The organism is Streptomyces nogalater (genome assembly GCF_039532885.1).
Lineage (GTDB): Bacteria > Actinomycetota > Actinomycetes > Streptomycetales > Streptomycetaceae > Streptomyces > Streptomyces nogalater.
This window is the reverse complement of record NZ_BAAASM010000071.1, coordinates 1-57,070: the sequence shown is the minus strand read 5'-3', so window position 1 is coordinate 57,070 and position 57,070 is coordinate 1. Positions and strand designations below refer to the sequence as shown.

Annotated in this window: 50 protein-coding genes, 1 other RNA gene and 1 pseudogene (1 of these 52 cut by a window edge); 24 read left to right on the top strand and 28 right to left on the bottom strand. The window is 71.8% G+C overall.

The features are described 5' to 3' along the window. The 4 genes in view from ABD350_RS35425 to ABD350_RS35410 are tightly spaced (each overlapping or abutting the next) and all read right to left on the bottom strand, a layout consistent with a single transcriptional unit that may run on beyond the window. Positions 1–1,192, bottom strand: partial view of an ABC transporter ATP-binding protein gene (locus ABD350_RS35425; RefSeq protein WP_344353209.1) — the 5' portion only. The gene continues 482 nt to the left of window position 1, outside the view; only the first 1,192 of its 1,674 coding nucleotides appear in the window; the start codon lies at positions 1,190–1,192; the stop codon falls past the left edge of the window. Next, positions 1,189–2,367, bottom strand: a complete 1,179-nt coding sequence (locus ABD350_RS35420; protein ID WP_344353208.1) for an energy-coupling factor transporter transmembrane component T — start codon at positions 2,365–2,367, stop codon at positions 1,189–1,191. Before ABD350_RS35420 ends, ABD350_RS35425 begins: the two co-directional genes overlap by 4 nt. Then, positions 2,354–3,028 carry an SCO2322 family protein gene (locus tag ABD350_RS35415; RefSeq protein ID WP_344353207.1) on the bottom strand — a complete coding sequence of 225 codons (675 nt, stop codon included), beginning with the start codon at positions 3,026–3,028 and terminating at the stop codon, positions 2,354–2,356. The genes ABD350_RS35420 and ABD350_RS35415 overlap by 14 nt, the downstream gene beginning before the upstream one ends. Continuing rightward, complete coding sequence (locus ABD350_RS35410) at positions 3,025–4,233, bottom strand: SCO2321 family membrane protein (protein ID WP_344353206.1); 1,209 nt, start codon at positions 4,231–4,233, stop codon at positions 3,025–3,027. Before ABD350_RS35410 ends, ABD350_RS35415 begins: the two co-directional genes overlap by 4 nt. 573 nt (positions 4,234–4,806) lie before the next feature. On the opposite strand from ABD350_RS35410, the gene ABD350_RS35405 reads away from it, so the two are divergent. Then, positions 4,807–5,217 (top strand): hypothetical protein, encoded by a 411-nt coding sequence (locus ABD350_RS35405; RefSeq protein WP_344353205.1) that lies wholly within the window; start codon positions 4,807–4,809, stop codon positions 5,215–5,217. 93 nt (positions 5,218–5,310) lie between these two features. Then, positions 5,311–5,856 carry a hypothetical protein gene (locus ABD350_RS35400; RefSeq protein ID WP_344353204.1) on the top strand — a complete coding sequence of 182 codons (546 nt, stop codon included), beginning with the start codon at positions 5,311–5,313 and terminating at the stop codon, positions 5,854–5,856. A gap of 44 nt (positions 5,857–5,900) precedes the next feature. On the opposite strand, the gene ABD350_RS35395 is transcribed toward ABD350_RS35400, so the two are convergent. Beyond that, the gene (locus ABD350_RS35395) at positions 5,901–6,938 is read right to left on the bottom strand and encodes an ATP-grasp domain-containing protein (RefSeq protein ID WP_344353203.1); all 1,038 of its coding nucleotides are present in this window, start codon (positions 6,936–6,938) and stop codon (positions 5,901–5,903) included. Positions 6,939–7,181: 243 nt separating this feature from the next. Here ABD350_RS35395 and ABD350_RS35390 point away from each other — a divergent pair, with 243 nt between their 5' ends. From ABD350_RS35390 to ABD350_RS35380, 3 genes are read left to right on the top strand one after another with little or no spacing between them, the layout of a single operon-like run. Further along, positions 7,182–7,775 carry a helix-turn-helix transcriptional regulator gene (locus ABD350_RS35390; RefSeq protein ID WP_344353202.1) on the top strand — a complete coding sequence of 198 codons (594 nt, stop codon included), beginning with the start codon at positions 7,182–7,184 and terminating at the stop codon, positions 7,773–7,775. Beyond that, on the top strand, positions 7,768–8,397 hold the full coding sequence (locus ABD350_RS35385) for a hypothetical protein (RefSeq protein ID WP_344353201.1): 630 nt from the start codon (positions 7,768–7,770) through the stop codon (positions 8,395–8,397). The genes ABD350_RS35390 and ABD350_RS35385 overlap by 8 nt, the downstream gene beginning before the upstream one ends. Continuing rightward, positions 8,397–9,623, top strand: coding sequence for an MAB_1171c family putative transporter (locus ABD350_RS35380; RefSeq protein WP_344353200.1), 1,227 nt, complete (start codon positions 8,397–8,399; stop codon positions 9,621–9,623). The genes ABD350_RS35385 and ABD350_RS35380 overlap by 1 nt, the downstream gene beginning before the upstream one ends. Positions 9,624–9,935: 312 nt before the next feature. Here the strand turns inward: ABD350_RS35380 and ABD350_RS35375 are convergent, their stop codons facing one another. Then, a complete protein-coding gene (locus ABD350_RS35375) occupies positions 9,936–10,559 on the bottom strand; it encodes a TetR family transcriptional regulator (protein ID WP_344353199.1) in 624 nt (207 codons plus the stop codon). Between the two features lie 220 nt (positions 10,560–10,779). Here ABD350_RS35375 and ABD350_RS35370 point away from each other — a divergent pair, with 220 nt between their 5' ends. The 3 genes from ABD350_RS35370 to ABD350_RS35360 are packed head-to-tail and all read left to right on the top strand — an operon-like array spanning position 10,780 to position 14,086. Continuing rightward, positions 10,780–12,279, top strand: coding sequence for a glycosyltransferase family 4 protein (locus tag ABD350_RS35370; RefSeq protein ID WP_344353198.1), 1,500 nt, complete (start codon positions 10,780–10,782; stop codon positions 12,277–12,279). After that, the gene (locus ABD350_RS35365) at positions 12,273–13,019 is read left to right on the top strand and encodes a class I SAM-dependent methyltransferase (protein ID WP_344353197.1); all 747 of its coding nucleotides are present in this window, start codon (positions 12,273–12,275) and stop codon (positions 13,017–13,019) included. The genes ABD350_RS35370 and ABD350_RS35365 overlap by 7 nt, the downstream gene beginning before the upstream one ends. Continuing rightward, complete coding sequence (locus ABD350_RS35360) at positions 13,016–14,086, top strand: prenyltransferase/squalene oxidase repeat-containing protein (protein WP_344353196.1); 1,071 nt, start codon at positions 13,016–13,018, stop codon at positions 14,084–14,086. The genes ABD350_RS35365 and ABD350_RS35360 overlap by 4 nt, the downstream gene beginning before the upstream one ends. 31 nt (positions 14,087–14,117) lie before the next feature. On the opposite strand, the gene ABD350_RS35355 is transcribed toward ABD350_RS35360, so the two are convergent. After that, positions 14,118–14,411, bottom strand: coding sequence for a hypothetical protein (locus ABD350_RS35355; protein ID WP_344353195.1), 294 nt, complete (start codon positions 14,409–14,411; stop codon positions 14,118–14,120). 228 nt (positions 14,412–14,639) lie between these two features. Here ABD350_RS35355 and ABD350_RS35350 point away from each other — a divergent pair, with 228 nt between their 5' ends. Further along, positions 14,640–15,212 (top strand): hypothetical protein, encoded by a 573-nt coding sequence (locus ABD350_RS35350; RefSeq protein ID WP_344353194.1) that lies wholly within the window; start codon positions 14,640–14,642, stop codon positions 15,210–15,212. Positions 15,213–15,379: 167 nt separating this feature from the next. Here the strand turns inward: ABD350_RS35350 and ABD350_RS35345 are convergent, their stop codons facing one another. From ABD350_RS35345 to ABD350_RS35330, 4 genes are all read right to left on the bottom strand, one after another. Further along, positions 15,380–16,210, bottom strand: a complete 831-nt coding sequence (locus ABD350_RS35345; protein WP_344353193.1) for a DUF5336 domain-containing protein — start codon at positions 16,208–16,210, stop codon at positions 15,380–15,382. An 83-nt stretch (positions 16,211–16,293) separates the two neighbouring features. Beyond that, complete coding sequence (locus ABD350_RS35340) at positions 16,294–17,280, bottom strand: N-acetylmuramoyl-L-alanine amidase (protein WP_344353192.1); 987 nt, start codon at positions 17,278–17,280, stop codon at positions 16,294–16,296. Positions 17,281–17,302: 22 nt separating this feature from the next. After that, positions 17,303–17,956, bottom strand: coding sequence for a class I SAM-dependent methyltransferase (locus tag ABD350_RS35335; RefSeq protein ID WP_344353191.1), 654 nt, complete (start codon positions 17,954–17,956; stop codon positions 17,303–17,305). Between the two features lie 482 nt (positions 17,957–18,438). After that, entirely contained in the window at positions 18,439–20,184 is a 1,746-nt protein-coding gene (locus ABD350_RS35330) for an MFS transporter (protein WP_344353190.1), read from the bottom strand. A 402-nt stretch (positions 20,185–20,586) separates the two neighbouring features. On the opposite strand from ABD350_RS35330, the gene ABD350_RS35325 reads away from it, so the two are divergent. Further along, the gene (locus ABD350_RS35325; RefSeq protein ID WP_344353189.1) at positions 20,587–21,444 is read left to right on the top strand and encodes a MaoC/PaaZ C-terminal domain-containing protein; all 858 of its coding nucleotides are present in this window, start codon (positions 20,587–20,589) and stop codon (positions 21,442–21,444) included. A 345-nt stretch (positions 21,445–21,789) separates the two neighbouring features. On the opposite strand, the gene ABD350_RS35320 is transcribed toward ABD350_RS35325, so the two are convergent. After that, positions 21,790–23,241: a hypothetical protein gene (locus tag ABD350_RS35320; RefSeq protein ID WP_344353188.1), complete on the bottom strand. Its 1,452-nt coding sequence runs from the start codon at positions 23,239–23,241 to the stop codon at positions 21,790–21,792. Positions 23,242–23,429: 188 nt separating this feature from the next. Between ABD350_RS35320 and ABD350_RS35315 the strand changes: the two genes are divergently transcribed. The 3 genes from ABD350_RS35315 to ABD350_RS35305 are packed head-to-tail and all read left to right on the top strand — an operon-like array spanning position 23,430 to position 26,386. After that, the gene (locus tag ABD350_RS35315; RefSeq protein ID WP_344353187.1) at positions 23,430–24,266 is read left to right on the top strand and encodes a Nif3-like dinuclear metal center hexameric protein; all 837 of its coding nucleotides are present in this window, start codon (positions 23,430–23,432) and stop codon (positions 24,264–24,266) included. 17 nt (positions 24,267–24,283) lie between these two features. Continuing rightward, the gene (locus tag ABD350_RS35310; RefSeq protein ID WP_344353212.1) at positions 24,284–25,027 is read left to right on the top strand and encodes a zinc ribbon domain-containing protein; all 744 of its coding nucleotides are present in this window, start codon (positions 24,284–24,286) and stop codon (positions 25,025–25,027) included. A gap of 18 nt (positions 25,028–25,045) precedes the next feature. After that, a complete protein-coding gene (locus ABD350_RS35305; RefSeq protein WP_344353186.1) occupies positions 25,046–26,386 on the top strand; it encodes a bifunctional RNase H/acid phosphatase in 1,341 nt (446 codons plus the stop codon). Here ABD350_RS35305 and ABD350_RS35300 read toward each other — a convergent pair. The 5 genes from ABD350_RS35300 to ABD350_RS35280 form a co-directional block, all read right to left on the bottom strand. After that, positions 26,358–27,020, bottom strand: a complete 663-nt coding sequence (locus ABD350_RS35300; RefSeq protein WP_344353185.1) for a bifunctional 4-hydroxy-2-oxoglutarate aldolase/2-dehydro-3-deoxy-phosphogluconate aldolase — start codon at positions 27,018–27,020, stop codon at positions 26,358–26,360. The genes ABD350_RS35305 and ABD350_RS35300 overlap by 29 nt on opposite strands. 72 nt (positions 27,021–27,092) lie before the next feature. Next, entirely contained in the window at positions 27,093–27,875 is a 783-nt protein-coding gene (yaaA, locus tag ABD350_RS35295) for a peroxide stress protein YaaA (protein WP_344353184.1), read from the bottom strand. A gap of 68 nt (positions 27,876–27,943) precedes the next feature. After that, positions 27,944–28,510, bottom strand: a complete 567-nt coding sequence (locus ABD350_RS35290; RefSeq protein ID WP_344353183.1) for a hypothetical protein — start codon at positions 28,508–28,510, stop codon at positions 27,944–27,946. Next, positions 28,507–29,253: a MerR family transcriptional regulator gene (locus ABD350_RS35285; protein WP_344353182.1), complete on the bottom strand. Its 747-nt coding sequence runs from the start codon at positions 29,251–29,253 to the stop codon at positions 28,507–28,509. Before ABD350_RS35285 ends, ABD350_RS35290 begins: the two co-directional genes overlap by 4 nt. 178 nt (positions 29,254–29,431) lie before the next feature. Beyond that, positions 29,432–30,985 carry an FAD-dependent monooxygenase gene (locus ABD350_RS35280; RefSeq protein ID WP_344353181.1) on the bottom strand — a complete coding sequence of 518 codons (1,554 nt, stop codon included), beginning with the start codon at positions 30,983–30,985 and terminating at the stop codon, positions 29,432–29,434. 63 nt (positions 30,986–31,048) lie between these two features. On the opposite strand from ABD350_RS35280, the gene ABD350_RS35275 reads away from it, so the two are divergent. Both ABD350_RS35275 and rnpB read left to right on the top strand, forming a co-directional pair. Continuing rightward, entirely contained in the window at positions 31,049–31,675 is a 627-nt protein-coding gene (locus tag ABD350_RS35275; protein ID WP_344353180.1) for a TetR/AcrR family transcriptional regulator, read from the top strand. Positions 31,676–31,811: 136 nt separating this feature from the next. Further along, an RNA gene (rnpB, locus tag ABD350_RS35270) (RNase P RNA component class A) lies at positions 31,812–32,214 on the top strand. 590 nt (positions 32,215–32,804) lie between these two features. Here rnpB and ABD350_RS35265 read toward each other — a convergent pair. From ABD350_RS35265 to ABD350_RS35250, 4 genes are all read right to left on the bottom strand, one after another. After that, positions 32,805–33,308: a DoxX family membrane protein gene (locus ABD350_RS35265; RefSeq protein WP_344353179.1), complete on the bottom strand. Its 504-nt coding sequence runs from the start codon at positions 33,306–33,308 to the stop codon at positions 32,805–32,807. 128 nt (positions 33,309–33,436) lie between these two features. Continuing rightward, complete coding sequence (locus ABD350_RS35260) at positions 33,437–34,093, bottom strand: lytic polysaccharide monooxygenase (RefSeq protein ID WP_344353178.1); 657 nt, start codon at positions 34,091–34,093, stop codon at positions 33,437–33,439. An 84-nt stretch (positions 34,094–34,177) separates the two neighbouring features. After that, positions 34,178–34,624 (bottom strand): DoxX family protein, encoded by a 447-nt coding sequence (locus ABD350_RS35255; RefSeq protein WP_344353177.1) that lies wholly within the window; start codon positions 34,622–34,624, stop codon positions 34,178–34,180. 118 nt (positions 34,625–34,742) lie between these two features. Then, a complete protein-coding gene (locus ABD350_RS35250; RefSeq protein ID WP_344353176.1) occupies positions 34,743–37,079 on the bottom strand; it encodes a family 49 glycosyl hydrolase in 2,337 nt (778 codons plus the stop codon). 854 nt (positions 37,080–37,933) lie between these two features. Here ABD350_RS35250 and ABD350_RS35245 point away from each other — a divergent pair. The 5 genes from ABD350_RS35245 (at position 37,934) to ABD350_RS35225 (ending at position 44,230) form a co-directional block, all read left to right on the top strand. Next, positions 37,934–39,118: an ROK family transcriptional regulator gene (locus ABD350_RS35245; protein ID WP_344353175.1), complete on the top strand. Its 1,185-nt coding sequence runs from the start codon at positions 37,934–37,936 to the stop codon at positions 39,116–39,118. A gap of 83 nt (positions 39,119–39,201) precedes the next feature. Next, complete coding sequence (locus tag ABD350_RS35240; protein ID WP_344353174.1) at positions 39,202–40,941, top strand: alpha-glucosidase; 1,740 nt, start codon at positions 39,202–39,204, stop codon at positions 40,939–40,941. 42 nt (positions 40,942–40,983) lie between these two features. After that, entirely contained in the window at positions 40,984–42,300 is a 1,317-nt protein-coding gene (locus tag ABD350_RS35235; RefSeq protein ID WP_344353173.1) for an extracellular solute-binding protein, read from the top strand. A gap of 110 nt (positions 42,301–42,410) precedes the next feature. Beyond that, positions 42,411–43,304 (top strand): carbohydrate ABC transporter permease, encoded by an 894-nt coding sequence (locus tag ABD350_RS35230; RefSeq protein ID WP_344353172.1) that lies wholly within the window; start codon positions 42,411–42,413, stop codon positions 43,302–43,304. Positions 43,305–43,306: 2 nt separating this feature from the next. Beyond that, positions 43,307–44,230, top strand: a complete 924-nt coding sequence (locus ABD350_RS35225) for a carbohydrate ABC transporter permease (RefSeq protein WP_344353171.1) — start codon at positions 43,307–43,309, stop codon at positions 44,228–44,230. Positions 44,231–44,418: 188 nt separating this feature from the next. Here the strand turns inward: ABD350_RS35225 and ABD350_RS35220 are convergent, their stop codons facing one another. From ABD350_RS35220 to ABD350_RS35195, 6 genes are all read right to left on the bottom strand, one after another. Then, the gene (locus tag ABD350_RS35220; RefSeq protein WP_344353170.1) at positions 44,419–45,009 is read right to left on the bottom strand and encodes a P-loop nucleotide/nucleoside kinase family protein; all 591 of its coding nucleotides are present in this window, start codon (positions 45,007–45,009) and stop codon (positions 44,419–44,421) included. Beyond that, entirely contained in the window at positions 45,006–45,347 is a 342-nt protein-coding gene (locus ABD350_RS35215) for a hypothetical protein (protein ID WP_344353169.1), read from the bottom strand. The genes ABD350_RS35220 and ABD350_RS35215 overlap by 4 nt, the downstream gene beginning before the upstream one ends. 388 nt (positions 45,348–45,735) lie before the next feature. Continuing rightward, the gene (locus ABD350_RS35210; RefSeq protein WP_344353168.1) at positions 45,736–46,017 is read right to left on the bottom strand and encodes a hypothetical protein; all 282 of its coding nucleotides are present in this window, start codon (positions 46,015–46,017) and stop codon (positions 45,736–45,738) included. After that, positions 46,017–50,753, bottom strand: coding sequence for a putative T7SS-secreted protein (locus ABD350_RS35205; protein WP_344353167.1), 4,737 nt, complete (start codon positions 50,751–50,753; stop codon positions 46,017–46,019). Before ABD350_RS35205 ends, ABD350_RS35210 begins: the two co-directional genes overlap by 1 nt. After that, positions 50,753–51,433, bottom strand: a complete 681-nt coding sequence (locus ABD350_RS35200; RefSeq protein WP_344353166.1) for a hypothetical protein — start codon at positions 51,431–51,433, stop codon at positions 50,753–50,755. The genes ABD350_RS35205 and ABD350_RS35200 overlap by 1 nt, the downstream gene beginning before the upstream one ends. Next, the gene (locus tag ABD350_RS35195; RefSeq protein WP_382466905.1) at positions 51,433–51,975 is read right to left on the bottom strand and encodes a hypothetical protein; all 543 of its coding nucleotides are present in this window, start codon (positions 51,973–51,975) and stop codon (positions 51,433–51,435) included. Before ABD350_RS35195 ends, ABD350_RS35200 begins: the two co-directional genes overlap by 1 nt. Before the next feature lie 219 nt (positions 51,976–52,194). Between ABD350_RS35195 and ABD350_RS35190 the strand changes: the two genes are divergently transcribed. The 4 genes from ABD350_RS35190 to ABD350_RS35175 all read left to right on the top strand — a co-directional run bounded on the left by ABD350_RS35190 (position 52,195) and on the right by ABD350_RS35175 (position 56,953). Then, on the top strand, positions 52,195–54,399 hold the full coding sequence (locus tag ABD350_RS35190) for an MMPL family transporter (protein WP_344353165.1): 2,205 nt from the start codon (positions 52,195–52,197) through the stop codon (positions 54,397–54,399). Between the two features lie 52 nt (positions 54,400–54,451). Next, positions 54,452–55,639: a sensor histidine kinase gene (locus tag ABD350_RS35185; RefSeq protein ID WP_344353164.1), complete on the top strand. Its 1,188-nt coding sequence runs from the start codon at positions 54,452–54,454 to the stop codon at positions 55,637–55,639. 44 nt (positions 55,640–55,683) lie between these two features. Next, the gene (locus ABD350_RS35180; protein WP_344353163.1) at positions 55,684–56,328 is read left to right on the top strand and encodes a response regulator; all 645 of its coding nucleotides are present in this window, start codon (positions 55,684–55,686) and stop codon (positions 56,326–56,328) included. Between the two features lie 67 nt (positions 56,329–56,395). Next, positions 56,396–56,953 carry an NADPH-dependent FMN reductase gene (locus tag ABD350_RS35175; RefSeq protein ID WP_344353162.1) on the top strand — a complete coding sequence of 186 codons (558 nt, stop codon included), beginning with the start codon at positions 56,396–56,398 and terminating at the stop codon, positions 56,951–56,953. Positions 56,954–56,963: 10 nt separating this feature from the next. Here the strand turns inward: ABD350_RS35175 and ABD350_RS35170 are convergent. Continuing rightward, positions 56,964–57,070 (bottom strand): annotated as a pseudogene (locus ABD350_RS35170) (ribonucleotide-diphosphate reductase subunit beta); the annotation flags it as partial.

Below are 57,070 nucleotides of genomic sequence, written 5' to 3'. Positions count from 1 at the left end.
ACAGGAGGTCCCGGGGGTCCTGGGGGACCAGACCCACCTGGCGGATCAGGGCGGGGGGCCGGGTGCGGTGGGGGGTGAGACCGCCGACGGTGACCGTGCCGGTGGTGGGCGCGAGCAGGCCGACGAGGGTGTTCAGCAGGGTGGACTTGCCGGCGCCGTTGCGGCCCATGAGGGCGATGGTCTCGCCCTGGGAGATGGTCAGGTCTATGTGGCGCAGGGCCTGGGTGGTGTCCCGGCGGAGGGAGAGGGAGTGGATTCGGGCGAGGTGGGACCGCGGTTGCGGTTGCGGTTGCCGGGGGGACGGGCGGCGGAACAGGGAGCGGAGCCCGGTGCCGGTGCGGGCCGGGGGCGGGGTCGCGGCTACGTGGGGCCGAGCGTCGGCCAGGCGGGCCCGTAGGGGAGCGGCCCGGCGGCGGGCGTCCCTGATCGTCAGGGGGAGGGGGGTCCAGCCGGCCAGGCGGCCCAGGGCGATCACCGGGGGGTGGACCGGGGAGACCGCCATGACCTCGGAGGGGGGCCCCGTGACGGGGGCGGCGCCCGGGGACGGCAGGAGGACCATGCGGTCGGCGTACTGGATCACCCGCTCCAGGCGGTGCTCGGCCATGAGGACCGTCGTGCCGAGGTCGTGCACCAGGCGCTGGAGGACGGCCAGCACCTCCTCTGCCGCCGCCGGGTCGAGCGCGGAGGTCGGCTCGTCCAGGACCAGTACCCGGGGGTGCGGGGTGAGGACCGAGCCGATGGCGACCCGCTGCCGCTGCCCGCCGGAGAGGGTGGCGATGGGACGGTGGCGCAGACCGGCCAGGCCCAGCAGGTCCAGGGTCTCCTCCACCCGGCGCCGCATCACCTCCGGGGCGAGCCCCAGGGACTCCATGCCGTAGGCGAGTTCGTCCTCCACGGTGTCCGTCACGAAGTGCGCGAGCGGATCCTGGCCCACCGTGCCGACCACGTCGGCCAGTTCGCGCGGCTGATGGGTACGGGTGTCCCGGCCGGCCACCGTCACGCGCCCGCGCAGGGTGCCGCCGGTGAAGTGCGGGACCAGTCCGCTGACCGCGCCCAGCACGGTGGACTTGCCGACCCCGGAGGGACCGGCGAGCAGGACCAGTTCGCCCTCGGGCACCTCGAAGTCGACGCCTGCCACGGTGGGTCCGGCGGCGCCCTCGTACGTGACGCTGACATCCTCGAAGCGGATCACGACGGCTCCCTGGGGACGACGAAGGCGGGCAGCAGGGCGAGCAGGACGGCCGCGGCGGGCCACAGCGGAAGGGTGGGGGCGACCAGGGGGACGACACCGGGGTGCAGGGCCTCGGGATCGCGGACCGAGGCCAGCGTCAGCAGCGCGGCCACGGCGGCGCCGGAACCGGTGACCAGCCAGGCGTGCGCCCCCCAGGGGTCGGGACGGTACCGGGTGCGCGGGGTGCGCCGGCCGCCCAGCCGCAGCCCGGCGAGCGCGGCGACGACACCGGCGAGGAGGACGGGAAGCCCGTAGGTGCCGCCTTCGGCGGTCAGCAGTCCGTACGTGCCCGCGCAGACGCCGAGCAGGCCGCCGAGGGTGAGGGCGGCGGTGGTACGGCGGACGGGGGCGGGGACCTCGGCGGTACGGCCGTAGCCGCGGGCCTCCATCGCGGCGGCGAGCGCGACCGAGCGTTCCAGCGCGCCCTCCAGGACCGGCAGTCCGACCTGGAGCAGGCCGCGCAGGCCCCGGTCGGGACGGCCGCGCAGGCGGCGGGCGGCGCGCAGGCGGCGGACGTCGGCGATCAGGTGGGGGGCGAAGGTGAGGGCGACGACCACGGCCACGCCCGTCTCGTACAGGGCGCCGGGCAGGGACTTGAGCAGGCGGGTGGGGCTGGCGAGGGCGTTCGCGGCGCCGACGCAGACGAGGAGGGTGGCGAGTTTCAGGCCGTCGTAGGCGGCGAAGAGCACGGCCTCGGCGGTCACCCGGCCGCCGAGGCGGATGCCCTGCGCCCAGTGCGGGAGGGGGACTTCGGGGAGGGTGAGGAGGGTGTGCGTACCGGGGATGGGGGAGCCGAGCGCCACCGCGAACAGGACGCGGATGACGACGACGGCGAGGGCGAGGCGGACGAACGCGGTGTAGGAGCGGGCCCAGGGGGCGGGGGAGCGGTGCGTCGCCACGACATAGCCGGAGGCCGCGAGGAGGAGGGCGAGGAGGAGGGGGTTGGTGGTCCGGGTGGCGGCGACACCGAGGGATATCGCCCACAGCCACCAGGCACCGGGGTGAAGGGTGGCGCGGGACCGGGCGGGGGTGGTCTTCGACGGACGGGGCTGCGACTTTCTGAGGGCGCGGGGTACCGCGCGACCGGCCACGGCGTTGCCGCGGTCGCGGGACGGGCCGGGGTCACCCGGACGCATTGCGCCGCCGTCGGGACTGCCATATCGCCGCGCCCGCCAGCAGGGCCACCACCCCCGCGCCGATCGGCAGGCCGAGGGACGGGCCGGAGCCGGAGCCCGAGGACTCGGCGGAGCCGGAGGAGCCGGACTCGGGCGCGGCGGCGGTGGGCTCGCGGTCCGTGGAGACCTGCTCGCCGCACCCCTTGCGCGGGTAGCCCGCGATGGCGCACAGCAGGGCGTTGGTGTCGTAGCGCAGCGGCCCCGCCACCGCGGCGAGGGCGTCCGCGCCGGACGCGTCGGACGGCACCCGCGCGCACACGGCCCGGCGCTCCGGCGGGGTCTCGCCGGACGGCGCGTCCGCGGGCGCGCCGAAGTCGATGACGAGGGCCACCCGCTTGGTCCCGGACTTCGCCGGTGTGTCCGCGCAGATCGTGTCGAAGTCCGCCGTACCGCGCGGCCGGCTCGCGTCCGCGGAGTCTGCGCTCACGGCGAACCGGAAACCCTGCACCGTACCGTCGTCGGGCCGGACGGAGGCCGGGCCCTGTGTCGCGTACGTCCAGTGGTCGCCGGTGCGCTCCCAGAAGGACCAGTAGCGGTAGCCGGTCGCGCCGGCCCGCCCGGCGCAGGCGAGGAGCAGCAGCGCGGCGACGAGCACCGGCGCGGCACGGCGGACGGCGGTCACGGCTGCTGCTTCTTCCGGCCGCTGATCAGGAACCCGACACCGATGCTCGCGACGAGGCAGACGCCGAAGACCCACCAGCCCCAGTTCCTGGACTCCTTCTTCTCCTTCTCCTCCTCCGGCTGCTGACCGGAGGTGTCCATCCGCGGCGCCGGGCCCTGCGCGTTGAGGGCGCGGACCAGACTGGTGCCGTTGAAGTCGCCCGGCTGCTCGCCGAGGGCGTGGGCGGCCAGGATCAGCTGGGCGTAGGCGGCGGGGCCGCTCTGCTCCGCCCACGGGCTGGCGTTCTTCTCCAGCCAGGCGTAGGCCTTGCGGGCCGGTTCGGTACGGCCGTCCGCGGCGAGCGCGACGACGGCGTCCGCGGTGTTGCCGAAGTCGGGCTGGGCCTTGGCACCGGGCAGGGTGGACTGGAGGTGGCCGGTCTTGGCGACGGCCGCCGCGAGGTAGGCGCCGGCGTTGTCGGCGACCTGGGTGCGGGAGGTGGCCTTGACGCAGGTGTCCTCGGCGGGGGCCTGGCCGGCGCGGGCCACGAAGCCCTTGCCGAGCGCGCCGAGCAGACCGGCCGCGGTGGCGTCGGCGTTGGGCAGCAGCTCGCTCTTCTTGTCCGGCTGGAAGGCGAGGGCGCCGCCGCCGTCCTGGTCGCAGGGGATGGACCAGGCGGGCAGGGCGTCGTAGGCGGACTTGCCGGACGTGCGCACGGACGCCGGGTCGGTGCCGGCGGCGGCGAGGGCGCCGATGACCACGGAGGTGGAGTTGGTGTCGCTGGGGTCGCCCGGGTAGTAGCTCCAGCCGCCGTCCTTGTTCTGGACGGACTTCAGCCAGTTCACGGCCTTCTCCACCACGCCGCCGTGCCCGCCGGTCGCGGCGAGCGCCTGGACGGCGGCGGCCGTGCTGTTGGTGTCCGGCTTGAGCTTGTCGTCGCAGGGCTTGTCGGGGGCGGCCCGGAAGGCGGCGAAGGAGCCGTTCGCGCACTGCTGGCCGGTCAGCCAGTCCACGGCGGCGGGGGCGGGCTTGTAGCCGAGCGTCCGCTGCGCGACCAGCGTCAGCGACTGCCGCCACACGCCGTCGTACGTCGGGTCACCCTTGCCGTACAGCCCGGAGGGGACCGTGGCCTCGGCGGACGGGGACGGGTCGGCGGCCGTGGCGGGCGCGGCGGCGGCCAGCACGCCTACGGCGGCGAGAGCCGCGGCACTGCGGCGGACGTTCATGGTCGGCGACTGCCTCTCCTGCGGGGAGCCGGGCAGCACGCGGGTGACATCCCGGGCGGCTCGGCTCCGTCAACCTCGACGGTGCCGTGCGCGGCGGACCACCGGCGCACGCGAGCCGTCAGCGACCCGGCGGGGGCGCTCCCGCCCGCTCCGGCGGGGCCGGTGACGCGGCGAAGACACCGCCGGAATTGCACCGGCTTTCCCCCGTACGGGTGTGACGACCCCGCCACTTTACCGGCCGCTCCGCGCGGGCCCGGCGGTGGCCGTGGGCAGGTGCCGGCCGGCGGCGGGCGGGAGCGTACGCGCGGAAAACAGGCCACCGGGAAACGCCGCGCGGGAGGGGGGCGGCATGTCCGCAGTGTCGTTGTGTGTCACCGTTTCTCCGGTTTGCCGCCGTATCGGCCTTGTGGCGATCGTTTCCGGGTGGTGTGTGATCGAGAACGGGACTGGCGGGGGCGGGGGCCGGGCCGCGAGGATGTCCGAGAGCGGGCGATTGGGCGGGCCCGGACCGGCGCAGTGCTCTTTGCGGACCCCTCTTCATGACCGTGCGAGGGCGGAGAGCACGGAGGAACCATGGACCTGTTCGACCTGCGCCGGACCCCCTTCCACCTGCACACCAAGCTCGACAACCTGGCGATCGGCTTCGAGGGCGGCAAGGTGACGGTGGGCGGGAAACCCGGCCGCTGGCTGCTGGAGCCCGTACCCGAGCCGGACACCTTCAGGATCCACAGCTTCGAGGACCCGTCCCTTGCCTGGAACGCGCTGGAGGGCATGTCCCCCGTGCAGGTCGCCCTGCTGCCGCCCATCACGCCCAGGGAGTCGCACTTCCGTTTCGCCCCGGTCGCGGGCGAGGAGGACACGTACGAGATCCTGCACGGCCCGGACAAGGGGGTCTCGGTCTACCTGCCCGACGAGACCGGACAGCAGCCCCTGACCCTCCTGGGCGCCCCGAGCGCGTACCGCATCCTGGTCACCCTCGCCTGAAGGCGGACGCACGGCACCCGTGTCTCTCCGGCCCCGCAAGGGAGTTGGTCGACACGCCGTATAAAGTCGGCGGATCACTACGAGGGGGGCCTCATGCGGAACCGGCGTGTCCGGCGGACGGCGATCGTCGCCACAGTGGTCGCGGCCTGTCTGCTGTCCTGTTCCACCGACGCGGACGACACCCCGCGAGGCGCCGGGACGCGGGACACCTCCCGTTCCTCGGCCGCCCCGGCTCCGGCGGCTCCGACGGCTCCTGCGGACACCGGGACGCAGGAGCCCCCCGCCGCCGATCCCGCCACCACCCCGGCCCCTCCCGCGTCCCCGGGGCCGGAACGGGTCCGCGACGCCTTCGCCGGCCTCCAGGCCACGCTCGACGACACGTGCACACCAGGGGCGGGAGACTGCGCGTACTTCCTGGGCAGGGTCCACGAGGAACTGATGGGCCTCGACGCGGCGATGAAGGCGGACCCCAAGGGACCGGGCCACTTCCCCGAGCCCCTCGCGTGGATCAAGGACCTCCGCGCCACCCTCGGCGGCGACACCTCCACGGAGAACCTGGAGGCCCACCGCACCGAGCTGATCGGCGTCCGCGACCGGATCAACAGCTGGATGCAGGGCCACCCCGACGACTACCGCTGAGCGCGAGCCGGGCGGCCGGGACGGCGGCGAACCGGTGACGGGCGCTAGGCCGCGTGGGTGTGGGGGGCCGGGTGGACCGTGGCGGTGAGGTGGTGGGACATGTGGCGGAGGGCTCGCACGCACTGCGCCGGGGTGTCGGCCGTGGCCACCCAGTGGGCCAGGCGGTCGGTGACCGCGGCGTGAGGGGCCGCGGTGACCGGGTCGCCGGGGCGGCGGGTGAGGACCATGCGTTCGGCGGACGGTTCGCGCGCGGCGGCGGGATCCAGGTGGAGGTGGGTGAGGCGGCCGGTCACGGTGGGGTAGGCGAACTGGACGGCGGCGGCTCGCTGCCGGGTGGGGGTGACGTCGGGCAGTCCCCCGGTGGCCAGTGTCGCGGCGGCCCCGGCCAGGTCGACCCCGGTGGCCCGTTCCACCAGCAGCGGGATCAGGTCGTCGGGTGGGCACGGGGTCACGCCCAGGACGCGGGGGCCGCGGGCGGTCAGCCGTAGCGTGATGTGCGCGACGGTGTGGGTGAGGCGCAGGGCCTCCACGGCCCGCTCCACGCACTGGCGCAGGAAGCGGTTGTGCAGCAGGCCGTCGTGGGCGTGGACACTGTGCCGCAGGGGGCGGCACGCGGGCGGCGGGCCCGGCGTCGTACGGGTGAGCGCGACGATGCGTACCTCGTCGTCCAGGACGACGGTCTCGGCCGACACCGGTTCCCCCTCGGTGTCCGCCCCGTCCGCCGTCGGCACCCGGTGCCGCTCCAGCAGCGCCCGCAACGCCACCGGATCGGCGCACGTCACGGCCGTCTCGTACGGCAGGCCCGGTAAGCCGAGCCGGGCGGCGAGACGCGCGGCCGCGGGCACACACTCCGGGGACCAGGCCAGTACGCCGCCGGGGGAGTAGCCCCGTAACGCCCCGGCCGTCCGTTCCACGTCGTCCGGGTCCGCCGGCAGGCGGGCGGTCACATAAGGGCGGGCCCACCAGGCGGGCGGGAACGGGTCGACCAGGAGGACCGGGCGGGCCGCGGCGACGCGCGCCAGCGGGAACTCGCCGCAGATCTCCCCCCGGCCGGCCCCGAGGAGCACGACGGGCTGGGCCATGGGCCTGGACCTTCCTCGGGGGGAAGGCGATCAGGAGCGCCCCGGGTGCCGCTCCCCCATAGGCGGCACCCGAGGCGGGTCGGATCTTGCTCTCCGTGCAGTGATCCTCACCCACCGCGCCCTGAACTGTCAACGATAGCTGCGTAATTGCGCAGGGAGTCTTGTCAGATCTGGCCGCCGACGGGGCAAGCTAGTAGCCTCGCGCCAGCCAGCGAACGGAAAGACACGCCCAGGGGGGACTCGGTGAGTGACGCCTACGCCGCGCTGGCCGAAGTGCTGGACCGGCTCGGCGAGTTGACCGGCAGGCCCGGCAGGCTGCCGGAGGCCCTCGACGTGGCCGGCCTCTCCTACCGCACCGGCATCCCCGTGGGCGTCGTCGTGGACCTCCTCTCCGGCGGCCGGGCCGGCGAGGCCTGCCTCGCCCACCGGGTGCGCCAGCGACTGGACTTCATCCGGGAGACCCGGCGCCGCCCCGACGGCAAGCGGTACTCCCTGGACGAACTGGCCCGGATCGCCGGAACCAGCAGGCAGTGGCTGAGCGAATGGCGCAAAAGCGGCATGCCCAGCCTGGAACACGCCGACCGGCTGCGCCGCTTCTTCGGCCTGCCCGCCGGCTTCTTCACGGCCGACGAACCGGAGGCGCTGTGCGAGGCGCTGCAACCGGTGCTGCAGAGTCTGGAGGCCGAGGCCGACCCGCTGCTCAGACTGCGCGAGTGCGGCCTGATCCGGCTGGCCGCCCGGGCCCCGCAGATGAACGCCCGGCAGCTGTCCACCCTGGCCGACCTGGCCGAGATGATCATCGCCTCGGAGAAGGCGGGGGACACCGGGCGTGCCTGAACAGTCCGCCAACACCCCGAGGCCCCAGCGGACTTCCCGGTCGGCGAAGCACCCGCGGCCCTTCCGCTCCCCGAAGCGCTTCCTCGACCGGCTCGTGCGCGAGACGGTCCGCACCCTCACCCCGCCGACCACCCCCGAGGCGTTCCTGCACGCGCTGTGCGCCACCCTCGGCCCCCACCTGGACCGCCCCGTCAAGCTGCGGTTCGTCGCCTTCCCGCCGGGCCTGGACATCTCCGGGATCACCCTGGCCCGCGAGGAGGACTACATCGTCGTGGTCGAGCAACGCGCCCCCGACCCGCACAAGTTCGTCATCGCCGGGCACGAGATCGGCCACATCCACCACGGCACCCTGGACGTGCACTACGCCCCCGGACTGCCCGCCGCCGCCCGCCGGCTGCTGTCCCGCGCCGACGACGACATCCCCTGGGACCGGGTGGTCGCCATGGCCACCCGGTCGCCCGCCGCCGAGGCCGCCGAGGCCGAGTGGGAGGCCGAGGAGTGGGGGCTGCGCCTCGCGGCGAAGTTCTCCAAGGTCGTCGGACCGGGCGCGGCCGGCCGGATGACCCAGGACACCCTCACCGACCGGCTGTCCTCCTCGCTGGGCAACATAGGCGGCCCCTGATGCGCTGGGACATCGCCGGTTCCTGGATCTCCTACGCCGTCCCGGCCGTCCTGTTCGCCGTCGCCTTCGTGATCAAACTGCCGCTGCTGCGGCGCGCCTGGCAGGACCCGATCCTGCGCGCCACCGCCGTACTGCTCGGCCTCGGCACACTCGTCTTCGTCTCGCTGCCGCCGGCCAACCTGCACCGCATCAACGTCCTCACCGGCGTCCCCAACTTCGCTGCCCTGTGGGTGTGTTCCCTCGCCACCGCCTACTGCGGGGCCTGCCTGTGGCTCATCATCACCTGGCGGGAGCCGCCGTCCGCCGCGCGCCGCCGGCGCACCCGCCAGGTCGGGATGGCGTACGCCGCCGTCGTCGCCGGGCTGTGCGTGACGTTCCTGCTGGCCGACCGCGACGTGGAGCGGCTGCGCGACCTCGACACCTACTACGCCGGCACGCCGTGGATGCGCGAGTTCATCCTGCTCTACGTCGTCGCCCACCTGGCGTCCGCGCTGGTCGCCGCCGGGCTGCTGCGGGCCTGGTACCGGGAGGTCGCCGACACCTGGCTGCGCCGCGCGGTGATCTTCCTCCAGGAGGCCTACGCCCTCGGGCTCTTCTTCGACTTCGCCAAGCTCGTGGCGATCGGCGGGCGGTGGAGCGGCCGGAACTGGGACTGGCTGTCGACCTACGCGGCACCGCCGTTCGGCATCGCCGAGGCGGCCCTGGTGGCCGTCGCCTTCATCGTCGGGCAGGCCGGTCCGGTGCTGGCGGAGCGGCGGCGCCTGGTCCGCGACCACCGGCGGCTGAAGCCGCTGTGGCAGACCATGCTCACCATCACCCCGCCCGCCGCGCCCGCCACCGGCCGGGTCAGCGGCGCCGCCCTGCGCCTGGAACTGCGCCGGGCCACCATCAACGACGGCCTCCTCAAGCTGGGCCCGTACCTGAGCGCGTCCCGGCGGGAGCGGATACGGAGCGCGGCGACGGAGGCGGGCTACCCGGAGTCGGTCGCGCGGGGCATCGCGGGGGCGGTGGACCTCCGGTTCGCCGCGGCGGCGCTGCACGCGCCCGACGACCCCGAACGCCCGGACCCCGACGCCGAGTTCACCGCGTTCCCCTGCGCCCCCGACAGCGAACTGGAGAACGTCTCGCACGCGCTGCGCAACCACGAGGCGGCGATAGAGCGGTTCCACCGGCAGGCGCTGGCCGCGGAAGGCCTCGGCGTACGGGACCTGAGCGCCCCGGCCTGACCTCCGCCCGCCGTCCCGCACGCCCCGTGGCGGCCGTTGGTAAATGGTGGAAATTGGGCGGTTCCGTCAGGAGTTATCCGGTATATCCTGATATCAGCCTACGGGGCGAGTGAGGGAGTCCGACCGGAGTAGCCGACTCAGGCGAGACGCGAAGAGCATCCGCCCGGGCCGACAGCGACGGTAGGGCTGAGAGGTCGGAAGGCAGCGAAGCCGGACGACGACCCCCATTACCTGATCCGGACCATACCGGCGAAGGGAACCCGTCTCGTAGGTCCTTTCGTGCCTGCCCCCTGCTCCATGCCCCCGCAGCTGTCAGGAACGCGCGGTGGCCGGATCCGTCAGGTCGATCAGCCGGCACACCGTCTCGATGTCGACCCTCACCTGGGCGATCGAGGCGCGGCCGGACAGCCAGGTGATCAGCGCCGAGTGCCACGTGTGCTCGATGACCCGGACCACGGACAGCTGCTCGGGGGTGGGATCCGCCAAGCCCATCGCGTCCAGGATGATCGCGGTCGTCTGCCGGGAGACCTGGTCGACCTCCGGCGAGACGCTGCGGTCGGCGAAGGTGAGCGCGCGGACCATCGCGTCGGCCAGGTGCGGCTCCCGCTGGAGCGCGCGGAAGGCGCGCATCAGGGTCTCCGCGACCCGCTCGGCGGCCGTGGCGCCCGCCGGGGGCCTCTTGCGCAGCGTGCCGTGCATGTGCTCCAGCTGGTCCTGCATGGTGGCCACCAGCAGATGCACCTTGGACGGGAAGTAGCGGTACAGCGTGCCCAGCGCCACCTGCGAGGACTCGGCCACCTCGCGCATCTGCACGGCGTCGAAGCCACCCCGGCCGGCGAGCCGCGCGCTGGCGTGCAGGATCCTGCGGCGGCGGGCCTCCTGCCGCTCGGTGAGGGGTGGCGCGGCCGGGCGCGAGGTGCTGGCTTCCGCAGGCATGGGTCCCGTTCCGTGACAGTCGGTGAGGGGGTCTGTAGGGCTCGTGACCGGCCGGCACGGCAGGGCCGCGCGCCGTGGCGCGAATCACCCGATCCACTGCTCGCAGCGCCCCTACCTGCCGGTAGATTCGGAGCCTCTTGAACGATCAAGTCTGAAACTTGTTCTAGATTAGCGTCCCGTCGTAGTCTCGCGGGACAGTGCAGGCAGAAGGGGGCACGGAGTGACCGCTGAGGCCCGGGAAGCGGGTGCCGACCAGGAACCCGCTGCCGACGGCGGGCGACCGCTCGACATCGCCCTCCTCACCTACAAGGGGAACCCGTTCTGCGGGGGACAGGGCGTCTACGTACGGCACCTCTCACGCGAACTGGCCCGCCTCGGGCACCGCGTCGAGGTCATCGGCTCCCAGCCCTACCCCGTGCTGGACGAGGGCTACCCGAACCTCACCCTCACCGAGCTGCCCAGCCTCGACCTGTACCGCCAGCCCGACCCCTTCCGCACCCCGAAGCGGGACGAGTACCGCGACTGGATCGACGCCCTCGAAGTCGCCACCATGTGGACCGGCGGCTTCCCCGAGCCGCTGACCTTCTCGCTGCGCGCCCGCCACCACCTGCGCGCCCGGCGCGGCGAGTTCGACGTCGTCCACGACAACCAGACCCTGGGCTACGGCCTGCTGGGCGACATCGGCGCCCCCCTGGTCACCACGGTCCACCACCCCATCACCGTGGACCGGCAACTGGAGCTGGACGCGGCCCGGACCTGGCAGCGCCGCTACTCGGTGCGTCGCTGGTACGCCTTCACCCGGATGCAGAAGCGCGTCGCCCGCCGGCTGCCCTCCGTCCTCACCGTCTCCGGCAGCTCCCGCCAGGAGATCGTGGACCACCTCGGGGTCCGCCGCGACCGGGTCCACGTCGTCCACATCGGCGCCGACACCGACCTGTTCGCGCCCGATCCCGCCGTCGCCGAGGTGCCGGGCCGCATCGTCACCACCTCCAGCGCGGACGTGCCGCTCAAGGGGCTCGTGTTCCTCGTGGAGGCGCTCGCCAAGGTGCGCGCCGAACACCCCGCCGCCCACCTCGTCGTCGTCGGCAAACGCCCCACCGAGGGCCCGGTCGCGCAGGCGATCGAGCGGTACGGCCTCGCCGGCGCCGTCGACTTCGTCAAGGGCATCTCCGACGCCGAACTGGTCGACCTGATCCGCTCCGCCGAGGTGGCCTGCGTGCCCTCCCTCTACGAGGGCTTCTCGCTGCCCGCCGCCGAGGCCATGGCCACCGGCACCCCGCTGGTCGCCACCACCGGCGGGGCGATCCCCGAGGTCGCCGGCCGCGACGGCGAGACCTGCCTGGCCGTACCGCCCGGCGACGCGGACGCGCTGGCCGCCGCGCTGAACCGGCTCCTCGACGACCCCGGGCTGCGGGCCCGGCTCGGCGAGGCGGGCCGCGAACGGGTGCTGGCGAACTTCACCTGGGCCCGCGCCGCCGAGGGCACCGTGGCCCACTACCGCGAGGCCATCGCCCGCGCCGCCCGCACGGGGCACCCCGCCCGCCCCGCGGCCCCCGGCCGCCCCCAGGCTCGAACCGGCCCGCGCGGGGGGACCCCCACCGCGGCCCCCGTTCCCGGCCGCTCCGCGGCCCCGGCGAGCGTCGCGGCCCCGCCCAGCGCCGCGTCCGCGACCTCGACGAGTGACACCAGCGTCTCCTCCGAAAGCAGGGCCACGTGCTGACCGTCGACTTCTCCCGGTTCCCGCTCGCCCCGGGCGACCGCGTCCTGGACCTCGGCTGCGGGGCCGGCCGGCACGCCTTCGAGTGCTACCGGCGAGGCGCCCGGGTCGTGGCCGTGGACCGCAACGGCGAGGAGATCCGCGAGGTCGCCAAGTGGTTCGCGGCGATGAAGGAGGCCGGCGAGGCCCCCGAGGGCGCCACCGCCACCGCCATGGAGGGCGACGCCCTCGCCCTGCCGTTCCCCGACGAGTCCTTCGACGTCGTCATCATCTCCGAGGTGATGGAGCACATCCCCGACGACAAGGGCGTGCTCGCCGAGATGGTCCGCGTGCTCAAGCCCGGCGGCCGGATCGCCGTCACCGTGCCGCGCTACGGCCCCGAGAAGGTCTGCTGGGCCCTGTCCGACGCCTACCACGAGGTCGAGGGCGGCCACATCCGCATCTACAAGGCCGACGAGCTGACCGCCAAGCTCCGCGAGGCGGGCCTGAAGCCCTACGGCAGCCACCACGCCCACGCCCTGCACGCCCCCTACTGGTGGCTGAAGTGCGCCTTCGGCGTCGACAACGACAAGGCGCTGCCGGTGCGCGCGTACCACAAGCTGCTGGTCTGGGACATCATGAAGAAGCCCTTCGCCACCCGGCTCGCCGAACAGGCGCTCAACCCGCTGATCGGCAAGAGCTTCGTGGTCTACGCGACCAAGCCGCACCTCCCCTCGCTCGGCGCAGAGGCGGACGCCAGGTGACCACCCCCCGGACAGAACACCTCGTCCTGCCCGGGGTCCTCACCGCCGAGCAGGCCGCCGCGACCGTCGCCGGCATCCTCGCCGGACAGCGGGAGGACGGCGCCATCCCGTGGTTCCGCGGCCACCACCTCGACCCCTGGGACCACACCGAGGCCGCCATGGCCCTGGACGCGGCCGGCGAACACGAGGCCGCCGAGCGCGCCTACACCTGGCTGGCCCGGCACCAGAACGAGGACGGCTCCTGGTACGCCGCCTACGCCGACGGCGCCCACGACCACGTCACCGACACCGCCCGCGAGTCCAACTTCGTCGCCTACATAGCCGTCGGCGTCTGGCACCACTACCTCTCCACGGGAGACGACACCTTCCTGGACCGGATGTGGCCGACCGTCTACGCGGCCGTCGAGTGGGTGCTGCGGCTCCAGCAGCCCGGCGGACAGATCGGCTGGCGCCGCGAGGACGACGGCACGCCCACCGCCGACGCCCTGCTCACCGGCAGCTCCTCCATCCACCACGCGCTGCGCTGCGCGCTCGCCATCGCCGAGCAGCGCGAGGAGCCGCAGCCCGACTGGGAGCTGGCCGCCGGGGCGCTGCGGCACGCGATCCGCCGGCACCCCGAGCGCTTCCTGGACAAGGGCCGCTACTCGATGGACTGGTACTACCCGGTCCTCGGCGGCGCCCTGACCGGAGCGGAGGCCAAGGACCGGATCGAGGAGGGCTGGGACCGGTTCGTCGTGCCCGGCCTCGGCGTGCGCTGCGTGGACCCCAACCCCTGGGTGACCGGCGGCGAGTCCAGCGAACTCGCGCTGGCCCTGTGGGCGGTCGGCGAGTCCGACCGGGCCCTGGAGATCCTCCAGTCCATCCAGCACCTGCGCGACCCCGCGACCGGCCTCTACTGGACGGGCTATGTCTTCGAGGACGACGCGATCTGGCCTCGTGAGCTGACCACCTGGACGGCGGGCTCGCTGCTGCTGGCCGTGGCCGCGCTGGGCGGCCACGAGGCCACCTGCGCGGTCTTCGGCGGCGAGCACCTGCCGGCCGGCCTGGACCCGGACTGCTGCGCCTGACCGGCACGGGCACCGGCACCGGGCACACGGCTCAGTGCCGGTGTATTCGGCGGGCTATCGCGTGGCCGGCGAACAGATAGACCACGGCGGCCAGGCCGTAGCCGGCGACCACGCGGGCCCAGGCCTCGTCGAAGGTGAACAGGTCGTGCGACCACCCCGCCAGCCAGGAGGCCGCGTCGTGCACGAACCTGACCAGGTCGTTGGCCCGGTTCGCCTCCAGCAGGTACATCAGGATCCACAGGCCGAGGATCAGCGCCGCGACGTCGGCGACGATCGCGACGACCCGTCCGGCCTGGTTCGCACCGTTGCGATATCGAGTGGACATACTTTCCGGATTGCCGGACTGCGGGCCCTGTAACCCCGGAGAAGACCCCGACGGGCCCCGGAGACGCCCCCGACCCGACCCGGACGGCGACCGGCCCCCCCCCGAGCGACCGGCCCCGCCCTCCGACGGTGTCCTCCGATGGCGTCCCCCGAGTGGCGCATCCGGTCGCCCCGGGCGAACCTGCCGGAGGAACCAGACCGCTCGGGGAGGACACGTTGGGAGGACCTCGTGCCCGTACCGATACGGCGCCTCTTCGTGGCGCTCACCCTGTGCTGCGCCCTGGTGGCCGGCGCCACCGCCTGCGGAAGCGGTGAACAGAGCAGGACGAAGGACACCGCGGCGGCGGCCAAGGCCGTACCCGCCGCCGACAGTCCCAGCCCCACCACGTCCGCCGAACGCCAGAAGTTCGCCAAGACCCGGTTCGTGGCGAACGCGGGCCTCGCCGCCGGCGCGACCTACCAGTGGATCGTGAAGCCCTGGAAGGCGGGCAAGTTCAAGAAGGGAGCCAAGGGCCGCAGGCTGGCCCTGGTCAAGGCGGGCGCGGCCGGCCTCTTCGCCTACAACCGGCTCAAGGCCGCCCAGCGCAACGCCCAGGGCGATCCGACGCTCTCCAAGGCCCTCGCCCCGCTCGGCGCCGGCATCGAGGCCCTGAAGGGCCTGTCGGGCAAGCTCCGCAAGGGCGACGAGAGCGCGGCCGGCCCGTTCGACGACCTCATCGGCCAGATCAAGGACGCGGGCCGCAGCGCGGGCGCACCGATCAAGGAACAGGTGCCGACGGCCGCCGAGCTGACGAAGAGCTAGCCGTTCGGCTCGGCCGGCACCCGCGGGGTGCGGCCGGCACCCGCGGGGTGTGCGGGCCCGGGGACAGGACCGGCAGGTCCGTCACGCACCGGTCCCGCGCGCCCCGGCTCACGACAGCGGCCCCCCGCCCGGAGGGCGAGGGGCCGGCACGTCATGGGGACTTCGGCTCAGCCGCGCTGGATGCCGGTGGTGTCCTGGAGCACGCCACGGCGGCCGTCCTGGGTCTGCGCGACCAGCGCGGTACCGCGCTGCTCGACGGCCAGGTACCAGGTGCCCGGCGCGAGTTCGGCGATCTGGTTCGCCGAACCGTCCTCCGCGAACAGCGGACGGGTCACCGGCACGGCGAACCAGAACGGCGAGAAGTCCGCGGCCGGCGGCTGCGCGGCCGGAGCGCCCTGCGCGGCCGGCTGCGGCTGCTGTCCGTACGGCTGACCCGGCTGCGGCTGGGCACCGTACGGCTGCTGCGGCTGGGCGCCCGGGTAGCCGTAGCCACCGGGCGGCTGGGCGCCGTAGGGCTGCGGGGCCGGCGGCTTCGGCGCCGGGATCAGGGAGGCCTGGAGGGCGGGGACGAGCGGGGTGGCGATGGCGGCGGCGGCCATCACCAGCGTGGCGATCAGGGCCAGGATCAGGCCCGTGCCGGCATCGGGGGACCGGTCGGAGCCCTCGCCGATGTTGTCCAGACCGCCGATGGGGTCGATGACGTTGCCCAGTGCGCTCCAGGCGGCGAAGACGGCGAACGCCACGCCGAACACGCCGAGTTCCAGACCCGCGATCTTGCGGGGCTGCGGCAGGCCGCGGCTCACGACGATGAGCGCCGCGCCGATGATGCCCGCCAGTACGACGCCCAGCAGGACCGGTCCGCTCTCCCAGAGGTTCGGCAGGTCGACGCTGTCGGGCAGCCCGTCGTACGAGTAGTTGTCGAGGAACGACGCGATGAACAGCACCACCGCTGCTCCGATCACCACGCCGTCGCCTCTAGTGAGGGAGCGGATATTCACTTCAGGTCCTTCGTAGGTCGTCTCGTCGTCGGTAGACACTACAGTCCGCAAGATCGGGCTGTCCGGCCGGTTATGGCCGCCGGTCACGAATCGCGCAGGAAACTCACGATTCCCTCAGAGATCCCTTGCGCCGCCCGCTGCCGCCAGGTTCCGCTGGTCAGCAGGGCCGCGTCCGTGTTATCGCGCATGTTGCCGCACTCGATGAACACCTTGGGAACCGTTGACAGATTGAGACCACCCAGATCCGTCCGCGTGACCAGACCCGTGCCGCCGCCGACGTAGTTGGCGGGCGGCTCACCGGTCTCGCGGAGGTAGGTGCCCGCGACCCGCACCCCCAGCTCGTGCGAGGGGCCGACGATGGGACGGGTGTCCGCCGCGCCGGCGTGCACGGACCCCGGCAGGATGACGTGGAAGCCCCGGTTGCCGGCGTCGGAGCCGTCGGCGTGCAGGGAGATCGCCGCGTCCGCGTGCGCGGCGTTGCCGATCCGGGCCCGCTCGTCCACGCACGGCCCCCAGGGCGGGGTGTCGCCGTCGTGGGTCAGTTTCACCGTGGCGCCCTCCCGCTCCAGCAGGTCCCGCAGCCGGTGCGCCAGGTCGAGCGTGAACCGCGCCTCCGTATAACCGTCGTTGGTGGACGTCCCGGTGGTGTCGCACTCCTTGGAATTGGTGCCGATGTCCACCTGGCGATTGATCTCCGCCGTGTGCCGGAAGTTGCCCGGGTTGTGCCCGGGGTCGATGACGACGACCTTCCCCTGGAGCGCACCGGAACCGCTCGAAGGGGCGGAGGGCGAGCCGGAGACCTTGCCGTCGTCGCCCCGGGAGGCCGCCGGGGCGGGAGCGGAGGAGGCCGTTCGGGAGGCGGACGAGGCGGACGCGGCGGACGCGGAGGACGCGGAGGACGCGGACGAGGCCGTACGGACCTCGCCGTCCGAACCCCCGTCGCCCAGCGCCTCGTACACCCCCCAGCCGAGCAGGGCGCCGGGCACCAGCGCGGCGAGCGCCACGGTCAGCGGGCCGCGGCGGGGCCGGCGGGGCTGCGGGGATTCGAATTCCGGGCCTGTGTACGACACGTCTGCGACTCTAACCGGGGCCTCAGATTCCCGCCCCCGCTCGCCGCAGCACGCGCAGCGAACCGGTGGCGGCGACCTCGGTGAACGCCCCGGAATCCAGGGCGCGCAGGTACACCCGGTAGGGGGCCTGGCCCGTGAACTCGTCCTCGGGGTGCGGGAAGACGTCGTGGATGACCAGCAGGCCGCCCACGGCGACGTGCGGGGCCCAGCCCTCGTAGTCGGCGCCGGCGTGCTCGTCCGTGTGGCCGCCGTCGACGAACACGAGGCCGAGCGGGGAGTTCCACAGGGCGGCGATCTGCGGGGAGCGGCCGACGAGGGCGACGACGTGCTCCTCCAGCCCCGCGCGGCGCAGGGTACGGCGGAACAGCGGCAGCGTGTCCATCAGCCCGGTCTCGGGGTCGACCGTCTCCGGGTCGTGGTAGTCCCAGCCGGGCTGCTGCTCCTCGCTGCCCCGGTGGTGGTCGACGGTCAGCGCGGTGACCCCGGCCTGCCGGGCCGCGTCGGCCAGCAGGATCGTGGAGCGCCCGCAGTAGGTCCCGACCTCCAGCAACGGCAGCCCGAGCCGCCCCGCCTCCACCGCCGCCGCGTACAGGGCCAGCCCTTCGTCCAGGGGCATGAACCCCTTGGCCGCCTCGAACGCGGCCAGGATCTCGGGCTTGGGGGTGGGGCTGGACATGGATTCCTCTCGACCGCACGACTGTCCGAACCCCGCTTATGCTGCCGCACCCCCGGCCACATGGCTGACGGGGGGTGCGGCCGCACCCCGAAAGGGGCGCGGGGAACTACGCGAACGGCCACGGCGGGCGGGGGGTCGCGAGGTGTCGGGGGCCACCGGGCTCTGCGTGCTCACAGCGGCTGGCGGCTTCCCGTAGGGGTGCGTGGGGGTGTTGTGGCGACCAGCGGCCACGGGCGGGCGGGTGGTCGCGAGCGGCGGGGGCCACCGGGCTCTGCGTGCTCACAGCGGCTGGCGGCTTCCCGTAGGGGTGCGTGGGGGTGTTGTGCCGACCAGCCGCCACGGGCGGGCTGCCGGGAGCGGGCGGGGGCCACCGGGCTTTTCGCGCTTACAGCGTCCGGTACCCCGCAGGACCTGCGTGACCGGTCATCACCGACCCGCGGCCGGCGACCCCGCAGCGCCCCTCCCGAGCCCGAGCTCTGTTCTTAGGCGGTCACGGCCTCCCCCGGCAGGGAGAGGTCCAGGTCGACAGCCCGCTCCTCCCCGGAATGCGTCGCGGAAGAGGCGAGCGGCCCATGGCCGGAGGCCTTCGCGGCGAGGACGTACGCCCCCTGCGCCGGCACGGCCAGCGCATACCGCCCCTCCTCGTCGGAGACGGTCGCCCCCGCCTGCCGCCCCCGCCGGTCGATCAGCGTGACCTTCGCGCGGGCCACCGGGGCACCGTCGGCCCCCAGCACCCGCCCCCGGAAGCCCCGCAGCACCTCTTCGGCCCGCTCCAGCGAGGCGTCCTCCTCGCTGCTGGCCCGCAGTTGCGTGTGCTGCTGCGCCGGCCGGGGGCTCTTCGGCAGGAAGAGCGCCAGCAGCAGACCGACGGCCACCGCCGCCGTGGCGATCAGGAAGGACACCCGGAAACCGTGCATGGTCGGGATCGCGACCCCGCCGACATTGTTCGCGGTGTTGGCCAGCACCATGCCGACGACGGCGCTCGACACCGACGTGCCGATGGACCGCATCAGTGTGTTCAGCCCGTTGGCCGCACCGGTCTCGGACGCCGGGACCGCGCCCACGATCAGCGCGGGCAGCGAGGAGTAGGCGAGGCCGATGCCCGCGCCGAGGATGACGGACGTGACGATCGTCTGCCAGGCCGCGTCCATCAGGCCGAGCCCGCCGCCGTAGCCGATCGCGATGATCAGCAGGCCGATGATCAGGGTGACCTTGGGGCCGTAGCGGGCGGACAGGCGCGCGTACACCGGCGCGGTGAACATCATCGTCAGGCCCAGCGGGGCCACGCACAGGCCCGCGACGACCATCGACTGGCCGAGGCCGTACCCGGTCGCGGTGGGCAGCTGGAGCAGCTGGGGCAGGACGAGCGACACGACGTAGAACGCGACGCCGACCATGATCGACGCCAGGTTGGTGAACAGGACCGCCGGACGGGCGGTGGTGCGCAGGTCGACCAGCGGCGCCTGGACGCGCAGCTCGAACAGGCCCCACATGACCAGGACGACGACGGCCGCGGCGAACAGGCCCAGCGTGGTGCCCGAGGACCAGCCCCAGTCGCTGCCCTTGGTGATGGGCAGCAGGAGCAGCACCAGACCGGTGGACAGACCCAGCGCGCCGACCAGGTCGAACGAGCCCTGCGCGCGCATCGGGGACTCGGGTACGACCAGGAGGGTGAGCAGGATGGCGAGCGCGCCGAGACCGGCGGCGCCGTAGAACAGCGCGTGCCAGTCGGTGTGCTGGGCGACCAGGGCCGCGGCGGGCAGCGCGAGGCCGCCGCCGACGCCGATCGAGGAGCTCATCAGGGCCATCGCCGAGCCGAGTCGCTCGCGCGGCAGCATGTCCCGCATCAGGCCGATGCCCAGCGGTATCGCGCCCATGGCGAAGCCCTGGAGGGTACGGCCGACGATCATGGTGATCAGCTCGCTGGTGAACGCGCTGACCAGGGCGCCGATCACCATCACGGCCAGGCTCAGGACGAGCATCCGGCGCTTGCCGTAGAGGTCGCCGAGCCGGCCCATGATCGGCGTGGCCACGGCGCCGGACAGCAGAGTGGAGGTGAGGACCCAGGTGGCGTTGCTGGGCGCGGTGTCCAGCAGCTGCGGCAGGTCCTTGATGACCGGCACGAGCAGCGTCTGCATCACCGCGACGACGATGCCCGCGAACGCGAGCACCGGGACCACCGCGCCGCCCGCTCTCCGGGTGGGCTGGTCGGTCGTCGTGTCTGTCATGGAGTGAGGCCTTCCACGTGTCATAAGTGCCAGGTAAACCTCGTATGCACAGGCAACTATTCCGTTGCTTCGGGCCTCTAATGAAATCTTGACCGATCCATGGGTTTCTGACTTCTCGTCAGATGTCGGCGACGGTCGCCCCGTCCGCGGATGTACGGAAACGGGCAGTACGAATGTCCCGGCCCGCCGCACCGCGCCGGCAACACGTCAGGAGCCTTCACACCTGTGGAGTGCTCGGCTATACAGAGGACGCCGGTCTGGAACGCGTTCCAGACCGGCGCGCAGCGACCCCGGTGCGGCCGACGGTGCGGACGTCCGCGCCGGGGTCTTCCGCCACGACCGACCGACCGCCACGACCGACCGTTGCCACCGCCACCGCGGTCACCGTTTCCCAGGAGGCCCATGCCCATCGACGCGGCGCGGGCCCTCGCGGCCGAACCCCGGACCGGCGAGATCACCTGGGACCACAAGGACGTACAGCTCTACCACCTCGGCATCGGCGCCGGGCGCCCCGCCACCGACCCCGACGAGCTGCGCTACACCCTGGAGCCCCGGCTGCACGTCCTGCCGAGCTTCGCCACCGTCGCGGGGAACGGCTCGCCCGGAGTGATCGGCGGGCTGTCCATGCCGGGGATCGACGTCGACCTGGCACGTGTCCTGCACGGCGGGCAGAGCATCGAGGTCCACCGTCCCATCCCGGTACGGGGCACCGCCACCGCCACCGGCCGGATCGCCGCCGTGTACGACAAGGGCACGGCCGCCGTCCTGGTCATGCGTACCGAGGTCGCCGACGCCGACGGCCCGCTGTGGACCGGCGACGCCCGGATCTTCGTCCGCGGCGAGGGCGGCTGGGGCGGCGACCGCGGCCCCGCCGGCCGGCTCCACCCGCCCGCCGGCGTTCCCGCCCGGACCGTCGAGCGCCCCCTCCGCGAGGACCAGGCCCTGCTCTACCGCCTCAGCGGCGACTGGAACCCGCTGCACGCCGACCCCGACTTCGCCCGGCGCGCCGGGTTCGACCGGCCCATCCTGCACGGGCTGTGCACCTACGGCATGACGCTCAAGGCGGTCGTGGACACGCTGCTCGACGGGGACGTGACCCGCGTGCGCGGCTACAGCGCCCGGTTCGCCGGGGTCGTGTTCCCGGGCGAGACCCTGCGCATCCGGATGTGGCGGGAGGAGGGGCGGGTACGGGTGGAGGCCGGCGCCGTGGACCGGGACGACGCGCCGGTGCTCGCCGACACGGTCGTGGAGCACTCCTGAGCGACGCCTCTGTACTTCTGTACTTCTGTGCTTCGCCGGGGCATGGAAAAAGGGGGCGCCCGGTCGGACGCCCCCTCCTCTTCAGTGCCGTCAGGCTGCCGCCTCGGCCGTTTCCTGGACCGGCTTGCGATGCCGGCCGTGCGGAGCGGTCTCCCTCTCCTGGGCCGCGACCGGACCCCGGTGCCGGCCGCGGCCCCTGGTCTCGGTAGAGCCGGCAGGCAGCTGTTCGTTCGTGCTGGTGTCGCTCATCGGACGTATTCACCCCGTCAACATGATCTTCGGTACAGCCGGGCGAGTTTAACCGGCGCACCACGGGTCGAATCCAGGCGCACACGCCAACCGGCACTAGTTCGTTACAAGACGCCCCAGAGGGGCCTGTTGCAAGGGCACGGGCCGCGCCGGAACCGGTACGGCGGTATGGGCCACCGACGGGGCGGAAGGCCGGCTTTCCGACGGGGCGGGAGGCCGGTTCTCGGGTGGGACGGAGGGTCGGTTCTCGGGTGGGGCGGCCGTCCGGGGCGACACCGGTACAGCAGCCCCACCCGGCCCCGGCCCAGCGGCCCGGCCCGGTCCCAGTCCTGTCGCTCCTGCGGTGGTTCCGTCCGGCTCCGTCGCCTTCGCGGCGGCCGCGTCCGGTGCCGTCGCCCCCACGGCGGTCCCGTCCGGTCCCGTCGCTCCCGTGGCGGTCCCGCCTGGTCCTGCCGCCCCCGCGGCGGCTCCGTCCGGCTCCGTCGCCTTCGCGGCGGTCCCGTCCGGCCCCGTCGCCCCGGCGTTGCCCCGGGGGGCCGTCAGGGTCGACACGCCGCACGGTGTCGTCGGCGTCGCGTACGGCAGTCGTAGTGCCCCTTCCGGTGTCCACACCCCGGCCCCGGCCAGCCAGCCCTCGGGTGCCGCCAGGTGCCGGACCCGGCGTTCGGCGGGCCGCCAGGTGCCCACCCAGGTGCCGAACGCGCCGTCGATGCGCAGGCCCACCGCGCAGTTCTCCGGCACCAGCACCTGCCCGGGCTGGATCGCGAACGGGGTCACCACACAGTCCGGCAGCCGCAGGCACTCCGGGAACCGCACCGGCAGGGTGCTGCCCAGGACGCCCCAGCCCAATCGTTCCTGCCCGGGGGAGGGCGCGTCGGAGGAGATCAGCAGCAGCCCGCTGTCGGGGTCGGCGAGCAGCAGCCGGTCGTCGCTGTCGTCCGCGATCTGCAGCAGCGGCGAGACCACGGCCCGCTCCAGGTCCACCACGACCGACTTGGTGCGCCCGCCCAGCTCCCGGTCGAGCGCCAGCAGCCGCCCGCCGCCGTCCAGCCAGACCCCGCCCGAGCAGCGCCCCGGCACCTCGGCCAGCCGCTCGGGGCCGAACGCCCCGCCCGCCACCAGCCACACCGCGCTGGAGCGCGGCCCGCTGGCGAGGGCGTACGCCCGGGCACCTCCCGGGGCCGGCGGCAGCAGGACGAGCCGGGTGCCGGGCTCGGGGCACTCCACCGCGCCCAGCGGCAGCTCGCCGGTGCCGGGCCCGGTCGGGTACAGCAGCGAGAACATGTGCCGCCCGCCCGCCGACCGGTGGATCAGCACCCGGCCGTCCCCCATCGGCTGCACCCCGGTGCCGGGCTCCTCGGGCTGGTTGCCGGGCAGCGGCACCGCGTAGGGCTCCGGGCCGTCCAGGGTCCAGCGCTCCGGGAACCAGCAGTCGCCGGCGGGCGCGAGCCGGGCCGCGTACGCGCCGTCCGCCGTGATCACGCACCCCGCCTCCGGCACGCCGTCGGCCCCGCTCGTGGACGGGGGTTCGATAGCACAGGCCGTCATCGTTCGGTCACCTCCGGCGACGACGCTAGTTTTGCCGCGCACCGGCGCGCGCGGGCGCCGAGGCCCGCTTCACACATACGGGTGGCGCAGAAGCGATTCACCCGGGGAAACCGGGACGGGTGTGCTGAGCCGGGTCGGACCGGACGCATGCGGTACACCCCCGCCGAACAGCCAGGTAGCCTTGGCCCGTGCCCCGTCTGTCTGAAGTCATCGCCGCGCTGGAGAACCTGTGGCCCGCCGAGCGGGCCGAGTCCTGGGACGCGGTCGGCACGGTGGTGGGCGACCCCGGCCAGGAGGTCGCCCGGGTGCTGTTCGCCGTCGACCCCGTACAGGAGATCGTCGACGAGGCGACGAAGCTCGGCGCCGACCTGCTGGTCACCCACCACCCGCTGTATCTGCGCGGTACGACCACGGTCGCGGCCACGCACTTCAAGGGCCGGGTCGTGCACACGCTGATCAAGAACGACATCGCGCTGCACGTCGCCCACACCAATGCCGACACCGCCGACCCCGGTGTCTCCGACGCCCTCGCCGACGCACTCGACCTCAGGGTCGTACGCCCCCTCGTGCCGGACCCCACCGACCCGCACGGGCGCCGGGGCCTCGGCCGGGTCTGCGAGCTGGACCACCCGCTCACCGTCCGCGAACTGGCCGCCCGCGCCGCCGAGCGGCTGCCCGCCACCGCGCAGGGCATCCGGGTGGCCGGCGACCCCGAGGCCGTCGTCCGCACGGTCGCCGTCAGCGGCGGCTCCGGCGACAGCCTCTTCGACCAGGTCCGCGCGGCCGGCGTCGACGCCTTCCTGACCGCGGACCTGCGCCACCACCCGGCCTCCGAGGCGGTGGCCACGAGCCCCCTCGCGCTGCTCGACGCGGCGCACTGGGCCACCGAGTGGCCCTGGTGCGAGCTGGCCGCGAGCCAGCTCGACGAGATCTCCGACCGCAACGGCTGGGACCTGCGGGTCCACGTCTCCAAGACGGTCACCGACCCCTGGACCGCCCACGCGGCGTCCACGACAACCCTCTAGCCCATGGGAGCCCCCAACTGAACGCCGCGCCCGCCGACCAGATCCGACTCCTCGACGTCCAGGCCCTCGACGTCCGCCTCCAGCAGCTCGCGCACAAGCGGAAGTCCCTGCCCGAGCACGCCGAGATCGACTCGCTGACGAAGGACCTCACGCAGCTGCGCGACCTGCTCGTGGCCGCGCAGACCGAGGAGAGCGACTGCGCCCGAGAGCAGACCAAGGCCGAGCAGGACGTCGACCAGGTGCGTCAGCGCGCCGCCCGCGACCAGCAGCGGCTGGACTCCGGCGCGGTCAGCTCGCCGAAGGACCTGTCCAACCTCCAGCACGAGATCGCCTCCCTCGCCAAGCGGCAGGGCGACCTGGAGGACGTGGTGCTGGAGGTCATGGAGCGCCGCGAGGCCGCACAGGAGCGGGTGAACGAGCTGACCGAGCGGGTCTCCTCCGTCCAGGCGAAGATCGACGACGCCACCGGGCGCCGGGACGCGGCGTTCGAGGAGATCGACGGCGAGGTCGCGTCGGTGACGAAGGAGCGCGCGGTCGTCGCCGCGTCCGTGCCCGAGGACCTGCTGAAGCTGTACGACAAGCTGCGTACGCAGCAGGGCGGCATCGGCGCGGCCAAGCTGTACGCCCGGACCTGCCAGGGCTGCCGGCAGGAGCTGGCCATCACCGAGCTGAACGAGATCCGCTCGGCGGCACCGGACACGGTGGTCCGCTGCGAGAACTGCCGGCGCATCCTGGTGCGCACGGCCGAGTCGGGTCTCTGAGGAACCCGGGGGCTCGGCGTGCGGGAGTTCATCGTGGAGGCCGACGGCGGGTCACGGGGCAACCCCGGGCCCGCGGGCTACGGGGCCGTGGTGCGCGACGCGGTGACGGGGGAGACGCTGACCGAGGCGGCGGAGTACCTGGGCACCGCCACGAACAACGTCGCCGAGTACCGCGGCCTGCTGGCCGGCCTGCGCGCCGCGCACGCCCTCGACCCCACGGCGCGGGTGCGGGTCCGCATGGACTCCAAGCTCGTCGTCGAGCAGATGTCGGGCCGCTGGAAGATCAAGCACCCCGACATGAAGCCGCTGGCCATGGAGGCGCGTTCGGTCTTCCCGCCGGACCAGGTGACCTACGAGTGGATCCCGCGCGAGCGGAACAAGCAGGCGGACCGCCTGGCCAACGAGGCGATGGACGCGGGCGCGAAGGGCGAACAGTGGTCCCCGACGCACTCCCGCGCCGACCTGGCGGCCCCGGCCGAGTCGACGCCGATCGAGTCGATGCCGACCGGGCCGGTGCCGACCGAGCCGACGCCGGCAGCCGCCGACGCCGGGGGTGACCGCGCGACCGGGGCGGCGCCCGCCGGTCAGGCACAGGGTTCGGCGACCGTCGGTCAGGCGCAGGGTCCTGCGACCGCCGATCAGGCGCAGGGGCCGGCGTCCGCTGGTCAGGCGCAGCCCTCGGCTGGTCAGGCGCAGCTCTCGGCGCCCGGCTGGAGTGCCGCCCCCGACCTCGGTGCCCCCGCCACCCTCGTGCTGCTCCGTCACGGCGAGACCCCGCTGACCCCCCAGAAACGCTTCTCCGGCAGCGGTGGCACCGACCCCGCCCTCTCCGCCGCCGGCCGCGAGCAGGCGCACCGCGTCGCCGATGCCCTGGCCAGGCGCGGCACCATCCAGGCCGTCGTGTCCTCCCCCCTGGCCCGTACCCGCGAGACGGCCGGCATCGTCGCGGCCCGGCTGGACCTGGACGTCGCCATCGAGGACGGCCTGCGCGAGACGGACTTCGGCGCCTGGGAGGGCCTGACCTTCGGCGAGGTCCGCGAGCGCTACCCGGACGACCTGAACGCCTGGCTCGCCGACCCGGAGGCCCACCCCACCGGCGGCGGCGAGAGCTTCGCCGAGGCCGCCGTCCGGCTGGCCGCCACCCGGGACAAGCTGGTCGCCGCGTACCAGGGCCGCACGGTCCTGCTGGTCACCCACGTCACCCCGATCAAGACCCTGATCCGCCTCGCTCTCGGCGCTCCGCCGGAGTCGCTGTTCCGGATGGAGCTGTCGGCGGCCTCGCTGTCGGCGGTGGCGTACTACGCGGACGGCAACGCGAGCGTCCGGCTCTTCAACGACACGTCGCACCTGCGTCCCTGAGTCCGGCCGCCGTCCGCGCCAGTTCCTCGATCCGGTCCCAGTCGCGGGCGGCCACCGCCTCCGCCGGGACCATCCAACTGCCGCCGACGCAGCCGACGTTGGGCAGGGCCAGGTATTCCGGCGCGGTCGCCGGCCCGATGCCGCCGGTCGGGCAGAACCGGGCCTGCGGCAACGGTCCGGCCAGCGAGCGCAGATAGGCCGTACCGCCCGCCGCCTGCGCCGGGAAGAACTTCATCTCCCGCACCCCGCGCTCCAGCAGCGCGACCACCTCCGAGGCGGTCGACACCCCGGGAAGGAACGGCACCCCGGACGCGCGCATCGCCGTCAGCAGGGACTCCGTCCAGCCGGGACTGACCAGGAACCGCGCCCCTGCCGCCGTCACCTCCGCCACCTGCTCGGGGGTGACCACCGTGCCCGCGCCGACCACGGCCTCGGGCACCTCGCCGGCGATGGCGCGGATCGCTTCCAGCGCCGCCGGGGTCCTGAGGGTCACCTCGATCGCGGGCAGCCCGCCGGCCACCAGCGCCCGGGCCAGCGGTACGGCGTCGGCGGCGTCGGCGAGCACCACCACGGGCAGGACGGGCGCCAGATCGAGGACGGAGGGGTCGGCGGAGGAGGGCAGCGGCGAGGTCATGCCCTCATCGTGCCCAGCCGCTGCATAAGCCGCAATGAGCGTTGCGCATGTTGCAACGCGCTGCTGTTCCGCTCAGTGGATCCGGTCCACCAGCACGTCCAGCGCCCACGCCTTGCCCGCCTTGCCGGGCGTCTCCGCCTCCACGGTGTAGCCCAGTTCCCGCAGCGCCTCCACCAGCTCGGCCGGGTTCTCCGGGGCGGCCCCGGACGTCAGCAGGGCGCGGACGATCCGGCCCTTCGTCGCCTTGTTGAAGTGGCTGACGACCTTCCGGGTGGGCGCGTGCAGCACCCGTACCGTCGCCGTCCGCCCGGCCACCTCGCCCTTCGGCTTCCAGGCGGTCGCGTACGCCGAGGAGCGCAGGTCCAGCACCAGTCCCCGGCCGGCCACCTCCGGCAGCACCTCGGCCATCGGCGCCCGCCAGTGGCCGGCCAGCGCGCCGAGGCCCGGCAGCTTCACGCCCATCGAGCAGCGGTAGGAGGGGATCCGGTCCGTCACCCGCACCGCGCCCCACAGCCCGGAGAACACCAGCAGCGAGTCGGCGGCGCGCCGCCCGGCGGCCGTATCCAGCGTGGCCAGGCCGAGGGCGTCGTAGAGGACACCGGTGTAGATCTCCCCGGCGGGGCGGGCGCCGGCCGTGCGCAGCCCGGCGTTCTTCGCGACCTCGCCGCGCAGCCCCTCGCTCAGCCCCAGCACCTCGCGGGCCTTCTCCGGGTCGCCGGAGCACAGCTCGACCAGCTCGCCGAGCACGGCCTCCCGCGCGGCGGCCAGCCCCGGCAGGGACAGCGAGCCCGGTTCCAGCGGGGCGCCCTCGCCCGAGTTCGCCTTGCCTTCGGAGGGCGGCAGCAGGACCAGCAACACGTACTCCTTACGTAGACCTCCGCGCCAGGGTACGGCGGTCCCGCCTCCGGCCTCGACCGCGGGGTTCAGCGGTCCGTGAGGGCCTGGACCAGGGCGCCGGGGTCGTCGGTGTACAGCCGGACCACGCGCACCTGCCGGCTCCGGCCCAGCAGGGACGTGTGCACGACAGGCTCGGCGAGCTCAAGGGTCACCGTGGTCTGCGAACCGACGATCAGGTCCAGGGCGTCCGGCTCCGGCTTGTGCGTGGTCCGGGTCTCCCGGCGTACGGCGGCGATCGTGGCCAGCGGGATCCGCAGGTCGACATGGGCGCCGTGGCGCACCCGCAGCGCGTCGGCGGTCAGCACGTGCGGGCGGACCACGCCGGCCGCGTGCAGGCCGATCACGAACAGCACGGTGTAGACGTCCACCGCCAGCAGCACGTCGTGCGCGAGCGGCATGTCCCGCAGCATGAAGGACACACCGACCGTCTCGACGACGCAGACGAAGGCCAGCCCCAGCAGCGTCGACCCCTGCCCCCGCGCGTACCCGAACGCCCGCCCCCCGGCGGTGCCCTCGGTGCGCCGGGCCAGCCACAGCGCCAGGCTGACGAAGAGCCGCATCTCATGCCGGGCCACCCGGTACACCGTCGTCATCGCTCCACCCCCAGGACGATCTCCAGCATACGACGCACCGCCTCCGCCTGGGCGGGCGCGAAGTCGGCGTACAGGGCCCGCAACACCGCGTTGTCCAGGTCGAATTGACCCTCCGTCGGAAAGCCGCCCGGTACGCAGGCGGCGAGCGCGCGTGCCGTCCGCTCCACGCGCGGATCACCCGGATCCACGCCGTCCAGCGCGTCGAGCAGCGCGTACGCCTCGCGGACGCGGGCCACCGTGTCCGGGTCGTCCAGGAAGCCGCGCAGCACCGCCGACAGTTGCTCCCGGCCCTCGGGTGCCGCCCCCGTGTCGAGCAGGACCAGGATCTCCCGGTCCTTGGCGGCCATGGGGGAGCCGTCGGCGGGCAACGCGTCGAGTACGGCGGCCAGTCCGGGCGAGACGGGTCCGTCGGCCGACGGCTCCCCGGCCTCCAGCAGGGCCCGCAGCCGCCGCCGGCGCTCCCGGATCGCCGCCTCCTGCCGGGCCAGGTCCTCGTCGAGCTCGGTCAGCACCTCGGCGAGGTCCTTGCCCGCGTCGTCGGCGAGCACGTCCCGCACCTCGGTCAGAGCGAGCCCCAGTTCGGTCAGCCGCCGGATCCGGGCGAGGACGACGGCGTGGCGGAGGCCGTAGTGCCGGTAGCCGTTGGCGCGCCGGGCAGGCTCGGGCAGCAGGCCCAGATGGTGGTAGTGCCGCACGGTGCGCGTCGTGACGCCGACGGCGGCGGCGAGTTCTCCGATCCGCATGCGATCAGTACAGACGTTGACGTCGCGGCGGGGTCAAGCGGTGGCCCGCGCGCGCCTGGCGGCGGCCCGCGGCGGCGGGCGGCCCACGACGTGGACGTCATGGCGGGTTCGACCGGTGGTCCCGGAGCGCCGAGCCGGCTCTTCGGGGCCTCGGTCAGTCCGGCGACGCCGACGTCGGTCATGCGGCGGCCCGGGGCGAACCGAGCCAGTGGTCCAGGGCCTCGGGCAGTCCCTCGCCGCCCGCCGTGTCGGAGGCCCACGCCACGAACCCGTCCGGCCGCACGAACAGCCCCCGCAGGCCGGGCCGGTCCGGGCAGGCGGCCGTGATCACGTCCAGCCGGTCGCCGTAGCCCCCGGTCCGGGCCCGCAGCCCGGCGTCGTCGGCCGGGTCCAGGAGCAGGGCGCGGCCGGTGTGCAGCCGCTCGCCGAGCCGGGTGCCGTCGGCGAGCCGCAGGTCGGGCGCGCGGACGCCGGTCAGCGGGTGGTCGCCGGGCAGGTCGTAGCGCTGCCGGACGCCGGAGATCCACGTGGCCAGGTAGGTCGTCCCGGAGGTGGTCAGCGCCAGGTCGGTGACCACCCGGCGCAGGGCGCGGGCGTGCCGGTCGGGGCGCATCAGCGCGATCTGGGCCCGGGTCCAGTCCAGCACCCGGGCGCCGACCGGGTGCCGTTCGGCGGTGTAGGTGTCCAGCAGTGACTCGGGGGCCCGGCCGCGGGCGACGGCGGCGAGTTTCCACCCCAGGTTCAGCGCGTCCCCGACGCCGAGGTTGAGGCCCTGTCCGCCGAACGGCGCGTGCACGTGCGCGGCGTCGCCCGCGAGCAGCACCCGGCCCCTGCGGTAGTCGGTCACCTGGCGGGCGTTGTCCGTGAACCGGGTCGCCGTGATCACCTCCGTGACGCTCACCTCGGACACGCCCGACACCCGGCGCAGGCTCGCCTCCAGTTCCCCGGCGGTGACCGGTGCGGACCGGTCGGCCGGCGGGCCGTCGAACTCCACGGTGAGCACGCGGCCCGGGAACGGCCCGTGGACGTACGTCCCCGCGTCGGTGGTCTGCCAGCCGGTGCCGAGCCGCTCGGCCCCGGTCAGCCGTACGACCGCCTGGTAGCCGGTGATCTCCGGTGGCGTCCCCGGGAAGTCGAACCCGGCCAGCTTGCGGACCGTGCTGCGCCCGCCGTCGCACCCGACCAGCCGGCCGGCCCGCAGACCTCGCGGGCCGGTGTGCGGGCTGTCGGTGCGCATGCGTATGTCCACCCCCTCGGCGTCGGCGTCGAAGCCGGTCAGTTCGACGCCCCGGCGTACCTCGACGCCCAGCCGCTCGGCCCACCGGCCGAGGATCCGCTCCAGCTCGGCCTGGGGCACGATGAGGTCGACGCCGGCGGCGGGGCCCGCGTCCGCCCAGGCGGGATCGGAGCCGTCGAACAGGTCGGGATCCAGCATGATCCCCGCGAAGTGCCCGAGGAACTTCGGCCGGGGGCGGCCGGTCCCGGGGGAGGTGCGCAGCCGGGACCGGGACGCCTCCCCGGCCGCCGCCAGCTCGGGCAGCAGGCCCCGCCGGTAGAGGGCGATCGCGGTCGCGACGTTGAGGGAGCCCGCCTTGACCGTCTCGTCCACCTCGGTGCGCCGCTCCAGGACCAGCACCCGTGCCCCGCCCAGCCGCAGCTCACAGGCGAGGAAGAGGCCCACGGGGCCGGCGCCGGCCACCACCACGTCGTAGTCGTACTCGGTCGTCGTCATGAGCGGTAACTATAGTCACTAAAACTTTTGAGTGACTATAGCTTCATGGGCTAGAATCTCCGCATGGATTCCAGGCACGATCGGGAACTCTCCCTGCGGGAGCGGAAGAAGCGCGAGACCCGGCAGCGCATCTCGGACATCGCGACGGGTCTGATCGGGGAGCGCGGCTTCGACGCGGTGACGGTCTCCGAGATCGCCCGCGCGGCGGGCGTCTCCCCGATGACGGTCTTCAACTACTTCCCGCGCAAGGAGGACCTCTTCCTGGACCGCATCCCGGAGGCGGCCGGCCTCTTCACGGCGGCCGTGCGTGACCGTGCCCCCGGCGAACCCCCGCTCGCCGCCCTGCGCCGCCTCGCGCTCCGGCTCCTCGAAGAACGGCATCCGCTGGGCGGGGTCGGGGAGACCTTCGCCGACTTCTGGCGGATCGTCGCCGACTCGCCCGCGCTGCGCGCCCGGGCCCGGGAGGGCGTGGAGGAGGTGGAGACGGCGCTGGCCGGGGCGTTCGGCGAGGCGGGGGTGGCGGACCCGGAGCTGTGGGCGGCGCTGACCATGGTTGCGTACCGGACCGTGTTCGTCGCCTCCGTGCGCCGGCTGCTCGCCGGAGATCCGGTGGCGGAGGTGGCCCGTGATCACCGGGACCGGATGGAGGCGGCGTTCGCGGCGTTGGAACGGGCGGCCCCGGAGAGCTGACGCTGTTCGCCGTACGGTCGCGGCCAACGGCGCCGGCCTTGGCCGGCGCGCGGTGACGACGCCCTGGGGCAGCCGTGACCGTGCGGGCGCGGTCCGGGCCGGGGGCGTCGCCCGGTACCATGGTCCTTACGGCAGACGAGCCGGGCGGACGGCCGCGTGGAGTCCCCCTAGGGGGCTTCCCGAGGAACGTCCGGGCTCCACAGGGCAGGGTGGTGGCTAACGGCCACCCGGGGTGACCCGCGGGACAGTGCCACAGAAAGCAAACCGCCAGGGACTCCGGTCCCTGGTAAGGGTGAAACGGTGGTGTAAGAGACCACCAGTGCCCAGGGTGACCTGGGCAGCTAGGTAAACCCCACCCGGAGCAAGGTCAAGAGGGGACACCTCGGTGTCCCTGCGCGGACGATCGAGGGCTGCCCGCCCGAGTCCGCGGGTAGACCGCACGAGGCCGACGGCAACGCCGGCCCTAGATGGATGGCCGTCGCCCCGGCCGCCGCGAGGCAACCGGGGAACAGAACCCGGCGTACAGCCCGACTCGTCTGCCGTCCTACGTTTACGCAGGTCAGAAGCTGCTTAGCTATCGTGGACAGATCGGCGGGGTCGAATCCGGGTCGAACCTGCATGCCGAAAGTTGGATGGCGTCATCCGAGGGAAAGCGGTAATTCCCTGGTCGGCATAGGTGGAGACACAGAAGACAATGCTCACAGTTCAGTCCGACTAGTCCACAGCAGGATGCGGCTTAGGGCTCGCCGGGAATCAAGAGGGGCTTTCGTCTGCGTGGATTGTTGCTCTGGCTCTGGTACGGGGGACGGGAGGGAACGAAGCCGTCTGGCCGAGAAGGTCTCCGCACCGGCTGGCAGGGCCCGGTCGGCATCCGCATTCGCCTGGCCCGGCCGTAGGACGCCGACGCCTTGCTCGCTACCTTTGGCGAGGGCGTCCAGTTCCTGGCCGTCGCCGAACACGCCCGATGCAAGGAATACGAAAGATCGCCCGCCGTGTATGGCGGAGTGACCTGTTTGGCACAGTCGGATGTGCCGGGACTTGCCCCTTGTTCTTCGCGGTGTCGGGTGACTCCTGGACCCGCAGGATCGGGCGGGTTATCCGGCGGCTGCGCAGCGGGGGTTGGCGAGCGTCAGCCAGAAATCTCGTCGGCTGCGACGGCCAGGCAGGCGGTGACCAGGACCAGGTTCTTCAGGACGTACTGACCTTCGAGCGTGGGTACGCCGTGGTGCCACATCTGGCCGTGCAGCAACGCGAGGGAGGAGAAGACCCCGGCCATGTGCCCGAAGAACAGGGTCAAGGCGGGTCGGAGCAACAGGCCGGTGACCAGGGCGAGTCCGATCAGGGTCTCTGCGGTGCCCAGTAGCGGCATGGACACGGTTGTGGGCAGCAGACCACCGGTGAGCTTCGTCATGGCGGCGGCCGCGATCTCCTCGGCCGGGCTCCCGGCAGGGAAGAGCTTGAGCACCCCGAACCAGCAGTAGATGACACCGACGCTGATGCGCAGCACCGCGACGCTGCGCGCCCGGTAGTGCTCGACCGCGCGCTGTGTGGCTGTCCTTCGGGCCGATGGGGTGCGCACGGCGGGAAGGAGCCGATCGCGCAGCAGGCGGCGGGGGCGGCTGGTCAGGAGCATGGGTCCTCCGTGAGGCGTCCGGTCCGGCCTCGGCAGCCGACCGGTGAGAGGGAGGGGAAAGGCCCCGCGAGGTGTGCGCCTCGCGGGGCCGGTGTGCCGTGGTGTCGTTCAGTTGGGTCCCGCTGGTGTCAGTTGAAGTTGACGTCGCTGCACAGGAAGTACTTCTGGTCCATGTGGGACGCCTTCCAGACGGTCACCACGACGTGCCGTCCGCTGTAGCCGGAGGTGCTGACGTCGGTGACGTAGTGCGCCTGGTAGGGGTAGCGTCCGGTCTTCTTCACCAGCTCGAGATCGTCCCACCCGATCAGCTCGTACTCGGGGTTGAAGCCCTGCTTGGTGACGTAGACCTCGAGCCAGTCGGCGCCGTGTCGGGCCTCGTCGTAGAGGTCGACGGTGAAGTTGGAGCTGATGTCGGTCATCTTCCACGGACCGGGGCGGTCGAGCGGCCGGTAGTTCGTCTCGCCCTGGCCGCCGGCGCTGCAGATCTGGCCGTCGGGGATGACCTGCTTGTAGTTGTCGCCGGTGTTGTTGGCGTAGACGGCCTTCCACGCGCCGATGGCGTTGGCGTTCTCGTGGTAGGTGCGGTAGCACATGGGGTCCTGGGACTCGTTGGGCTCGGTGTAGCCCCAGCGCTGCAGGCAGCCGTAGTTGCGGGTCTCGGGGGTGATGACCGTGCCGTGTGCGGCGGCGGTCGGCGCTTGGGCGAGCACGCCGAGCAGGCTGGTGGCCAGTACGGCGGCGCCCAGTGCGGTGCGGCCGGCCGCGGTTGCGGGTACGCGGTTCATGGTGCTTTTCCTCCGTGTCCTTCGGGAATCACAGGCCGGGCGTGACCCATGACTTATGTGCTCATGACAATCTGTTGTGTGGGGTCAGATGCTGTGCGTGTCGCTCACCTCCCTTCGTGGGTGCTGCTTGCGGTGGGTGGAGAGGGCGAGCAGCTCGGACGCGGACCATCGGCCGGAGCCGAGGACCGCGATGAGCAGGAAGGCCCAGCAGAACAGGGCCGCCTGCTCGCCGCCGTTCTCCAGCGGGAACAGTCCGTCGCTCTGGTGGTGGACGAAGTAGGCGTAGGCCATGGAGCCCGAGCACAGAAGGGCGGCGGGCCGGGTGCCCAGGCCGAGTAGGACGAGGGCGCCGCCGATCAGCTGGATCACCGCCGCCCACCATCCGGGCCACTGGCCGGTGTTGGGAGGCCGCCCGTGCGGCCCGCCGAGCACGTCGAAGAGCGTTGCCGCCCCGTGGCAGGCGAACAGCAGTCCGAGCACGATCCGGAACAGGCCCAGCACCGGTCCCTGGTACCTGGTGGGTGTCTCCACGGTGATGCCCTTTCTCATCTGCGAGCGGGGGAGGGACGCTTCCTCCAGAGAGGAGCGTGGTGCGGGGGTCGGTGGCCGTCGGCGGCGGTTGGTCGCTGGCGGCGGCCACCGGGGTGGGTCAGGAGGTGAGGGTCCACTTCTGGCTGGCCCAGGTGCCGCAGTCCCACAGGTGCAGGCGGGCGCCTTCGGCGGTGCTCTGGCCTTCGATGTCGAGGCAGCGTCCGGACTTGAGGTTCTTCAGGGTGCCGTTGGACTGGAAGGCCCACTTCTGGCTGTCCCAGCTGCCGCAGTCCCACAGGTGCGCTTTGGTGCCGTTGGCGGTGGAGCCGCCTTCGACGTCCAGGCACTTGCCGCCGGACTTCAGCTGCTGCCCGTCGAGCGCCCAGCTCATCGAGGCCACGTTGGCGCAGGTCCACTGCTGGACGGCGGTGCCGTTGGCGGTGGAGCCGCCGGCGCGGTCGATGCACTTGGACGTCGCACCGTTGACGATCTTGCCACCGGTGACCGGGTCGGGGTCGGGGTTGTTGCCGCCGGGGCCCCAGGCGTTCCAGTTGTCCCAGGTCTCGGCGTCGAAGCCGAGCCGGCCGAGCTGGGCGGCGGACCAGTTGGTGCCGGACTTGCTGATGACGGTGCCGCCGACGGTGTAGTTCTCCAGCTTCAGGCCACGGCTGTCACGCGTCTCGTTGCCGAGGGTCACCTTCTGCCCGGCGCTGTTGCTGTACCGCTTGAGGAGGCTGACCTGGGAGGACGGGTCCAGCTGGTTCCACGCGCCGATCTTGAGGTTCTTGACGTGGATGTTCTCGGTGCTGGACAGGGCGAAGACGCGGATGGCGCAGTTGGTCATGCCCTCAACGGTGATGTTCTCGAAGGTCATGTTCTTCACCCACGCGCCCGGGTCGGCCTTGGTGGTCGAGCCCATGTCCTCCCAGTGCGAGGAGGAGTTGAGGATGCAGGTGTTGTACTTGACGTCCTTCCAGTACATGCGGTTGTGGATGACGTGGGTGTTGCTCACCCGGACGTTGTCGATGTTGCGCGGGGTCCAGCCCCACTGGATGACCGGTCCGTTCTCGTTCTTCCAGACGACGGTGTTATCGATACTGACGTCGCTGTGGTACATCTTCAGCACGTCGTCGTTGGCGTTGAAGAACGTGTTCTTCATGGTGCTGCCGCGGTAGAGCTCGATGCCGTCGGTCTGCCAGTACCAGGAGCCGACCTGCTTGTAGTTGTCGACGCGCATGCTGAAGGTCTGCTCGTCGCCGTAGACGACGAAGGAGTGGTAGGGCGGCTCGTTGATGGTCACGCCCTGGAGGTCCAGGTGCTGCTGGCGGCCCTGCGCGGAGGCGAACTGCAGCATCTTCACGCAGCTGGAGTGGCAGTTGGACGCGCCGGAGAGGTGGTCGTAGTTGTTGTTGGTGTCCGCCTCGTAGACGTACTGCTCACCGGAGAGCACGCCCTGGCCGGTCACCTTGTACAGGCCCTGGCTGTCGTCGGGGAACCGGATGGCGCCCTTCACATATGCGCCGGGGGCCAGGTAGACCCACTTGACCTGCTTGGGCAGCAGCGCGTGGTACTTGGAGGTCATGTAGTAGGTGCCGGGCCGGAAGTACACGATCTCCTCGCTGATCGTGTTCAGGTTGGTGACCTGGCCCTGAGGCGGGTAGTAGGTGCTGCCCGAGGACGCCGTCGGGACCAGCCGCTCGGCCTCCGCGCCCGTCGGTGCCGGCTCCGCGAAGATCATCATGGAGTTGCGGGGCTCGGTGTGGATGGCCCGGTTGCCGCCGCCGCCCTGGTCGGTGAGCTTGCCGGCGTCGTTCGCGGGGCCGGACATGTCGTTGTAGGCCGTGTACAGCTGCGGGTCGAACTCGACGGAGAACCGGTAGCCGGCCGAGCTGTAGGGCACCTTGACGCGCACGGTGTTGCTGTCGACCAGTTCCTTGGCGAAGTCCAGGCTGCTCGGCTTGATCTTGACCTGGTCGGCCGAGGAGATCGTCTGGCCGGTGCGCAGGGAGACGTCGACCCACACGTCGGTGGTGTACTGGAAGGACGACCAGCTCATGGTGAGGTTGGCGGACGAGGAGAACTCGGCCCCGTCCTCCTTGGTGTAGCCGATCTTGCCCTTGCCGCTGCGCGGGATGCTCATGTAGGCGAAGGAGTCGTACTTCGTCGTCGGGGCCGCCGCGGTGGCGACCTTCACGTCGTAGAACGACGACCGCCGGACCTTGTCGTTCGCCACCGGGCTGGTGGTGTTGAACTCGTAGTTGTCGTGCCACCAGGTCTTCAGGGCGGTGCTGTCCGCGGGTGTCGGCTCAGCCGCCGGGGCGGCCAGGGCGTCCGGGGCGGGGCGGGCCGGGGGTGTCCCGGCCGCAGCCGTGCTGGCGGGCACGATGACCGAGGCCAGTGCCAGCGCCAGACCGACGGCGATCGCCGCCAGTCGTCTCAGTGCTGCTGCAGGCATGCTGATGTCCTTCTCCTTGGCAACAGGGGGACCACCGGCGGCTCTGCACCGCGGTCTGCTCGGGCGGCTCGACCAGCGGGCAGGCGGCGGGACGGCACGCCTCAGGGGGAAGCGCGGCCGAGGCGGCCACCGGCGGGTTACTACAGGTGTGCCGGGGACGGAAACTGGGTGCCCCCCGGCCGGTCCGGGCTACGTACACGTAGATGGCCGGATGCCCGGCGGATCGGCTGGCCACGGCCTTGTCGCGGGTCGGTGACCGGGCCAGTGCAAGAGTCCTCCCTTCGGCAGGCAAGAACGGGTTGCGCGTGCGCCCGGGTTCATCCGGGGAGGCCGGAACACTCCGGTTCTCCGCCCCGCCCGGGCCGGTGGGCGCAGCACGCACTCCGCTGAGGGCACCAACGGCGCAGACAACGGGTCCCTGGATGCCGCGCAAGCGCCGGATGCTGAGCCCAGCGCTGTGCGGTCGCCGGATAACGTCCCGTCATTTCTTCCCCGTGTCAATGAAATGAACAAGATTCGTTGTCGCTCGCCCGTCTCGTCGGTCGAACCGAGGCCCCAGACCGGGACTTCTGGTACAGGAAGCGGGCACATGAGGCGCGATCACGGTTGCGTAACGCGCTGTTTTCTTTCTTGACGCACGAAAACTGGGGGGACAGACTCCCGTCATGTCCAGCCGGCCCGGGGCACCGGACCAGGCGCCCGGGGGAAGGCGGGAGGAGAGCACGGCGATCTCCCCGGCCCTGATTGCGCCACGGTTTCGCCGTCACCGACGACGGCGTGTTCCGCATCGGGTTCGATGGAAGCGGACCGGACAGACCAGCCCTTGACCGACTACACCTTTGGAGGCGCGCGTGATGAGCCCGTCCAAGATCCGTTTCTCGGAGCTTGTCGGTGAGCAGACCCGGGCGGAGATCTTCGCGACCGTCCTCACCGCGGGTCCCATCTCGCGCACCCAGCTGGCCCAGCGCCTGGGTCTCGTCCCCTCCAGCGTGACCCGGATGCTTCCCCCGCTCCTGGAGCACGACTACCTGCACGAATCGGACGCCGTTCCTCAGGGGAGGGGACGGCCGCAGAAGATGCTCTACGTCAATCCGGACAAGCACATCGTCGTCGGCATCAAGATCGGTCCCGCGCAGGTCTCCGGAGTTGTCACCGACATGGCGGCCAACGTCCTGGCCCGTGCCGAGGAGCCGATCGCCGACTGCACACCCGAGACCGCCCTGTCCGCCGCTGCAGCCCTGACCAGCAGGCTTCTCTCCGAGGCGCCCGAAGCGGCGGACAGGGTACTGGGGCTCGGAGTCGGGGTCAGCGGCCACGTCGACTCGGGCGCCGGCATCTGCCGCTACTCGGCCCTGCTCGACTGGGACAAGGTCGACGTGGCCGGCCCGCTGCGTGAAGCGACCGGTCTGCCGGTCGTCGTGAACAACGACGTCAACACCCTGGTCGTCGCAGAACGCTGGTTCGGGCAGGGCCGCGACGTCGACTCGTTCGCCGTCGTCACCGTCGGCCCCGGCATCGGCTGCGGCCTGCTGCTCGATGGAACCCTGTTCTCCGGCGCCACCGGCCTGGCCGGAGAGCTCGGCCATCTGCCCCTCGACCCCGCGGGCCCGATGTGCAGCTGTGGCCGCCGCGGCTGCCTGGAAGCTCTCGCCGGGGACCGGGCGGTCCTGCGCCACCTGCAAGACGCGGGCATCCCCTGCACCACGATCTCCGAAGCCACCGATCTCGCACGCTCGCCCGCAGGCGGGTCCGCCCAGGCCGTCGCCCGCTCCGCGTTCGCCGAAGCAGGAGCCGCCCTGGGACGGGGACTGGCCGGCATGTGCAATCTCCTGAACCTGCAAAAGATCATCATCGCCGGAGAGGGAGCGGTCGCCTACGACCTCTTCGGCCCGGCGGCGACACAGGCCCTGGAGGCGCACGCGTTCTCCACGGCTGCCCGCGACTGCGACATCCACGTCGACCCCGTCCGCCACGACCTGTGGGCCAGGGGCGCCGCTTGCCTCGTCATCCGTGACGCGGTGGGCGCGGCCATCTCCTGACCCACCCCACCGGCCATCACCACGGCCTGCCCCACTCCTCCCTCTTCACTCTCCGTAGCCGATCCCACACGATGAGGTTTGACGTGCCGGAAAACGCAGCCAGCCCCGCCGACTCCTGGTGGAGCAACGCGGTGGTCTACCAGATCTATCCGCGCTCCTTCGCCGACTCCGACGCGGACGGCATAGGCGACCTCCAGGGCATCATCGAGCGCCTGGACTACCTGTCCGAGCTCGGCGTGGACGTGCTCTGGCTCTCGCCCGTCTACCCCTCGCCACACGACGACAACGGCTACGACATCAGCGACTACCAGGACATCGACCCGCTCTTCGGCACGCTCGCCGACTTCGACCGGCTCCTGGCCTCGGTGCACGAGCGCGGCATGAAACTGGTGATGGACCTGGTCGTCAACCACACCAGCGACGAGCACGCCTGGTTCACCGCCTCCCGCGACGGCGGACCGGACGGACCGCGGCGCGACTGGTACATCTGGCGCCCGCCCCGCGAGGGCATGGAGCCCGGAACGCCGGGAGCGGAACCGAACAACTGGGAGTCGTGGTTCTCGGGTCCCGCATGGACGTACGACATCGCCAGCGGCGAGTACTACCTGCACACCTTCTCCCGCAAGCAGCCCGACCTGAACTGGGACAACCCCGAAGTCCGCCAGGCCGTGTACGCGATGATGCGCTGGTGGCTGGAGCGCGGGGTCGACGGCTTCCGCATGGACGTCATCAACCTGATCTCCAAGGACCCGGCCCTGCCCGACGGAATCGTCCCCGAAGGCGCCCGCTACGGTCTCGGCCACCCCTACTACGTGTGCGGACCTCGCATCCACGACTACATCGCCGAGATGCACCGCGAGGTCTTCGACCGCCACCCCCGCCGGCTGCTCACCGTCGGCGAGATGCCCGGCGTCACGGTGGAAGAGGCCAAGCTCTTCACCGACCCCGCCCGGCGCGAGCTCGACATGGTCTTCCAGTTCGAGCACGTCGGGCTCGACCAGGGCTCCGGCGGCAAGTTCGACGTCCGGCCCCTGAAGCTGACCGACCTCAAGGCCAGCCTCGGCCGCTGGCAGACCGGCCTGGGCGAGACCGGCTGGAACAGCCTGTACTGGAACAACCACGACCAGCCCAGGGTGGTCTCCCGCTTCGGCGACGACACCCCCGCCTACCGGGACCGCTCCGCCAAGCTGCTGGCCACGGTCCTGCACCTGCACCGAGGCACGCCCTTCGTCTACCAGGGTGAGGAACTGGGCATGGCCAATGCCCCGTTCACCTCCATCGACGACCTGCGGGACATCGAGTCTCTCAACCACTACCGCGAGCAGACCGCGCACGGTACGGATCCCGACGCCGTCATGCAGGGGCTGCGGCACCGCAGCCGGGACAACGCCCGCACCCCCATGCAGTGGGACGCCACCGAGCACGCCGGCTTCACCGCCGGCACTCCATGGATCGCCGTCAATCCCGATTACACGGACGTGAACGCCAAGGCCCAGCTCGCCGACCCGGAATCGGTCTTCCACTACTACCGCCGCCTGATCGCCCTGCGGCACACCGAACCCGCCCTCACCCACGGCGACTTCCACATGCTCCACCCCGAGCACGAACAGCTTTACGCCTTCACCCGCCACGACGCGGAACGGAGCACCGAACTCCTCGTCCTGGCCAACTTCAGCGGCACCGACCTCACCGTCGACCTGCCTGACGGCTGGGAACACAGCGAAACCCTGATTGCCAACGTTCCCGCCACCAGCCCGCTCACGCAGCCGCACACCCTGCAGCCGTGGGAAGCCCGCGTCCACCGCCGCCGCACCACCAGCTGACACCGCCCGCCCTGTCGCAACGACGCACACCAAGGAACAACCTTGAACATCCCACGCATCCCCTCCGTCCTTCGCAGAAGGCCGCTCCTCCTCGCGGTCACCGCCCTGGCCCTGCTGGCACCGCTGACCGCCTGCGGCGGCTCCGGCACCGCCGAGGGCGACGGCAAGACCCTCCGCCTGTGGCACTACGAGCAGGAGGACGGGGCCCTGAGCAAGGCGTGGGACGCGGCCATCGCCGAATTCAAGAAGACCCACCCCGACGTCAAGGTCGTCTTCGAGCGCAAGACGTTCGAACAGATCCAGCAGAACGCCGGCATGATCCTCAACTCCGACAAGGCGCCCGACGTCATGGAGTACAACAAGGGCAACGCCACCACCGGCCAGCTCGCCAAGCAGGGCCTGCTCACCGACCTCACCCCTTTGGTGAAGGAACACGGCTGGGACAGGAGGATCAGCGACAGCGCCTCGGTCACCGCCCGCTACAACGACAAGGGCGAGATGGGCGGCGACAGGTGGTACGGCATACCCAACTACGGTGAGTTCGTCCTCACCTACTACAACGACGACCTGTTCAAGAAGTACAACGTCGACAAGCCCACCGACTTCAAGAGCTTCGAGGCCGCGCTCGCGAAGTTCAAGGCCGTCGGCATCACGCCGCTCGCCAACGCCGGTAACGACCACCCCGCCAGCCACTGGTTCTACCTGCTCGCCCTGTCCAAGGCGAACAACACCTGGGTCGACAACTACCAGCGCTACCTGGGCAAGGTCGACTTCCACGGCCCCGAGATGACCTACGCCGTCGACAAGTACCAGGAGTGGCTCGACAAGGGCTACTTCGACAAGAAGGACGTCGGTCTCAAGGGCAGCGACATGGCCGAGCAGTTCGTCTCGAACAAGCGGCCCATCATGGTCGGCGGCAACTGGTGGTTCGGCAGCCTGACCACTGACATCAAGAACTTCAAGTGGTCCACCGCCCCCTACCCGGGCAGCGAGAGGACGCTTGGTTCCGGCGGCAACAACTGGGTCATCCCCACCAAGGCCAAGAACAAGAAGCTCGCCGAGGACTTCATCGACATCACGATGTCCGACAAAATCCAGAAGCTGATCGGTGAGGAGGGCAACGTCCCGCTCGCTGCCAAGCCGGCCGACATCACCAACCCTAAGTCCCGCCAGCTCACCGAAGCCTTCGCGCAGGCCCAGGAGAACGACGGCCTGGCCTTCTACCCCGACTGGCCGGTCGCCGGCTACTACGACACCTGGGTCGCCGCCACGCAGAACCTCATGAACGGCGGCAAGGCCGACTCCGTCCTCGACGAGCTGGCGGCCCCCTACGAGAAGTACGTCGCGACCCGGCCGTGACGTTCCCTCCCCGGCCGTCGCCTCATCGCGCCGCCGGCCGGTAACCACGCGTTCCGGGGGCGGCTGCCCGGGCCCGCCGCGGCAGCCGCCCCGCCCAACCAGGAGCAACAGTGAAAACCAAACGTCACCCGCGGTCCACGGGCTATGCCGTCTTCCTCGCGCCGGGCCTGCTGCTGAGCCTGCTCTTCCTCGTCGTCCCGCTGGTGATGACCTTCTACTACAGCCTCACGGCGTGGCAGGGCATCGGCGACCCCACCTTCATCGGCCTGGACAACTACACACGCCTCTTCCAGGACGCCGACTTCTGGGCCTCCTTCCGCAACATCGCCTTCGTCATCATCGGCATCGCCGTCGTCCCCACCCTGCTCGGCCTGTTCCTGGCTGCGCTGCTGTTCGACTACATCGGCAAGAAGCACGGCGACGGCATCGTCGGCGTCTTCCGCTCCGGCCTCTACCTGCCCCAGGTCATCCCCGTCGCCGTGACCGGCCTGATGTGGGGGTGGATCCTCGCCCCCGAAGGCGCCGTCAACAGCCTCCTGAGCAAGATCGGCCTCGGCTCCCTGGCCGAGAACTGGCTCGGCGACCCCGACCTCGCACTCTGGGTCGTCCTCGGCGTCCTGGTCTGGATGCAGCTCGGCTACCCGCTCGTCCTCTTCATGTCCGGCCTGCAGCGCATCGACCCCGAACTCTACGAGGCCGCCTCACTCGACGGCGCCTCCTGGTGGCAGCGCTTCACCCGCATCACCGTGCCCATCCTGCGGCCCGAGGTCTACGTCGTCCTCGTCACCACCACCATCGCCGGCCTGAAGGTCTTCGCCCAGATCTTCGTCCTCACCGGCGGCGGACCCGGCAACTCCACGCTCGTCCCCGCCTACTTCGCCTACCAGAACTTCTTCGAACGCGCCGACGTCGGCTACGGATCCGCGATCTCCAGCACCATCACCCTGCTGGTGCTGATCATCGCCGGAACGATGCTCACCCGCCAGGCCCGCGAGGACGGATGACCATGACCACCGACACCACCACCCCTGTCACGTCCCGCACCACGAAGACACACACCTCTGGCCCTCCCGCCGCCACGCGGCGGCGCAGGAGCAAGGCTCCCCGCAAGCGCAGTGCAGGCTCCTACGCCGTCCTCGCCGCGGTCACCGTCTTCGTCCTGGCCTTCCTTGCCCCGTTCGCGATCATCCTGCTCAACTCCTTCAAGACCAGCGCCGACTACCGGACCAACGGGTCACTGTCCTGGCCCGACCACTGGAACTGGGACATCATCGGCGACGTCTGGGAACGCGTCGACTTCACCCAGAAGCTTGTCAACAGCATCCAGATCAGCCTCGGCGTCGTCCTCATCGCCGTCGTCCTCGCCCTCTTCAACGCCTACGCCATCGGCATCGGCCGCGTCCGCTGGCGCACCGCCTTCCTCGTCTTCTTCCTCGGCGTCAACGTCCTGCCACAGGAAGGACTGGTCTACCCCATCTACTACCTGTTCAAGGAGATGGGCCTGTACGACGGAAAGTTCGGCTACACCATCCTCGTCGGCATCACCTACAGCGCATTCGGTACCTACCTGCTCTCCTCCGTCTTCAGCAGCTTCCCCCGCGAACTCATCGAGGCCGCCTCCCTCGACGGCGCCGGCCGCTGGACCATCCTGTGGCGCATCATTCTGCCCATGAGCTGGCCGACCCTGTCGGTGATGTGCGTGTTCTTCTTCGTCTGGAGCTGGAACGAGTTCCTCTACCCACTCGTCCTGCTCATCTCCAACGACAACCAGACCGTCCCCCTCGGCCTGTCCGTCATGCAGGGCCAGTACACCAGCGACCCCACCGCCCTGAGCGCCGCCGCCCTCCTTGGCATCATTCCCATGGTCGTCTTCTTCCTCATCTTCCAGCGCACCCTCACCCGCGGCGTCACGGCCGGAGCCGTCAAATAGTCGCCCACCGAGGGCCCACACCACCCCGGATCCGGCTCACACCTGCCCCGCCGCCGGATCCGGGGCTCATCTGCGCCAGTTCGTCCATTGCGGAGAACGGGCGGGCTCAGCATGGAAGAGGCCGGCGTCCCTGAGGGGCGTCGGCCTCTGCGTGTGAGCTTGTCGGTTACTCCGCTCTGAGCGACACGTCAGCTTTCCATCGTGCGCTCGGGTGACGCGCCATCGTGGACGGGTGCGCGGGCGAAGGCTGCGATATCCGGCAAAGCCGGCTGGTAGCCGTGTGAGGTGTTCACGGTCAGGGTGGGGACGTCCAAGGAGATCGGGACGAAGGAGTCGAGAGAGTGTCCTCCGGCGGCGATGGAGTCGAGCAGGTCTTGGTCGCCGTGGGCGGCCCGGTGGGCGTCTTCCTCGGCGCGCTGGACGATGCGGTCGTGGGCAATATCGGCGTCGGTGGTGCAGCGGATGACGCGGAGATGTGCGAGGCCGGTGAGCGGCTCGAGGTTCGGCCGCCACAGCCGGTCCTGGAAGGCCGCTTCAGCGACCACCGTGACGTCGGCCTTCAGGAGCACCTTAAGTACTCCGAAGAAGGCGTCCAGGGTCGGGTAATTGAGGGGATCGCCGCCGCCGCTCTGGTAGCCGGGATGGGACATGACCATGCCCTGTTTGATCTCGTCGCGGATGATCGCGGGGCATCCGAGGACACGGGCGAGTTCGTGGGCGAGTGTGGTTTTCCCTGTGCCTGGGCCGCCGCTCACGACGACCAGGGTCGGTGTGCTCATCGCGTCTTGGTCTCGTAAGTCGTCACAGCGGCCAGTATGTCGCCCACGAACCCGCTCCAGGAGCCTGTTTCCCGGGACCGACGCACCTCGGCGTCGAAGGGCACGGTCGCGAAGAGCGAACAGCCCGCCCCGGCGCCCTCGCGGCGGCATACCACGCGCTGCCGGCGCAAATGCGGGATCGTGTGCTTCTTGGCCTGGGCGTGGGCCACCCGAAGTTCGACCAGGACCACCACCGCCCGTACACACCCGCGAACTGCTGAGTGAGGCCCGCTGCTGGCACCGTCGGTGTCGGTGGTGCTGGAGGCCGACCCTGACAGGGCCCGCACGATGGCGCGCACAGCCCTCGCCCCCTACCTCGCCCAGGCGGACTATGCCAATGCCTGGCTGCGCTCCGGCTTCGGCGCGGACGACCTCGCAGCCCGTGGCAGTGACCGCCTCATCGGCTCCCTTTTCGCTCGGGGGCCCTTGACCGGACGCTCGGGCGGCAGGGGCAGAGGGGTTGCCTCTGGTTGCCTCTGAGCGACCCGGGTCGATCCGGGGTCGAATCAGAGCGATTTCCTCTGACTGCCTCAGATCGCCTCTGCAACCCGTCCTAGCAGGTCACAGCCGGTTCACTCCACGAAGCCGCAGGTCAGAAGGATGCTTCTGGAGAACCCGGCGTACAGCCCGACTCGTCTGCCGCTTCAGGCCACTGACCAGTGATCATCGACCTGTCATCGACCTGGATCAGTCCGTCTTGAAGGGGTTCAAGGTCAGGACCTCGTGAATGTCGAGGAAGTGGCATTCGCCGGTCTCGCTGTGTACCGAAATGCAGTTGGGGCCGTAGTCGAAGTACTTCTCGTCCCGGGTTTCGATATATTTCGTGGACTGGAAACCGAAATAGAAAAAGTCTCCCTTTTTCGTTGCGAATTCTCCGTTGCCGAACAGGGCGACCTGATCGCTCCACTCGCCGAACTTCTGACGCAGAGCCTCCGCCGCCAGCCGCTCCGCCTGTTCCATCGTGTACATTAGTTGGTCCTCATCAGCTTGAATGTCTTGTAGAGCATGGGATCGACGAAGCCTGTCTGCACATCGGAGAAGAGTACGCGGCCCTGGTGGTTCACGATGTTGAACACATGGCCTGCCATGCCTGCTTCAGGGCGCGCGGCCACCAGGCCCCGGGCCCCGTGGCCGGAGTTCCGGATGTGATCGACCATGTCCCAGAATCCGGTTTCCGTGAACTTTCTTCCGTACACGCTCTCCAGTCGATCGAGGGATTGGAGCGGGATATTACCGGGGACAGGTTTGATGCCCTCACCCGCAAGGTACCGGTCGAAGGCCTCGGCCACATAGGTGCAGTTGCTCATCCCTCCCTCCGGGTTGAAATGCGGTGCCAAGTGGGAGAGATTCGGTGTCTCGTACGGCTTGGGCGGGATCGGTGACTTCTGGGGGGCGAGGCCCAGGGGGTCGCAGGAGACGGAAGGGCGGTCCACGTAGCCGACAGGGTTGGCCGCCGGAGCCAGGCCGAGGGGGTCCAGGCTGAGGTAGTGGCCGATGTCGGGGTCGTAGTACCTGAGGTAGTTGTAGTGGAGGCCCGTCTCGGGGTCGAAGTACTGTCCCGGGAAACGCAGCGGAGTATAGGCGTGGCTCCGCACCGACCAGGACAGTTTCCCCCAGTTGGTCACCCGGGCGCGCCAGGCGATGTCGCCGGACTCGTCGATCAGCTCGCACGGAGTGCCCGAGAGATCGGACACGATCGCGAAGAAGCGGGCGTCCATCTCCTCCTGCGGGGCCGTGGCCATGGACCGGCGCTCGCTCTGCGCAACCGCTTCGGCCCCGTTGAGGTGCCACGTCAGGGTCACCGAGTCGGCCGAGTCCGCCCAGCTGGTCGTCTGCTCGCACATCGAGGTGCCGTCCCAGGTGAAGTCCACCTGTTCCAGTACGTCGACCCCGTTCCCGGCGATGCGCTGCTTGCCGATGCGCCGGCCCAGCGGGTCGTACAGGTACCGCCACACCGTGCCGTCCGGAGTGACGACCCGGGTGAGCCGGTCCTCCGCGTCCCAGCTGTACCGCCAGGTGTCCGGTTTGCGGGAGAGCCGGGTCCGCCGGCGCAGCACCACACGTCCCGCGGCGTCGTGCTCGTAGCGTATCCGGCCGGCGCGGACGAGGTCGGCGCCCTGGTAGCCGCGTTCGCCGCACCCGTCGTCGCCGAACTGCCGCGCGGGCCAGTCGGCGGCGGTCTGGTTGCCCAGCCGGTCGTACGCGTAGGACTCCGCCCACCTGTCCCCGGTGACCCGGGTGGTCCTGCCCGCCAGGTCGAGTTCGTAGTGCCGGGTGCCGTTCAGCTGGTCTTCGACCCTGGTCAGGCTGCCGTCCGAGCGGTAGGCGTAGGTGCGCGCCTGGACAGATCGGCGGGAATGGTCCACTGCCTGGGAGACCAGCCGGTTCATGGCGTCGAACGACCGGGAGACGGTCAGGGACTCGCCGAACCGACGGCTGACCTCGCGCCCCGTCCGGTCGTATTCCAGCGCGATGACGCGACCGTCGGCCGTGAGCCGGCAGGGCTTCCCGGCGGCGTCGTACTCCCAGGTGCTGACGGCGCCCGACGGTGTCGTGCGCGCGGTCAGGTTGCCGAACTCGTCGTACCGGTAGGTCACTTCACGGCCGTTGAGCCGCTCGGAGACCAGGCGTCCGTGCCGGTCACGGAGGAGGGTGAGCTCCGCGTGGCCGTTGGCGGCGTGGGCGATCTCGCCGGTGAAGTCGTAGGTGTACGTCATCACCTCCCCGTCGACGCTCTTGCGGACGATCCGCCCCAGTTCGTCGTGCTCGAACGAGACGACCTGGCCGAGGGCGTTCGTGCGGGACACCAACTCGCCGGCCGCGTTGTACGCGTACCGGATGAGCCGCCCGCCGAAGTCGGTTTCCGCGCTCAGTCGTCCGACGGAGTCGTACTCGTAACTCCACGTCTGTCCCTGGGGGTTGGTTACCCGGGTCAGGCGGAGTTCGTTGTCGTACGCGAACTCGTAACGGGAGCCGTCGGGTTCGACGCGCGCGGTCAGCAGGTCGAACGGGCCGTACTCGAAGCGGGTGACCGCGCCGACCGTGTTCGTGTGGGTGAGGCAGTTCCCCTCACCGTCGTACGTCCACGACTCCTCGGTCCCGTCCGGATTCCGGCGACGCGTGACACGGCCTTCGACGGACCATTCCAGCTCGCCGGTCGCACCGAGGGGATCCGTGAGGGCGGTCACGCGGCCGAAGGCGTCCCGCCGGTACCGCATGACGTTGCCCGCGTGATCGCGCACCTCGGCGGGCAGGCCGGCCGCGTCGCAGCGGATGGTGGTCACCCGGCCGTACTGGTCGCGCGTCGCGCAGACATGGCCGCGCTCGTCGTACGTCAAGTACGTCCGGCCGCCGGCCGAATCGGCCACCGAGGTGAGGTTCCCGCGCTCGTCGAACTCCTGGCGGAGCGTGCTGCCGTCCGGACGCACCAGACGCGTGAGCAGCCCGCGGGCGTCGTAGGTAAGCGTCGTGCGCCGGCCGTCCGGACGGACGATCTCCGTCACGTTCCCCATGGCGTCGTACCGGCGGGACGTCGTGCGGCCGACGGCGTCGGTCTCGGACAGCAGGCGGTGGAACCGGTCGTGGGTGAAGCGCCGGGTGTGCCCCGCCGGGTCCACCATGGCGACGATCTGGTGCAGGTCGTTGACGACGTACCGGCGTACGGCGCCCTCGCCGTTGACCGCCTCCGTGGTCCGCAGGCCGGTGTCCGGGTCCCTTTCGCCGTAGGACAGCCGCAGGCTCATATGCCCCTCGGTGCCGCCCTGCGCGACGCACCGGTCCCGGTCGTCGTACGCGTACGTGTACGCGTGCCCGTTGGTGTCCGTCCAGGAGGTGACGCGTCCCCGCTCGTCGTAGGCGAACCGGAGGGGCAGCCCGGAGGAGTTCCGGACCTCGGTGAGATTCCCTTCCGTGTACCCGTACCGGACCAGCGGGAGGTCGGATCCGCCCTCGCCCGCCCCGGCCAGGTACAGGCCGGTGACCCGTCCGCCGGCACTCTCGACGCGCAGGCGGTAGCCACCGCTGTGGACGACGGCCGAGGGCACTCCCGCCTCGTCGTACTCGAAGGTGATCCAGTCGCCGTTGCGGTCGTCCGTCTGTTCCAGGACGGCCAGGCCGGGGCCGCGGTCGGCGAAGTGCCAGGTGCGGCCGGTGCGGGGGTCCGTGACGGTGTAGCCGCCGTCCACCCGGTCCAGGGGGAGGCGGGGGCCGTGGCCGGGCAGGGTGGGCTGGCCGGGGGCGGGGTGGGGGTAGGACAGGAGGAGGCCGTCCTCCGTGACGTAGACGACTCCCTCGGCGTCGATCTCCAGGCGCTGGTCCAGGGTGGAGCACCAGGACGGGCCGAACCAGCGGCCCAGCCGGTAACCCGACTCGACGCGACGTGCGAGGACCAGGGGGAGCGCGCCGGGGAGGGTGACGTCTGTCTGCGGCAGGAACATCCTGCCGGTGGCGAGGTCGATCGGGTCGGTGCCGCCGCTGTAGACGGAGTCCGGCTCACGCGAGGGCCCGTGCGGGTCCTCGTTCACCAGATCCCGCGCCGTCTTCCGGGCACCCGTGCGCGCCCCCTGCTCCGCGGCCTCCTCCAGCCCCTGCTTCAGTCCGAGCCGGAGCCCGCCCCGGGCCAGTCCCGCGCCCTTGGTGCCGACCAGTTCGGGGAGCATGCGGCCGAAGAACTCGGAAGGGTCCTTCTTGAAGCTGTCGACGGCGGCCTTCGCGGCCCGCTCCGGATGGGCGGCGGTGGAGACCAGGCCGGAGAGCGTCATGCTGACGTTCTGCAGGTACGCGGCCGGGTGGGTGAGGTTGTAGGGGTCCACCGGGTTGAGCCCGCGGACGAAGTTGACCAGGCCCGCCGTGCCCTTGAGGGCTCCGCCCACGACATGGGTCAGCTCGGTGTTGACCGCCAGGTAGCCGTCTTTGAGATCGTGGCGGATCCGTTCCAGGGGCGGGGGTTCGGCCGGGGCGTGGGCGAGGGCTTCCTTGACCTTGTCCCGGGCCTCGGAGGCGGCGGTGTTGCGCTGCTTGCGGGCCTCGGCGAGCCTGTGCCGGGCGGCCTGGATCTTCGCCTTGCCCGGATCGTGGAACGTCCCCGGCTCCGGGCCGGGATCCTCACCCGCCTTCGCCTTCGCCCGGTACGTCTCGACCTTGTCCTTGTAGGCGTCGTACGCCTCCTTGGACGCCTTCACGCCCTCCTTGTAGACCGCTACGGCCTCCTTGGCCTCCCTCTGCGCCCACTTCACGGTGTCGGCGTACGACTCCAAAGCCCCGGCCGCCGTCTTGCAGGCCTCGGCCGCCTGGGTCCACTTGGTGGGATGGACGCCGAACTTCTTGCGGAAGGCGTCACCGCCCTCGCCCTTCCAGCCGGAGGAGTCGACCTTCTTCAGCCCCTGGCCGACCCTGTCGAACGCGCCATGGAAGTCCCGCAGATGCCCGGCGCTCGCGCGGATCTTCGCCGGATCGCCGTGGACGAGCTCGTTGGCCTCCTCGGTCTCGCCGAGCTGCTGCTCACCCGGCGTCGCCCCGAGGTCGGAGGCGACGCCGTCGCCCCAGTCCTCCACCACGTCGGCCCACTTGTGCAAGCCGACGTCGTCCAGTTTGTCGCCGACCTTGTCCGTGGCCCAGTCGACGCCCTCGCCGAGCTTCTTCTTGCCCTTGTCGTAGAGGTCCTCGGCACCGCTCAGCAGGGAGTTGGTCACATCCCCGAGGCCCATCAGCGCTCACCGTCCCGCTGCCCGGTGCCCTGCTGTCCGGCGGCGGCCCTGGCACGGTCCTCGGGGGAGGGGCCGAAGGTGTCGTCCAGCATCCGGTCGTACTCCTTGTCCGACATCCCCAGCGCGCTGTGCAGGTTCTCCGGGTTCATCCCCGGCACCGGCCCGATGGTGTGCGAGGTCATCACATCGCGTCCGGCGTCCTTCCAGCCCTGCTTGCTGTTCTCCCAGGCCTGCTCGAAGGACTCCTTGCTGTAGTCGACATCACCGCCGTACGCACCGGACCCGGCGATCTCGCCCCAGCCCATCTTCTCCACCTCCTCCTCGGAGGCGTACGGATTGCCGATGGCCGCGTTCTCCACGATCTTGAAGGTGCCCTCGACGTACTTGTCGGTCTCGTAGTACGTGCCCGCCGCCAGCCCGGTCTTCATGGCGAACCCGTTGCCCTCGTTGATGAGCGACCGCACGCCCCATTCCCAGCGCTCGCAGAAGGACTTGAACTCACTCGTCAGCCCCTCATGGCCCAGCTCCAGCCCGGACAGCGCGATGTCGGAGAAACCACGCCCGGCACCGGCCTCGCCGACCATGCCCAGTTCCTTCAACTCTCCCAGCGCGTCCGTCAGCCCCTTGGCGATCAGGCCGAGCCCCTCCGTCGCCAGGTCCTTGCCGCCGCCAGCCGTCACTACGCGACCCCCGTCCCACCGTCGACGTCCACCGCCACCTCGTCCGGCACCACCCCGCGCACCGGAGGAAAGACCATCCCTTCCTCACCGTCCGCACAGTCCAGCGCCACTCCGCACGGCACCCCGACCGCCGGCGCCATCGCGTCCAGCAGGCGTGCCCCGAGCCACCGCTGGTACGCCCACTCCCGGCCGCCCTCACCGCGCGCGAGCGCGAAACGGGCCAGCGCCGACTCGTCCGAGAAGGCGTAGATCCAGCGCACGCCGCCGAAATCGCCCGTCAGCGGGTCGCCCTCCTCGTCCACCGGCACCAGCACGGGCGTGCGCCTGAACTCGCCCAGCAGGGCGGCGAATTCCCGTCGTCTGCGCTCGGCGCCGTCCGGGCCTTCGGCGAGGGTTGCCGCACGCTCGGGCAAACCGGCGCCCTCGGACGCATCCGGCGCGGTCGTGTCCCGTTGGCCGTCAAACGTCAGGTCCACATAGTCGTACAGCGGTGACCTCGGCTTCCGTTCCGCCGATCCCGCGTCGCCCCCATGCTCACTCACGGCTGGATCATCACATCGGCACGTTCCGGATCGCAACGTGGGGCCGGGGCCCGGTCAGCAGACCACCGAGGTCCGGTCGAATACCGGGCGGAGCCCGGCTTACACGAGCGCGGACTGCCCGACCCCCGCCGCCGTACCTGGGGTCCACCACCCGGTGGACCCCAGGTTCAACCGGTCGCCGCTGTCGGCGGTGGGCCCCCGGCCAAGAGCATGGCCGGTATGAAGAATCTCCCTGTGCGTATCGCCGGCTGGAGTGCCGCCCACCCCTGGCGGGGCATCGTCGGCTGGCTGGTGTTCGTCGTGCTGTGCCTCGGAGTCGGCATGGCCGTCGGCACCAACGCGGCGACCACCGAGGACTTCCGTATCGGCGAGGCGGGACGCGGTGAGGCGATCGCCGCCGAGGGCGGGTTGCAGCAGCGGCCCGTCGAACACGTCCTGATCACCGCCAAGCCCGGCGGCGGACGGCTCGACACCGGTGACGCCGACGCGGCCGCCGCCGACCTCACCGCCCTGATGCGGGCGCTCCCCGAGGTCCGCTCCGTCGCCGCACCGGTGCGCGACGCTCGGCACACCGCCGTACGGGTCACCGTCACCCTCAACGGCCCCGAGCTGGAAGGCAAGAAGCACGTCGAGCCGCTGCTCGCGCGGACCGCCGCCGTGCAGAAGGCCCACCCCGGGCTGCGGATCGAGGAGACCGGCTCGCCCTCCATCAGCAAGGGCGTCGAGAAGCTGCGCGGCGACGACCTCTCGCGCACCGAGGTCATCGCCCTGCCGGTCACCCTGATCACCCTGCTGCTCGTCTTCAGCTCCCTCGCCATGGCCCTCGTACCGCTGCTGCTCGCCCTGTCCTCGATCGTGGCTGCCGTGGGACTGTCGATGGCGGCCTCGCACGTCTTCCCCGACGCGGGCATCGGCACCAACGTCATCCTGCTCATCGGCCTCGCCGTCGGCGTCGACTACACCCTCTTCTACCTCAAGCGGGAACGGGAGGAACGCGCCCGCGGCGGCGGCCGGCTGAGCCCGCGGGCCGTCGTGGAGATCGCCGCCGACACCTCCGGCCGGGCCGTCGTCCTCTCCGGGCTCGCCGTCGCCGTCTCCAGCGCCACCCTGTACCTCGCCGACGACGTCATCTTCTCCTCCATCGCCACCGGCGCGATCGTCGTCACCCTCGTCGCCGTCGTCAGCTCCCTGACGGTCCTGCCCGCGCTGCTCGCCATGATGGGGACGCGGGCGGAGCGCCGGGCCGGGCGCCGGGCCGCCCGCGGGCTCGCGCCGAAGAAGCCGAAGACGTACAAGGCCGGGCCCGGGCGGATCACCGCCGCCGTGCTGCGGCCCGTCGCCAAGCGGCCCGCCGCCACCCTGCTGGTCACGGTCCTCGCGCTGCTCGCCCTGGCCGCCCCGGTCCTCGGCCTGAAGCTCACCGACATGGGCCGCGAGACACACTCCCGCTCCATCACCGCCATGCGGGTCTACGACCGGCTCAACGCGGCCTTCCCCGAGCTGAAGTCCATGCACCAGGTCGTCGTCCGCGCCGACGCCGGCCGCTCGGCCGAGGTCACCGCCGCCCTGCGCGCGCTCGCCGCCGGCGTCGAGGACGACCCACGGCTGAGCGGCACCTCCACCCTGACCACCTCGCCCGACCGGCGGATCAGCATGCTCCAGCTCCACGTCCCGCACCACGTCAGCACGGACGAGGCCCAGACCTCCCTCAAGGACATCCGCGAACGCCGCATCCCCGTAACCGTCGGCAGGGTCCCGGGCGCCGAGACCGCCGTGACCGGTGACGTCGCCCGCTACGCCGACTACCCCACCCACCAGGAACAGAAGCTGCCACTGATCATCGGAGCCCTCCTGCTGGTCACCTTCGCCATGACCGTCCGGGCGTTCCGCTCCGTCGTCCTCGGCCTGGTCGGCATCGTCCTCAACCTGCTGTCCGCCGCCGCCTCGCTCGGCGTGCTGGTCCTGGTCTTCCAGCACACCTGGGCCGAGCAACTGGTCGACTTCACCTCCACCGGCTCGATCGGCTCCCGCGTCCCGCTGTTCCTCTTCGTGATCCTGTTCGGCCTGTCCATGGACTACCAGGTCTTCGTGATCAGCCGCATCCGGGAGGCCGCGCTGCGCGGAGTCCCCACCCGCAAGGCCGTCATCGAGGGCATCGGCAGCTCGGCCGGCGTCGTCACCAGCGCCGCCGTCGTCATGGTCACCGTCTTCGCCAGCTTCGCCGCCCTGCACCTGATCGAGATGAAGCAGATCGGCTTCAGCCTCGCCGTCGCCGTCCTGCTGGACGCCTTCGTCATCCGCATGCTGGTCCTGCCCTCCCTGATGCTCCTGCTCGGCGAGGCCAACTGGTGGCCCTCCCGGGGCGTGCGCCGCGCCCGCGCCGCCGCCGAACCCGCCCCCCGCCCGCTGGAGCCGGTGAACTGACCGCCACCGCCGATAGGATTCGCGAACACCCTTACGAATGAGGTGAGTCAGCGTGGGCCACGGGCAGCGGCAGCCGAGCGACCGGCTCACCCCGGACCGGATCCGGCTGGGGAACACGGCGGTGTGGATCCTGTTCGGCCTGCTGCCGACGGCCGGCGGCGTGCTCGACCGGTCGCCGGCCCGCAAGACCTGGATGCTGTGCCTGCTCACCCTGATCGCGCTGTGCCACACCGTCACCCTCCTCCGGCCGCACACCCGCCTCCTGAACCGCCGGTCCTACCTGTGCCTCCTCGCCCTCGCCCTCGGCGGCAGCGCGTACCTCCTCGACGGCGGGGCCGCCTTCTACGTCGTGTCCCTGCCGCAGTTCTGGCTCTACACCCGCACCCCCCGCGACGCGGTCACCCTCAGCGGCGCCGCCGCCGCGCTCACCGTGTTCGGCGGCACCCTCGGCCAGGGCTGGAGCCCCCAACTCCTTACCGGCAACACGGTGTTCACCCTCGCCGCCTACGCTGTCGGATCCGGCCTGGGCCTGTGGATCCACCGTTTCATCGGCCAGAGCAACGAGCGGCAGGAGCGGCTCACCGCCGAACTCGCCCTCACCCAGGAGGAACTGGCCCTCGCCCACCAGCGGCAGGGCGCCGCCGAGGAACGCGAGCGGATGGCCCGGGAGATCCACGACACGCTCGCCCAGGGCCTCGCCTCCATCGTCGTACTCGCCGAGGCCGCCCGCGCCGGCCTCACCACCGACCCCGGACGCAGCGCCCGGCAGCTCGCCTCCATCGAGCAGACCGCGCGGGAGAACCTCACCGAGGCCCGGGTACTCGTCGGCGCCGTCCCGGCGAGCGGTGTCGCACCCGGCTCGGTCGCCACCACCCTGCGCCGCACCCTGGACCGCTTCGCCCAGGACACCGGCCTCACCGTCACTGCCGAACTGCCCGACCTCGACCTGGACCAGCGCACCCGCGTCGCCCTGCTGCGCTGCACCCAGGAATCCCTCGCCAACGTACGGAAGCACTCCGGGGCCTCCACCGTCGGCGTCGTCCTGAGCGAAGTCCCCGGCGGTGTCGAACTGGAGATCACCGACGACGGCGACGGCTTCGTCGTCGCGGACTCCCGCGGGTTCGGCCTCGACGGCATGCGCCGGCGCCTCGCCGAACTCGACGGGGACCTCACCGTCACCAGCTCCCTGGGGGACGGCACCCGCGTCCTCGCCACCCTGCCCGCGCCCGCGCACGGCTGAGACCCGCCCCGGCACCCGCCACGCCGACACCCCGAAGGAACCGGATGACCGACACCGCCCACGACCCGGTCCGGGTCGTCGTGGTCGACGACCACGCCGTGATGCGCGCCGGAGTCGTGGCCCTGCTGACCGGCGAGCCCACCATCGAGATCGTCGGCGAGGCGAGCGACGGCCGCGAGGGCGTCGGCCTGGTCCGGCGGCTCGCCCCCGACGTGGCCCTCCTCGACCTGCGCATGCCGGTGCTCGACGGGGCGGCCGCCACCGCCGAGATCGTCGCCCTGCCGGTCGCGACCCGGGTGCTGATCCTCACCACCTACGACACGGACGCCGAGATCGAACGGGCCGTGGAGGCGGGTGCCGTCGGCTACCTGCTCAAGGACACCACCCGCGAACAGCTCGCCGACGCCATCCGCTCGGCGGCGCGCGGCGAGACGGTCCTCGCGCCCAAGGTCGCCGAACGCCTCGTGGCCCGCATGCGCCGCCCCGAACCCGTCGCCCTCACCGCCCGCGAACGCGAGGTGCTGCGCGCGGTCGCCGACGGCCTGTCCAACGCCGAGATCGGCCGCCGCCTTTTGATCGGCGAGGCCACGGTGAAGACCCACCTCCTGCGCGTCTTCGCCAAACTCGACGTCGGCGACCGCACCCGGGCGGTCGTCGTCGCCCTGGAAAAGGGCCTGTTGGCGGGGTGACGGCCCCACCCCGCGGCAGGCGCCGGCCCCCCGCGCCCACGGCAGGCGGAAACATACGCTGGGCGGTATGAGAATCCTCGGGTTGTGCGGGAGTCTGCGGGGCGGGTCGCTGAACGCGGCCGTGGTGCGGTCGGCGGGGGAGTTGGCCGTGGCCCCGCGGGAAGTCGTCGTCGATCCGGGGCTGGGGCGGCTGCCCTTCTTCGACGCAGATGTGGAGAGGTCGGCGTTGCCCGGGGTCGTGGCCGAATTGCGGAGTGCGGTCGGTGCGGCGGACGGGCTGCTCATCGTCACCCCGGAGTACGCGCACGGCACCTCCGGGGTACTGAAGAACGCCCTGGAGTGGCTGGTCGGCGGGGGCGAGGTCGACGGCAAGCCGGTCGCCCTGGCCAGCGCGTCCCCAGCGGCGACCGGCGGCGACCGGGCCCGTGCCTGGCTGGCCGAGACCCTCGCCGTGATGGGTGCCCGGGTGATCCCCCGCGAACTGCGCATCCCGCGCGCCACCCTGAAGATCGCCGACGGCCGGATCACCGACGAGCCCACCCGGGCGGCCCTGGCCCGTCTCCTGGACGACCTCGCCGACGCCGCCGCCGAGGCCCGTGCGGCCGGCGGCAGCCTGGCGTGCTGAAGGAGTCCGGTCAGAAGTCCTCGTCGAGGTCGACGGTGCCTTCGACGGCGACTTGGTATGCGGAGGGGCGGCGTTCGAAGAAGTTGGTGAGTTCCTGGACGCCTTGGAGTTCCATGA

Coding starts and splice junctions, on each gene's coding strand:
- ABD350_RS35225 (WP_344353171.1), top strand. CDS start 43,307: ATGACCACCGACACCACCACCCCTGTCACGTCCCGCACCACGAAGACA.
- ABD350_RS35245 (WP_344353175.1), top strand. CDS start 37,934: ATGAGCCCGTCCAAGATCCGTTTCTCGGAGCTTGTCGGTGAGCAGACC.
- ABD350_RS35405 (WP_344353205.1), top strand. CDS start 4,807: ATGGACCTGTTCGACCTGCGCCGGACCCCCTTCCACCTGCACACCAAG.
- ABD350_RS35260 (WP_344353178.1), bottom strand. CDS start 34,093: ATGAACCGCGTACCCGCAACCGCGGCCGGCCGCACCGCACTGGGCGCC.
- ABD350_RS35320 (WP_344353188.1), bottom strand. CDS start 23,241: ATGACGGCCTGTGCTATCGAACCCCCGTCCACGAGCGGGGCCGACGGC.
- ABD350_RS35355 (WP_344353195.1), bottom strand. CDS start 14,411: ATGTCCACTCGATATCGCAACGGTGCGAACCAGGCCGGACGGGTCGTC.
- ABD350_RS35395 (WP_344353203.1), bottom strand. CDS start 6,938: ATGGCCCAGCCCGTCGTGCTCCTCGGGGCCGGCCGGGGGGAGATCTGC.
- ABD350_RS35285 (WP_344353182.1), bottom strand. CDS start 29,253: ATGCGGATCGGAGAACTCGCCGCCGCCGTCGGCGTCACGACGCGCACC.
- ABD350_RS35265 (WP_344353179.1), bottom strand. CDS start 33,308: ATGCTCCTGACCAGCCGCCCCCGCCGCCTGCTGCGCGATCGGCTCCTT.
- ABD350_RS35375 (WP_344353199.1), bottom strand. CDS start 10,559: ATGCCTGCGGAAGCCAGCACCTCGCGCCCGGCCGCGCCACCCCTCACC.
- ABD350_RS35380 (WP_344353200.1), top strand. CDS start 8,397: ATGCGCTGGGACATCGCCGGTTCCTGGATCTCCTACGCCGTCCCGGCC.
- ABD350_RS35250 (WP_344353176.1), bottom strand. CDS start 37,079: ATGCCTGCAGCAGCACTGAGACGACTGGCGGCGATCGCCGTCGGTCTG.
- ABD350_RS35290 (WP_344353183.1), bottom strand. CDS start 28,510: ATGACGACGGTGTACCGGGTGGCCCGGCATGAGATGCGGCTCTTCGTC.
- ABD350_RS35410 (WP_344353206.1), bottom strand. CDS start 4,233: ATGAACGTCCGCCGCAGTGCCGCGGCTCTCGCCGCCGTAGGCGTGCTG.
- ABD350_RS35300 (WP_344353185.1), bottom strand. CDS start 27,020: ATGACCTCGCCGCTGCCCTCCTCCGCCGACCCCTCCGTCCTCGATCTG.
- ABD350_RS35175 (WP_344353162.1), top strand. CDS start 56,396: ATGAGAATCCTCGGGTTGTGCGGGAGTCTGCGGGGCGGGTCGCTGAAC.
- ABD350_RS35335 (WP_344353191.1), bottom strand. CDS start 17,956: ATGTCCAGCCCCACCCCCAAGCCCGAGATCCTGGCCGCGTTCGAGGCG.
- ABD350_RS35180 (WP_344353163.1), top strand. CDS start 55,684: ATGACCGACACCGCCCACGACCCGGTCCGGGTCGTCGTGGTCGACGAC.
- ABD350_RS35220 (WP_344353170.1), bottom strand. CDS start 45,009: ATGAGCACACCGACCCTGGTCGTCGTGAGCGGCGGCCCAGGCACAGGG.
- ABD350_RS35190 (WP_344353165.1), top strand. CDS start 52,195: ATGAAGAATCTCCCTGTGCGTATCGCCGGCTGGAGTGCCGCCCACCCC.
- ABD350_RS35210 (WP_344353168.1), bottom strand. CDS start 46,017: ATGTACACGATGGAACAGGCGGAGCGGCTGGCGGCGGAGGCTCTGCGT.
- ABD350_RS35275 (WP_344353180.1), top strand. CDS start 31,049: ATGGATTCCAGGCACGATCGGGAACTCTCCCTGCGGGAGCGGAAGAAG.
- ABD350_RS35325 (WP_344353189.1), top strand. CDS start 20,587: ATGCCCATCGACGCGGCGCGGGCCCTCGCGGCCGAACCCCGGACCGGC.
- ABD350_RS35330 (WP_344353190.1), bottom strand. CDS start 20,184: ATGACAGACACGACGACCGACCAGCCCACCCGGAGAGCGGGCGGCGCG.
- ABD350_RS35205 (WP_344353167.1), bottom strand. CDS start 50,753: ATGGGCCTCGGGGATGTGACCAACTCCCTGCTGAGCGGTGCCGAGGAC.
- ABD350_RS35280 (WP_344353181.1), bottom strand. CDS start 30,985: ATGACGACGACCGAGTACGACTACGACGTGGTGGTGGCCGGCGCCGGC.
- ABD350_RS35400 (WP_344353204.1), top strand. CDS start 5,311: ATGCGGAACCGGCGTGTCCGGCGGACGGCGATCGTCGCCACAGTGGTC.
- ABD350_RS35420 (WP_344353208.1), bottom strand. CDS start 2,367: ATGCGTCCGGGTGACCCCGGCCCGTCCCGCGACCGCGGCAACGCCGTG.